This is a genomic window from Clostridium sp. 29_15, from assembly GCF_001916075.1.
GTDB lineage: Bacteria > Bacillota > Clostridia > Clostridiales > Clostridiaceae > Clostridium > Clostridium lentum.
Map to the genome: position 1 here is coordinate 1 of NZ_MNRT01000021.1, position 57671 is coordinate 57671.

Sequence of the window (57671 nt, forward strand, 5' to 3'; positions counted from 1 at the left end):
AGTTGCTATGGATGAAGGATTAAGATTTGCCATCAGAGAAGGTGGAAGAACTGTAGGTTCAGGAGTTGTTACTAAAGTTTTAGGATAATTCCTACTTTAGAATAGCTTAACTATCTTAATTACTAAAATAACAAATTTAACTTTTAAATAAATTTTATAGCGCTAAATAAATGTGATCGCAATAAAAAAAGAGAGTAAAGGGACGCCTTTGCTTTCTTTTTTTTATATATTATAAGAAAATAATCAATTAAATGAAGTAAATAGAAAAAAGTAAATGTTTAATATATTAATAATTGGGAAAGTTAAAAATAAGAGTAATATAAGGTTAAATTTAAAATAAAAAATATGTTGAAAAAAGCAATAAATCCATATAGAATTATAAGTAACAACTGACGAAAAAATAATTAAAGTTTTTAAAAAGCATTGAAAAAATTAATCAAAAAGGCGAAAAAAAAGTCTTGATTAACATATATAAACATAGTATAATAAAGAAGTTGTGTAGCATAATGCGATGAATCAAGAGGTTGCCGGACTTCCGGGGTATTCTTGAGGAGCTAGTCAGGATCTAGAATCCGACGGCAGTAGTGTGCTATATGTTTAGGTGTGATACACCTGGAACAGTTTACAGAACAGCTACTGTTGTGCGTTAGAAGTAAAGCGTACATGAAAAGGAGGGAAACCAGAATGTCAAAACAAAAAATAAGAATCAGATTAAAAGCTTTTGATCACACTATATTAGATCAATCAGCTGAAAAAATTGTTGAAACAGCTAAATCTACAGGTGCAAAGGTTGCAGGTCCAATACCTCTACCAACTGAGAAAGATGTTGTTACAATATTAAGAGCTGTACATAAGTACAAAGACTCTAGAGAACAATTCGAAATAAGAACACACAAGAGATTAATCGATATAGTTAATCCATCACCTAAGACAGTTGATGCTTTAATGAGATTAAACTTACCAGCAGGTGTTGATATCGAAATAAAGCTTTAATTTAAATAATTAAATAAACAGTTTGAACGGTTATGATTGCTAAGCAATCCGCTAATTCGTTTGGGAGGTGTAAATACATGAAAAAAGCTATAATAGGTAAAAAAATTGGTATGACTCAAATTTTCGATGAAAATGGAAGAGTTATTCCTGTAACTGTAGTAGAAGCTGGTCCATGTGTTGTTGTTCAAAAGAAAACTATCGAAAAAGATGGTTATGAAGCAATACAAGTAGGATTTGGCGATGTTAGAGAAAAATTAGTTAACAGCCCAAGAAAAGGTCACTTTGCTAAAGCTGGTGTTTCTTTAAGAAGAACTTTAAAGGAATTCAGATTAGAAAATGCTAACGAATATGAAGTAGGTCAAGAAATAACTGCTGATGTTTTCGTTGCAGGAGATAAAGTAGACGTATCAGGAGTTTCTAAAGGAAAGGGATTCCAAGGGGTTATCAAGAGATGGAATGCTAACAGAGGACCAATGTCACACGGTTCTAAGTTCCACAGAGCAGTAGGTTCAATGGGAGCTTCTTCTGATCCATCAAAAACTTTCAAAAACAAAAAAATGCCAGGGCATATGGGAGCTAAAAACACTACTGTATTAAACTTAGAAGTTGTTAAAGTAATAGCTGAAAAGAACTTAATATTAGTTAAGGGTGGTATCCCAGGAGCTAACAAGAGCACTGTTGTTATAAGAAACGCAGTTAAAGCTTAATTTCTTTAGAAAGGAGGAAACAGAATGCCTAAGTTAGGATTATTTAACATAGAAGCAAAGCAAGTTGGAGAAATCCAATTAAATGATAATATATTTGCTGCAGAAGTAAATGCAGACGCAATGCACCAAGTAGTTGTTGCATTATTAGCTAACAAGAGACAAGGAACTCAATCAGCTAAAACAAGAGCTGAGGTTAGAGGAGGCGGAATCAAGCCTTGGAGACAAAAAGGAACTGGTAGAGCTAGACAAGGTTCTATAAGAGCACCTCAATGGATCAAAGGTGGAGTTGTATTCGCACCAAAGCCAAGAAGCTACAGAATGTCTATCCCTAAATCAATGAGAAGAGTTGCTATGTTATCAGCATTAACAAGCAAAGTTCAAAATGATGAAATGATAGTATTAGAAAGCTTAGTAATGGATGCTCCAAAAACTAAGACTGTAGTTGGAATGTTAAACGCATTCGAAGCTAAGAAAACATTAATCGTTACTGCTGAATCAAACGAAGCAGTATATAAATCAGCTAGAAACATTGAAGGTGTTACAGTTATGCCTGTAAACAACATCAACGTTTATGATTTATTAAAATATCCAAAAGTTATAATGACTAAGGATGCTGTATCAAAAATCGAGGAGGTGTACGCATAATGAGAATGACAAGCCACGATATAATCAGAAAGCCTGTTATAACTGAAAAGAGTATGGCAGCAATGGCTGAAAATAAGTACACTTTCATAGTTCATATGAGCGCTAACAAAGTTCAAATAAAAAGAGCTGTAGAAGAAGTTTTCGGTGTTAAAGTTGAAAAAGTTCAAACAGTTAGAACTATGGGAAAAACTAAGAGAATGGGCGTACATGTTGGAAAGAGAGCTGACCAAAAGAAAGCTATCGTAACATTAGCTAAAGACAGCAAAGCTATTGAATTCTTTGAAGGAATGCAATAATAATAAAGCGCAGTATTGGTATTAAACCAGATAAGCTTAAAGAAGGAGGGAATTAGCATGGCAGTTAAAAAGTTTAGACCTACTACACCATCAAGAAGACAAATGACAATGGCTACATTTGATGAAATAACAACAAATTCACCAGAAAAGTCACTTCTTGTTTCTTTAAAGAAAACTGGTGGTAGAAATGCACAAGGTAAAATAACTGTTAGACACCACGGTGGTGGAGCTAAGAGAAAATACAGAATAATAGATTTCAAGAGAAATAAGGATGGTATTCCAGCAAAAGTTGCTACTATAGAATATGATCCAAACAGAACAGCTTACATTGCGTTAGTTGTTTATGCAGATGGGGAAAAGAGATACATACTTGCTCCAGTAGGATTAAAAGTTGGAGATGTAGTTGTTTCTGGACCAGAAGCAGATATCAAACCAGGTAATGCATTACCATTAAAGAACATGCCAGTTGGTACAGTAGTTCACAACATTGAATTACAAGCTGGTAAAGGTGGTCAAATGGTAAGATCTGCAGGTACTTCAGCTCAATTAATGGCTAAAGAAGGTAACTATGCAACATTAAGATTACCATCAGGTGAAATGAGATATGTAAGAATCGAATGTAGAGCTACAATCGGTACAGTTTCTAACACTACTAACGATATCATCAATATTGGTAAAGCTGGTAGAAAGAGACATATGGGATGGAGACCTACAGTTAGAGGTTCTGTAATGAACCCTTGCGATCACCCTCATGGTGGTGGTGAAGGTAGATCACCAATCGGTAGACCAAGTCCAGTTACTCCATGGGGTAAACCAGCACTTGGATACAAGACTAGAAAGAATAAGAAATATTCTGATAGATTCATAATAAAGAGAAGAAATAGTAAGTAATTTGAAGAGAAGATAAATTCTCTTCAAGCTTACTAGCCACAAATTATGAAGGGAGGCCAATTATAATGAGTAGATCAATAAAGAAGGGACCTTTCGTTAAAGAAAGTCTTTTAAAGAAGATAGAAGAAATGAATGCTAATGGTGAAAATAAAGTTGTTAAGACTTGGTCAAGAAGTTCAACAATTTTCCCACAAATGATCGGTCATACAATAGCTGTACACGACGGTAGAAAGCACGTTCCAGTTTATATAAGTGAAGATATGGTTGGACACAAGTTAGGTGAGTTTGCTTTAACTAGAACATACAGAGGACACGATTACGACGAAAAAGCATCAAGAAAGAGAAAGTAATCTTTGAAAGGAGGAACATCAATGGAAGCTAGAGCTATAGCTAAATATGTGAGAATGTCTCCAATGAAAGTAGGAGTAGTTCTTGATTTAATAAGAGGAAAAAACGTTAACGAAGCTTTTGCGATATTACAATATACTCCAAAAGAAGCTGCAGTAGTAATAAACAAAGTTTTAAAATCAGCAGTTGCTAATGCAGAAAACAATCATGACTTAAACGTTGAAAACCTATATGTTGCAGAAACATTTGTAGGTGCTGGTCCAACTTTAAAGAGATTCAGACCAATGGATCACGGTAAAGCGTTCAGAATCAACAAGAGAACAAGTCATATTACGGTAGTAGTTAAAGAAAGAGCATAATTAGAAGAAGGAGGGAAAACAAGTGGGTCAAAAAGTAAATCCTCACGGACTTAGAGTAGGAGTTATCAAAGGTTGGGATGCAAAATGGTATGCTGATAAGAAGACATTTGCTGACAACTTAGTTGAAGATAACAAAATAAGAGAATTCGTAAAGAAAGAACTTTTCTCAGCTGGTATCGCTAAGATTGAAATCGAAAGATCAGCTAAGAGAATTAAATTAAACATCCACACTGCTAAACCAGGTGTAGTAATTGGTAAAGGCGGAGCTGGAATTGAAGCTTTAAAAGCTAAATTAGCTAAAATAGTTGATGGAAAGAACATCTTAATTAACATTGTTGAAGTTAAGAATGCAGAAGCTAATGCACAATTAGTTGCTGAAAACATAGCTGCACAATTAGAAAAAAGAGTATCTTTCAGAAGAGCTATGAAACAAAGCATCCAAAGAGCTATGAAATTAGGAGCTAGAGGTGTTAAAACAGCTTGTTCAGGTAGATTAGGTGGAGCTGAAATGGCTAGAACTGAACAATATCATGAAGGAACAATCCCACTACAAACTTTAAGAGCTGATATCGACTATGGATTTGCTGAAGCAAATACAACATACGGTAAGATAGGTGTTAAAGTATGGGTTTATAATGGAGAAGTTCTTCCTACAAAAAAAGTTGAAAAGAAGGAAGAAGTTGAAGCATAAGAAAGGAGGAATTAGACTATGTTAATGCCTAAAAGAGTTAAGCATCGTAAGGTACAACGTGGTAGAATGAAAGGGAAAGCTACTAGAGGTAACTTCCTTGCATACGGAGATTATGGTATTCAAGCACAAACTTGTGGATGGATCACTAGTAATCAAATAGAATCTGCCAGAATTGCTATAAACAGATACATTAGAAGAGGTGGAAAACTTTGGATAAAGATTTTCCCAGATAAGCCAGTAACTGAGAAACCAGCTGAAACAAGAATGGGTTCAGGTAAAGGTTCACCAGAATATTGGGTAGCAGTAGTTAAACCAGGTAGAGTATTATTCGAATTATCTGGAGTTAATGAAGAAGTTGCAAGAGAAGCAATGAGACTTGCATCACACAAGCTTCCTGTAAAGTGTAAATTCGTTACAAGAAGAGATTTTGAGGAAATGGGTGGTGAAGAATAATGAAGGCTAGAGACCTAAAAGAGTTAAGAACAAGCAATTCTCAAGATTTAAAAGTTAAGTTAAATGACCTTAAAGCTGAATTATTCAACTTAAGATTCCAATTAGCTACTGGACAATTAGAAAATCCTATGAGAATAAGAGAAGTTAAAAAATCTATAGCCCAAATCAAAACCATCATAAGAGAAGAAGAGATCAGGGCATTTGAACAGTAAATCTGGAAGGAGGTAGCCCCTAATGGAAAGAGGACTAAGAAAGAAAAGATTAGGTAGAGTTGTTTCTGATAAAATGGATAAGACTATCGTAGTTGCTGTTGAAACTAAGGTTAGACATCCATTATACGGAAAAACTATGAATACTACTACTAAATTCAAAGCTCATGATGAAAATAATGAAGCTAAAATGAATGATAGAGTTGTAATAATGGAAACTAGACCATTATCTAAAGATAAGAGATGGAGACTTGTTGAAATAGTTGAAAGAGCTAAATAGGCTTTAAAACTGAAAGGAGGGTAATTCAATGATACAACAACAAACCTTACTAAACGTAGCTGATAACTCAGGTGCTAAAGAAATCATGTGTATCAGAGTATTAGGCGGATCAAAGAGAAAGTTCGGTAACATTGGAGATGTAATAGTAGCTAGCGTTAAAAAGGCAACACCAGGCGGAGTTGTTAAAAAAGGTGACGTAGTTAAAGCTGTTATAGTTAGATCTGTAAGAGGATTAAGAAGAGCTGACGGTTCATACATCAAATTTGATGAAAACGCAGCAGTAATAATAAAAGATGATAAGCAACCAAGAGGAACTCGTATCTTCGGGCCAGTTGCTAGGGAGCTAAGAGATAGAGAATTTAACAAAATATTATCATTAGCACCTGAAGTTCTATAATAAGGAGGTGGCTCATTTGAAGTTACATGTTAGAAAGAATGACACAGTTGTAGTTATTTCAGGTAAAGATCAAGGTAAAACTGGTGAAGTTTTAAAAGTATATCCAAAGACTGGAAAAGTTCTAGTACAAGGAGTTAATATAGTTAAGAAACACCAAAAACCTAACAGAGCAAACGCTCAAGGTGGAATAATAGAAAAAGAAGGAGCTATATACAGCTCAAAAGTTATGTTATACTGCACAAAATGCAAAAACGCTACAAGAATTAGCAACAAAATCTTAGAAGATGGTACTAAGGTTAGAGTTTGTAAGAAGTGCGGAGAAACATTCTAATTTCTGAAAGGAGGCACTATAAATGACACCAAGACTTCAAGAAAAGTATAAAAACGAAGTAGTTCAAGCTATGGTTGAAAAGTTCGGATACAAAAATATCATGGAAGTTCCAAAGCTTGAAAAAATAGTTATAAACATGGGAGTTGGAGAAGCTAAAGATAACCAAAAGATTTTAGAATCTGCGGTTAATGATTTAACTTTAATCTCAGGACAAAAACCTATCTTAACAAGAGCAAAGAAATCAGTTGCTAACTTTAAGATCAGAGAAAACATGGCATTAGGATGCAAAGTTACTTTAAGAGGAGCTAAGATGTTTGAATTCGCTGATAAGCTTATGTCAATAGCTCTTCCAAGAGTAAGAGATTTCAGAGGAGTTTCTGATAGAGCATTCGATGGAAGAGGAAACTATTCTTTAGGAATTAAAGAACAATTAATATTCCCAGAAATTGAATACGATAAGATCGATAAGGTTAGAGGGATGGATATAATCTTCGTAACAACAGCTAAAACTGACGAAGAAGCAAGAGAATTATTAAGATTCCTTGGTATGCCATTCGCTCAATAATAAGGAGGGAAAACTGTGGCACGTAAAGCTATTATTGAAAAGTGGAGCAAGACTCCTAAATATAAAACAAGAGCTTATACAAGATGCAGATTATGTGGAAGACCACATTCAGTATTAAAGAAGTTTGGTATTTGCCGTATATGCTTTAGAGAACTTGCTTACAAGGGTGAAATCCCTGGTTGCAAGAAAGCAAGCTGGTAAGAACTTAAACGACTGAAAGGAGGCAAAATAAATGGTTATGACAGATCCTATCGCAGATTTGCTAACACGTATCAGAAATGCAAATTCTGTAAGACATGAAGTAGTAGAAGTTCCTTCTTCAAACGTAAAGAAGGCTATTGCAAATATATTATTACAAGAGGGATACATTAAAGAAATCGAGGAATACAACGATGGTGTAGTTCCAATGATGAGAATATCTCTTAAATATGGAGCAAACAAAGAAAGAGTTATAACTGGTATTAAGAGAATATCTAAGCCAGGTCTAAGAGTTTACTGCAAGAAGGATGAAGTTCCAAGAGTTCTTAATGGATTAGGAATTGCTGTAGTTTCAACTTCTAAAGGTTTAGTTGTAGACAGAGAAGCTAGAAAAATGGGCTTAGGCGGAGAAGTTATCTGCTACGTATGGTAGTAATTAATTCAGAAATTAACTTTATATAGATTATTATAGATATACAATTAAAACAGGAGGTGCGATTATGTCAAGAGTAGGTAGATTACCAATAGCTATCCCAGCTGGTGTTACTGTAACAGTTGACGAAGCTAACGTTGTTACTGTAAAAGGACCAAAGGGTCAATTAGTTAAAGCTATGGACAAAGACATGAATATTGCAGTTGAAGACAACCAAGTAGTTGTAACTAGACCTAGTGATGTTAAAGAGCACAGAGCTCTTCACGGATTAACTAGAGCTCTTATCAATAACATGGTTACTGGAGTTGAAAAGGGATACTCAAAAACTCTAGAATTAGTTGGTGTTGGTTACAGAGCACAATTACAAGGAAAGAAACTTGTAATGAACTTAGGATTTTCACATCCAGTTGAAATAGAACCAATCGAAGGAATTACTTTCGAAACACCTGCTGCTACTAAAGTAGTTGTATCAGGTATCGATAAGGAATTAGTTGGAGCGGCTGCTGCTGATATCAGAAAATGGAGAAAACCTGAACCATACAAAGGTAAGGGAATCAAGTTTGAAGGTGAAGTAATCAGACGTAAAGAAGGAAAAACTGGTAAGAAATAATTAGGAAGGAGTGAACCAATATGTTTAAAAAGGCAGACAAAAAGGCTTTAAGAGCAAAACGTCACCTTAGAGTACGTAAAAAGATTTCTGGTACTCCTGAAAGACCAAGACTTTCAGTATATAGAAGTGAAAAAAATATATATGCTCAAATAATAGACGATGTTAATGCTGTAACATTAGTATCAGCTTCTACTGTAGATAAAGAGTTAAAAGTAAATGCTGGTGGAAACAAAGAAGCAGCTAAAATGATCGGTGAAGCTGTAGCTAAGAGAGCTTTAGATAAAGGTATTACTGAAGTTGTATTTGACAGAGGTGGATACGTATATCACGGAAGAGTTCAAGCTTTAGCTGAAGCAGCTAGAGAAGCAGGCTTAAAATTCTAATAGAACGAGGAGGGAACGCAATGAGAATCGATCCTAGCACACTAGACCTTAAAGAAAAGGTTGTTTATATAAACAGAGTTACTAAGGTTGTTAAGGGTGGTAGAAACTTCAGATTCAGCGCACTAGTAGTTGTTGGTGATGAGAACGGACACGTTGGTGTTGGAACTGGTAAATCAATCGAAATCCCAGAAGCAATCAAAAAAGGTATCGAAGACGCTAAGAAAAACATGGTTAGCGTTGCTATAGTTGGAACAACAGTTCCTCACGAAATATATGGTAGATTTGGAACTGGTAAAGTTTTAATCATGCCAGCTAAAGAAGGTACAGGAGTTATCGCTGGTGGACCAGCAAGAGCTGTATTAGAATTAGCAGGGTTAAAGGACGTTAGAGCTAAGTCTTTAGGTTCAAACAACCCAAGAAACATGGTAAATGCTACAATTAATGGTTTAGCAAGCTTAAGAACAGCTGAGGATATAGCTAAGTTAAGAGGCAAAACTGTTGAAGAGATATTAGGTTAGGAGGTATCACGCAATGGCAAAGATAAAGGTTACTTTAGTTAAAAGCTTAATAGGCAGAAAGAAAGACCATATCGCTACTGCAAACGCTCTTGGTCTAAAAAAGATCGGAAAGACAGTAGAGCATGAGCTTACTCCTCAAATAAAAGGTATGATCGATAAAGTAAACTACTTATTAAAAGTAGAAGAAGTATAATATAACGAGGAGGTGTTTTTAGAATGAAACTTCATGAGTTAAAACCTGCAGCAGGTAGTAAAAAAGCTCCTAAAAGAGTTGGTAGAGGTACTGGTTCAGGATTAGGAAGAAATGCTGGTAAAGGTGAAAAAGGACAAAACGCTAGATCTGGTGGTGGAGTTAGACCTGGATTCGAAGGTGGTCAAATGCCATTATACAGAAGACTTCCAAAGAGAGGATTCACAAATATCTTCGCTAAGAAGTATGTTTCAATAAATGTTGATAGATTAAACATTTTTGAAAATGGAACAGTTGTTACTCCAGAATTATTACTTGAAACAAGAGTTATAAGTAAAGTATTAGATGGTGTTAAAATATTAGGAAATGGGACTATAGATAAAAGCCTAACGGTTCAAGGATGTAAATTCTCAAAATCAGCGGCTGAAAAGATCGAGGCAGCTGGAGGAAAAGTTGAGGTGATTTAGTATGCTATCAACCCTACGTAATGCCTGGAAGGTTCCGGAATTAAGAAAAAGGTTCTTATGGACGATTTTTCTAGTTGCAATTTTCAGGATTGGGATACATATTCCAGTTCCTGGGATTGACACTAGTGCCTTGAGCACATTAACTGAATCCGGTGGATTATTAAGTTTTTATAACTTAATATCAGGTGGAGCTTTCACGAAAGCTAGTATATTAGCTTTAAGTGTATCGCCTTACATCAACGCTTCAATCATAATGCAATTATTAACAATTGCAATACCTTCATTAGAACAATTATCTAAGGAAGGTGAAGAAGGAAGAAAGAAGATCCAAAGCATTACTAGATATGTATCTATAGGGATTGCTTGCGTATTAGCTTTAGGTGTTTATTCAACTATTGCTAATTTAGGTGCAACTAGTGGAGTAGGAACACCTGAAAAAATAGTAATAATATTCTCACTAGTAGTTGGATCAACTTTCTGTATGTGGCTTGGTGACCAAATCACACAAAAAGGATTTGGAAATGGTGTTTCAATCTTAATATTTGTAAATATAGTATCTCAGATACCTTCAACTGTTAATTCGGTTTATACCCTAAAGACAGCAGGAGAGATATCTATAATTGAAATATTATTATTCTTAGTTGGAGTGATTGCCCTTTTAGCAGTTACAATATTCTTCTCATTAGCAGAAAGAAGAGTGCCAATTCAATATGCTGGTAAAGCTGTTGGTTCAAAAGTAATGAAAGGCCAATCAACACATATACCACTAAGTATAATAGGATCTGCAGTTATTGCTATAATATTTGCAATGTCAGTAATGATGTTCCCAACAACAATTGCTGCTTTCTTCCCTTCAAAGGGATGGGCTAGCTGGATTACTAGCAGTAAGTACAGTATTTTCAATACAGGTACTTGGATGTATCCGGTTTGTTATTCAGTATTAACTATTTTCTTTACATGGTTCTATACTCAAATAACATTTAAACCAGATGAAATGGCTGAAAATCTTCATAAGTCAGCAGGATTTGTTCCTGGTATAAGACCTGGAGAAGCTACAGAAAAGTATTTTGAAAATCTACTTACTAAAGTATCTATAATTGGAGGGTTATTTGCAGCGTTTTTAGCAGTAACACCAATATTAGTTGGAAAATATATATCAGGAGTTCAGTTCGGTGGAACATCTTTATTAATAATAATTGGGGTTGCACTAGATTTTTCTAGACAATTAGACTCACAATTAGTGATGAGACACTATGATGGATTCTTAAAATAGATTAATAATGGAGATGATGCCGGTGAAAATCGTATTGTTAGGTCCTCCAGGGGCTGGAAAAGGAACACAGGCAAAATCAATTAGTAATAGATACTCTATACCACATATTTCTACTGGGGATATCTTTAGAAAAAATATTTCTGAAGCAACCCCTTTAGGAATTGAAGCTAAAGGATATATGGATAAGGGACTTTTAGTTCCTGATGAAGTAACTATTAACATGGTTAAAGATAGATTAACTTGGGAAGACTGTAAAAACGGTTATCTTTTAGACGGGTTTCCAAGAACTGTTGCACAAGCAGAAGCCCTTGAAACATTCTTAGATTCAAGAGATGAAAATATAGATACAGCTTTATTAATTGATGTACCTATGGAATTTATACTTGAAAGAATGACAGGAAGAAGAGTTTGTGGATCATGTGGAGCTAGTTACCACGTGAAATTCAACCCAACTAAGGTTGAAGGAATATGTGATGTATGCGGAAGCGAAGTAGTTCAAAGAAAAGATGATAGAGAAGATACGGTTAGGGAAAGACTAGACGTATATGAAAGACAAACACAACCACTGATTGATTTTTACAAAGAAAAAAATCTACTTTCTACGGTAGATGGAACAAAAGCTATTAACGAAGTATTTAATGATATTTGTGAATTATTCGGGAGAGTTGATTAATGATCATTATTAAAAATGATAAAGAAATCGACCTAATGAGGAAAGCTGGTAAAATAGTAGCGGAAACGCTTCTAGTGGTTGAGAAAAACATAAAGCCAGGCATAACTACTGCCGAATTAGATAGGATAGCAGAAGAATTTATAACTAAGCATGGGGCAAAACCTTCATTTAAAGGGCTCTATGGATTTCCTGCATCACTATGCATATCTGTTAATGAGCAAGTAGTTCATGGAATACCAGGAAGGTATGTATTAAAAGAAGGAGATATTGTTAGTGTAGATTGTGGAGCTATTATTGATGGCTATCACGGAGATGCTGCAAGAACCTTCGCTGTTGGAAATATTTCAGAAGAAGCACAAAAGCTTATTGAAGTAACTAAAGAAAGTTTTTTCAAAGGTTTAGAAGCTGCAAAAGTAGGAAATAATCTAACTGATATTTCAAATGAAATACAAAAATATATTGAGGCTTCAGGGTTCTCTGTTGTAAGAGATTTCGTTGGGCATGGAATTGGAAAAGATCTTCATGAAGATCCAGAGGTTCCAAACTTCGGAAGACCAGGCCGAGGTCCAAAATTAGTGACTGGTATGGCTCTAGCTATTGAACCTATGGTTAACGTAGGAAGTCATAGAGTTAAAACATTAGGTGATGATTGGACAGTTATCACCAGTGATAAAAGTCTATCAGCACATTATGAAAATACAGTCATAATTTTACCAGATGGACCAGAGATACTAACACTAGTTAAATAAGTGTTGCTTAGTTATAAATTCGCATGAAACCATATGGTGTCTTGTAAATTTATGGCTAAGGTAATCATCGAGGTGAAAAGTTTGCAAAACAATGACTTAATTGGAAAACTTGTTATTTCAAATTCAGGTAGGGATAAAAATCAAATGTATGTCATAGTAGATAATATAGATGATAATTATTACCTATTGAGCAATGGAAAAACAAAGACAATTCAGATGCCGAAAAAAAAGAAGATAAAACATTTTGATGTTTTAGAAGATGCTGAAGATCATATTAAAACTGCTCTAGCAGCTAAAGATAAAGGCACTGATTTAAAGATTAAGAGATTTTTAAAGCTTAAAGGCATTGTTAAGGAGGGTTGATTACCTTATGTCAAAAGATGATGTAATAGAAATGCAAGGTGTAGTTTTAGAAGCTTTACCTAATGCAATGTTTCAAGTTGAGTTAGAAAGTGGTCATAAAATACTAGCTCACATATCAGGAAAATTAAGAATGAACTTCATAAGAATTCTTCCGGGAGATAAAGTAACAATAGAGCTTTCTCCATATGACCTAACAAGAGGAAGAATTACTTGGAGAGCAAAATAAGGTGTGAAGTCACCATAAATTACACAAGGAGGGTTAGCGATGAAAGTAAGACCATCAGTTAAGCCTATTTGCGAAAAGTGCAAGATTATAAGAAGAAAAGGAAAAGTAATGGTTATCTGTGAAAATCCTAAGCACAAGCAAAAACAAGGCTAATATAATTAAGTATTAGGCAAATATATTTTTACAAATATTAATATATTGACTTTTATTACAAATTTCAATATTATTATATAGGCAATATTTAAGTCGATAATTTTAGGTGCGGCTGCAATAGTAATTGCAATTAGTTATCTATTAACCTAAAATTCATTATAAATTATTTAATAAATAATTGCATTCCAACTTATCAGGAGGTGTAAATCAATGGCAAGAATTTCAGGAGTTGACCTACCAAGAGAAAAAAGAGTTGAGATAGGTCTAACATATATATACGGTATAGGATTATCTACTTCTCAAAAGATTTTAGCTGAAACTGGAGTAAACCCAGACACTAGAGTTAAAGATCTTACTGAAGAAGAAGTTAATGCAATCAGAAACTTCGTTAAGAATATTACAGTTGAAGGTGACTTAAGAAGAGAAGTTGCTTTAAACATAAAGAGATTAGTTGAAATCGGATGTTACAGAGGAATAAGACATAGAAAAGGTCTTCCAGTTAGAGGACAAAAGACTAAGACTAATGCTAGAACTAGAAAAGGTCCTAAGAAGACAATCGCAAACAAGAAGAAATAGTGAGGAGGGATTTCAATGGCTCAAAAAGTTAAAAAGACTAGAAGAAGAAAAGAAAGAAAGAATGTTGAACATGGTGCTGCACACATCAAATCAACTTTCAATAACTCAATAGTTACTTTAACTGATGCAGCAGGAAATGCTTTATCATGGTCAAGTGCTGGAGCTTTAGGTTTCAGAGGATCAAGAAAGAGTACTCCATTCGCATCACAAATGGCAGCAGAAACTGCAGCTAAAGCGGCTATGGAACACGGTCTAAAGAGTATAGAAGTATACGTTAAGGGACCAGGTGCTGGAAGAGAAGCAGCTATAAGATCTTTACAAGCTGCTGGATTAGAAGTAACTTTAATAAAAGATGTTACTCCAATTCCACACAACGGATGTAGACCACCAAAAAGAAGAAGAGTTTAGTTTATATATAAGTTCAACAGGAGGTGTAACGAATGGCAAGATATACTGGAGCTACATGTAGATTATGTAGAAGAGAAGGTCAAAAGCTATTCCTTAAGGGAGATAGATGCTTTACTGATAAATGTGCTTTCGTTAGAAGAAGCTATGCACCAGGACAACATGGAGCAGCTAAGAAAAAGATGTCTAACTACGGAGTTCAATTAAGAGAAAAGCAAAAAGCAAGAAGAATATACGGTGTTTTAGAGAGACAATTTAGAGCATACTATGAAAAAGCTGAACACATGAAAGGTATCAGCGGTGAAAACTTACTTAAATTATTAGAAATGAGATTAGATAACGTTGTTTACAGATTAGGATACGGTGCTTCAAGAAACGAAGCTAGACAATTAGTAACACACGGTCATTTCTTAGTAAATGGTAAAAAAGTTGATATTCCATCATTCAAGGTATCAGTTAACGATGTTATATCTGTTTGTGAAAAGAGCAGAGGAACTGAAAAGTTCAAGACATTTGTTGAAAACCCAAAAACATTACCAAAATGGTTAGAAGCTAACGTTGAAAACTATGAAGGTAAAGTTGTTGCTGAACCAGCTAGAGAAGACATTGATGTACCAATTAATGAAACTCTAATCGTTGAGTTATACAGCAAATAAAATCTAACTTTGTAAAATAAGATCTAGTCTTAAGTGCAATTTTAGAATCAGTTGCCCTCATAATTAGATTGCCATTTTAATATAAGGAGGGTTTTTAAATGTTAGAAATCGAAAAGCCAATAATAGAGTGCATTGAATCAAATGAAGATGGTACTTATGGTAAGTATGTAGTTGAACCACTTGAAAGAGGATATGGAATTACACTTGGAAATGCTATGAGAAGAATATTACTTTCATCACTTCCAGGTGTAGCAACTACATCTGTTAAAATCGATACAGTACTTCATGAATTCTCAACTGTACAAGGCGTTAAAGAAGATGTTACAGAATTAATTCTTAACATCAAATCATTAGCGTTAACAATGGAAGGTGAAGGACCAAAGACTATCTATATAGATGCTCAAGGTCCAGGTGTAGTAACAGGAGCTGACATTAAGACAGACGGAGATGTTGAAGTTATTAATAAAGACCTACATATAGCGACTTTAGATGATAACGGAAAACTATATATGGAGTTAACAGTAAACAGAGGAAGAGGATATGTTACTCAAAATAAAAATAAGAGTGAATCATTACCACTTTCAGCTATAGCTGTTGATTCAATATATACTCCAGTTAAAAGAGTTAATTTCACAGTAGAGAATACTAGAGTTGGTCAAATTACTGACTATGATAAGTTAACTTTAGAAATCTGGACTAATGGTACTATTAAAATAGATGAAGCTATAAGCTTATCTGCTAAAATTTTAATAGAACACTTCAAGTTATTCATGTCCTTAGGCGTTGCGACTAATGATGTTGAAATAATGATAGAAAAAGAAGAAGATAAAAAGGAAAAAGTACTAGAAATGACTGTTGAAGAGCTAGATCTTTCAGTTAGATCATATAACTGTTTAAAGAGAGCTGGTATTAATACAGTTCAAGAGCTTGCTGGTAAATCAATGGATGACATGATGAAGGTAAGAAATCTAGGAAAGAAATCCTTAGAAGAAGTTGAAAGAAAGCTTAAAGAATTAGGTTTAAGCTTAAAATTAAGCGACGAGTAAGGAGGAAGATCCATGGCAGGTTATCGTAAGTTAGGTCTTGCTACAGACCAAAGAAGAGCTATGTTAAGAAGCTTAGTAACAAGCTTTTTAAAGCACGGAAGAATAGAAACTACTGAAACTAGAGCTAAAGAAACTAGAAGTATAGCTGAAAAAATGATCACTCTTGCAAAAAGAGGAGATCTTCACGCTAGAAGACAAGTTTTATCTTATGTTTTAGAAGAAGAAGTTGTTAAGACATTATTCGAAGAAATCGCACCAAAGTATGCTGAAAGAAATGGTGGATACACTAGAATAATTAAAAAAGGCCCTAGAAGAGGGGACGGAGCAGAAGTTGTTATACTTGAATTAGTATAATTTCTTTTAGGGGGGATTAAGTGTTAAGCTTAATCCCTCTTTTTTTTTATAAATATTATGTAAAAGCTTATAATATTATAGAAAATAATGTATACTTAAATTTAATAAGTTAGCTTATAAAGAAAATAAAAGCACTATAGGTTTTTATATGATATTTAATGATTAAAAGGGAGGAAAATGCTTGAATACAATGATTGAATGTAGAAATTTAGTTTTTAAATATACAGCTAGTGAAAACCAGGAAGAAAAGATTGCCATAAATGATGTAAATCTTCAAATAACAGAGGGTGAATTTATTGCTATATTAGGACATAATGGTTCGGGAAAATCTACTATGGCAAAACATATGAATGCATTGTTGATTCCTACCGATGGAAAAATGTTAGTAAATAAAATGGATACTTCTGATATGAATAACTTATGGAATATAAGGGAAACAGCTGGAATGGTTTTTCAAAATCCAGATAATCAATTAGTAGCAACTATAGTAGAAGAAGATGTTGCTTTTGGACCAGAAAACTTAGGTGTACCACCAGAAGAAATAAGAAAAAGAGTTGATGAGGCTTTAGAGAGGGTTGGAATGTCAGAGTATAAAAAGCATGCACCACATTTGCTTTCTGGTGGACAAAAGCAGAGAATAGCCATAGCAGGCATCTTAGCTATGCAACCTAAATGTATAATATTTGATGAGCCAACAGCAATGCTTGATCCATCAGGTAGAAAAGAAGTACTTGATACTATTATTGATTTAAATAGAAATTATGGAATTACAGTAATACTTATAACTCATTATATGGATGAAGCAGCTAAGGCTGATAGAATAGTTGTGATGGATAAAGGAAAGTTGATTTTAGATGGAAAGCCACGAGATGTTTTCTCTAATGTAGAAAAGATGAAAAATATAGGGCTAGATGTTCCTCAAGTAACAGAATTAAGCTATGAGTTGCAAAAAGTAGGAATTAATATAGATACTAGAATATTAGATGTGAATGAGATGGTGAATGCAATATGTCAATTAAAATAGAAAATTTAACATATGTTTATATGCCAAAGACACCTTTTGAAAAAAAGGCTTTAGATAATGTAAGTTTAGAAATAGAAGATGGAGAGTTTTTAGCAGTAATCGGACATACTGGTTCAGGAAAATCTACCTTAATACAACATTTAAATGGGCTTTTAAAGCCAGCCAGTGGAAAGATTTATGTTGATAGAACTGATATAACTGATAAAGATACTAAGCTAGTTGATATTAGAAAAAAAGTTGGGTTAGTATTTCAATATCCAGAATATCAGCTTTTCGAAGAAACTATTGCTAAAGATATTGCTTATGGACCAACCAATTTAGGGTTAAATGAAGATGAAATATTAAGAAGAGTTAAAAAATCTATGGAAATGGTAGGTTTGGATTATGATGAGTATAAAGATATTTCTCCGTTTGAACTTAGTGGAGGGCAGAAGAGAAGAGTAGCCATTGCAGGAGTAATTGCTATGGAACCCAATGTGCTGATATTAGATGAACCTACAGCAGGTTTGGATCCAGCAGGGAGAGATGATATATTAGAGCAGATAAAATTTCTGCATGAAAAATATAATATGACAATAATTCTTGTGAGCCATAGTATGGAGGATGTAGGAAAGTTAGCAGAGAAGATCATTGTAATGAATGATGGACATATAGAGCTTCAAGGAAAACCAAAAGAGGTATTTAGGGAAATAGATACTTTAGAAAGAATAGGTTTAGCAGTGCCTCAAGTAACGTATTTAATGAGAGAGTTAAAGAGAAAAGGCTTTAATGTATCAGAAGATATTTTTACTGTGGAAAAAGCTAAAAGTGAATTATTAAATATATTATTAAAAAATAAGTAATGGAAAGAGAGAGTTAGTATGATAAAAGATATTACCATAGGCCAATATATACCTGGCGAATCTTTTGTGCATAAGCTTGACCCAAGAACCAAGATATTAATATCTATTTTGTTTATTATATCGCTTTTTGTGGTAGATAAATTTGCAGCATATTCTTTTGTAGTTGCTTTTTTAGTATTAGTTATCTGCACAGCAAGGATACCATTTAGATTTGTATATAAAGGTCTTAAACCAGTATTCCTATTAATTGCCTTAACAGGTGCCTTAAACTTATTTATGGTAAAGGGAGGAGAGCTTTTATTCAGTTTTGGTTTTATTAAAATATATGAGCTAGGACTTAGAACTGCTGTATTTATGGCAATAAGATTAATTTTGTTAATAATGGGTACGTCTATATTAACATTAACTACATCGCCAATAGAACTTACAGATGGGATAGAAAGGCTTCTAAGACCTATAGGAAAAGAAATAGCCCATGAATTAGCAATGATGATGACCATTGCCTTAAGATTTATACCAACATTGATGGATGAAACTGATAAGATAATGAAAGCTCAAAAAGCTAGAGGAGCTGATTTTGAAACAGGAAACATTCTACAGAAGGCTAAAAACTTAATACCATTATTGATTCCTTTATTTATTAGTTCCTTTAAAAGAGCTGATGAGCTAGCTATGGCTATGGAAGCAAGATGTTATAGAGGTGGAGTTGGTAGAACCAGAATGAAGGTATTAAAATTCACTTCTAAGGATGTAATTGCTTTTGCATTATTTTCCATAGTATTTGCTAGTATTATAGCAACAAGAATTTTATTATAAATTTTTAATATTAAAATAAAAAAGGTGATAGTTTAGTGAAAAATATAAAACTGATAATAGAGTATGATGGTACTAATTATTATGGATGGCAGAAGCAAAATGATAAGGTCACTATACAAGGAACTCTTGAAGAGGCGGTAAGGAATCTTACTAAGGAAGAAAATGAGATACTTGGATGCTCCAGAACTGATTCTGGAGTACATGCCAGAGGATTTGTGGCAACATTTAAGACAGAGAGTACAGTACCACCCCATAAGTTTAGAGAAGCAATTAATTATAGATTGCCAGATGATATAGTGATTCTTAGCTCTGAAGAAGTTTCTGAAGATTTTCATCCAAGATATTTGGCGAAGGGAAAGACATATGAATATACCATATATAATAATTTAGTGCCAACAGCATTAAATAGGTTATATTCATATCATTATAAATATTCTTTAAATATTGAAGTAATGAAGAATGCTTGTCACTTCTTTAAGGGAACTCATGATTTTAAAGCTTTTAGAAGTGAAGGAAGTTCTGTTAAGACAACTGTAAGAACCATATATGATGTAAATATTAAAATTGATGGAGATTTTATTAAGATTTCTGTTTCTGGTGATGGTTTTTTATATAATATGGTTAGAATAATAGTAGGCACTTTAATTAACGTTGGAAGAGGAAAAATTACACCAGAGGATATTGAAAAAATTATATTAGGAAGAGATCGAAAAGCCGCTGGAGATTGTGTTCCTGCGAAAGGATTAAAGCTAACTGAAGTTTATTATTAAAAATAAAAAAAAATGTTGACACGCCCGTAAGCGTGTATTATAATTTATTTTGTTTGTTAGATTATTTATGTACGTAAGATCCAATTAGACCTGGGTCTTAACATAAATGCAAAGCTCGAAAGAGCAAAGCGATATAATGTAAGTTCAGGGAGGGAAAAACATGAAATCATACATTGCTAAGGCACAAGAAGTTGAAAAGAAATGGTTTGTTGTTGACGCTGCTGGTAAGCCACTAGGAAGAGTTGCTAGCCAAGTTGCTTCAATATTAAGAGGAAAACATAAACCAACATTTACACCAAATGTTGATTGCGGAGATCACGTAATAGTTATCAATGCAGAAAAAGTTGTTTTAACTGGTAAGAAGTTAGATCAAAAATTCATGAGAAAATACAGCGGATACGTTGGAGGACTTAAAGAAGTTCCTTACAGAGAAGTATTAGCTAAGAAGCCAGAACTAGCTTTCGAAGAAGCTGTTAGAAGAATGCTTCCATCAGGAGTTTTAGGAAGAAAGCAACTTAAAAACTTAGTAGTATATAGAGGTGCTGAGCACAATCATGAAGCTCAAAAACCAGAAGTACTTGAATTAAAGTACTAATATACAATCGGGAGGAGGAATAAATTATGGCAAAAGTTCAATATATGGGAACTGGTAGAAGAAAGAAATCAGTTGCTAGAGTAAGACTAGTACCAGGAACTGGTAAAGTAGTTATAAACAACAGAGAAATAGAAAACTTCTTTGGTTTAGAAACTTTAAGAATGATCGTTAACCAACCATTAGTATTAACAGGAACTAAAGACAGATTTGACGTTTTAGTAAATGTACACGGTGGTGGATTCACTGGTCAAGCAGGAGCAATAAGACACGGAATCACAAGAGCTTTAATTAAGTCAGATGAAAGTCTTAAATCAGAATTAAAGAAAGCTGGATTTGTAACAAGAGATCCAAGAATGAAAGAAAGAAAGAAATACGGTCTTAAGAAAGCAAGAAGAGCTCCACAATTCTCTAAGAGATAGTATATTCTTTTTGCAAAAAAAAGAGAGGTTCAGCCTCTCTTTTTTTAGTATTTAATAATATATAAAGAAAATTAAAATATTATTACCCAAAATATGAAATATTAAATTCATGTTAAAAACAGAGCAAATTCCTTAACAAATATTAAAAAATATAGTAAACTAGCCTTGAGAAAATAATCGTTTATTATAGAAATAAAAAGTAGAGGAGAGTCTAACTTGGATACAATAATGGTTATAATTAGTTTATTAGGCGGTCTTGGGTTATTCATATATGGTATGAAAATCATGGGAGATGGTCTTGAAAACGCAGCAGGAGAAGGGTTAAAAAATATACTAGAAAAAGTTACTAAAAATCCTATAATTGCTGTAGTTGTTGGTGCCATAGTTACAGCAGTAATTCAAAGTAGTAGTGCAACAACAGTTATGGTAGTAGGTTTCGTTAATGCTGGTTTAATGAATTTAGCACAAGCAGCTGGAATAATTATGGGGGCCAATATAGGGACAACCATTACAGCACAATTAGTAGCGTTTAAACTTACAGATATAGCACCTTTATTTGTTTTTGGTGGTGCAATGATTGTAATGTTTGCAAAGATGAAAAAGAAAAAGGAAATTGGGAATATTATTTTAGGATTTGGTATTTTATTCATCGGTATGGGAATGATGAGTGAATCTATGGAACCTTTAAGAGAATCAGCAATGTTCCAAAAGGTATTATTAACTATTTCAGATAAATGGTACTTAGGAGTTATTGCCGGAGCATTAATTACTGCCGTATTACAAAGTTCATCAGCAACAACTGGTATATTAGTTGCTTTAGCCAATGCAGGAGCGATTTCAATAGCAGGAGCATTACCAATAGTACTTGGATGTAATATAGGTACATGTATAACAGCTATGTTATCAACAGTTGGAACAAATAAAACTGCTCATAGAGCAGCTATGATGCATTTAATATTTAATGTAACAGGTACAGTGATATTTTTACCGTTATTAGCTACAGGATTATTAGCTGACATAGTTTCATATATGTCACCAGTAGTAAGTAAACAAATAGCTAATGCACATACAATATTTAATATTACAAATACAATAATTATGGTTCCGCTAATACCTTTATTGATTAAGGTAGTTACTTGGATTATACCAGGTGAAGATGAAGATGAAAAACAAGGACCTAAGTATATTGATGATAGATTATTAGAAACACCAGTAATTGCAGCTGGACAAGTAATAAAAGAAACTATTAGAATGGCCACAAAAGCTAAAAAAGGTTTAGTTTTATCAATGGATGCATTTAAGAAGAATGATGAAGCATTAGTTCAAAAAGTTTATGAAAATGAAAAAATTATAAATATATTAGAAGAATCAATAACTACATATTTAGTTAAGCTTTCTAAATGTGAATTATCAGATAAAGAAAAAAATATAGTAGCGGCTACATTCCACATAGTAAATGATATTGAAAGAATAGGGGATCATGCTGAAAACTTAGCTGATTTAACATTACAAAAAATAAATAAATCATTAGAGTATTCTAAGGATGCAATGGAAGAGCTAGATAGTATTTATTCGTCAACTTTGGAAGCTTTAGATATAGCAATTGAAAGTTATGAAAATAGAAATGTTAATAAAGCAAAAAGCATAGTTGATGTTGAAGCTAAAATTGATAAAAAACAAAAAAGCTTTAGAGAACGTCATATAAGAAGATTATATGATGGAAGATGTAATGCATATACAGGGGCTATATTCTTAGATATATTAAGTAATTTAGAGAGAATTGGAGATCATTCAACAAATATAGCTGAAAGTGTTATTGAAAATAATTAATTATAAAGACTAGAGGAAAAATACCTCTGGTCTTTTTTTAGTTGGAATAATAAAAGTGGTTTTAAACATAATAAAAATGAGAAATAAAAGGTATGGAGGATAAGTATGAAAAAATTTATATTGGCTTTTATAGGTGTATTTTTAATTCTTTCAAGTACTATACCAATAAAGGCAGAAGAATTAAATGAAAAGATAATCTTGATAGATCCAGGGCATGGAGGAATTGATGGGGGAGCAATATCTAAAAATGGTACTGTGGAAAAAGATATTAATTTGGACATAGCCTTAAAGCTTAGAGAAAGTTTAGAAGATAAAGGCTACAAAGTATTTATGACTAGAGAGTGTGATAGGGGCTTATATGAAAAGGGGAAAAGCATTAAGGAAAAGAAAAGAGAAGATTTAAAAAAGAGGGCATCTTTAAAAGTTGAAACTAATTGTGATATTTTTATTTCTATCCATGAAAATATGTTTCCTCAAGCAAAATGCTTTGGTGCACAAGTATGGTATGCATCTAATACTGATAGTGAAAAGCTAGCCAATATTGTACAAGATTCTATAAAAGTAGTAGTGAATGATGGTAATAAAAGAGTAGCTAAACCAGCAGGAGAAGCATATCTAATTTTAAGAGATAAATATGAAGGAGCATCTATATTAGTAGAATGTGGTTTTTTATCTAATAGTGATGAAGAAAGTAGATTGAAAACTGATGAACATCAGCAATTGTTAGTAGATGGAATTGTTAAAGGAATTGATGAATACTTTAGTAATGACAGTTCTACAAATGAAAAGAGTGAAGCAAGCTAAAATCAGTAAGGTTAATAATTGATAATTGATAATTGGGGAAAGTTCATAAGGACTTTCAATCTCAATTATCCATTATCAATTATAAATTTCTAATAAAAAATAGTAGCTTGTTCATTGAATATATATAATAAAATTTAAATATAAGGGGGAGTTTTATGAGAATTATAAATATAAAGGAGATAACAAAGACAGTTAAGGAATTATCCATAGAAGCTAATTATTATTTGCCTGATGATATAAAGGAAGCAATAGAAAAGGCAGAAAAAAATGAAAAATGGCCAATAGCAAATAATATCTTAAACAAGATAATAGAAAATAGTCATATAGCTGCTAGAGAAAAAATACCAATATGTCAAGACACAGGAATGGCTTGTGTATTTATTGATATTGGACAAGATGTTCATATAATAGGAGGAAATTTGGAAGAAGCAATTAATGAAGGAGTAAGACAGGGATATGAAGAAGGATTTTTAAGAAAATCAGTGGTTAAGGATCCATTACATAGGGTAAATACCAATGATAATACTCCGGCACTGATTTACTACAATATTGTACCAGGAGATAAAGTAAAAATAATGGTATCACCTAAAGGTTTTGGTTCAGAAAATATGAGCAGAATTATCATGTTGAAGCCATCTGATGGATTAGAGGGTGTAAAGAACTTTGTACTTGAAACAGTAAGAATTGCTGGGCCCAATCCATGTCCACCTATAGTAATAGGCATTGGTATAGGTGGCAACTTTGATAAAGTAGCATATCTTGCTAAAAAGGCTTTATTAAGATATGTTAATGAAAAAAATGTTGATGAGTTTTATGGCAATTTAGAAAAAGAGTTATTAGAAGAGGTAAATAAAATAGGTATTGGGCCTCAAGGATTTGGTGGAAAGACTACGGCATTAGCTTTAAATATAGAAACATATCCTACTCATATTGCAGGACTTCCAGTGGCAGTGAATATAAATTGTCATGCTACTAGGCATAAGGAAAGGATTTTATAGGGGAAAGTTTATGGAAAAGAAAATATATCTTCCTTTAACAGAAGAACAAGCAGCAAATCTGAAAGCTGGAGATAATGTATTATTAAGTGGAATAATTTACACAGCAAGAGATGCAGCTCATGAAAGGTTAGTTAAGCTCATCGAGGAAAAAGAAAAGCTACCCATAGAACTTAAGGATTCAGTGATATATTACGTAGGACCTACACCAGAGAAACCTGGAGAAATAATTGGTTCAGCAGGTCCAACTACTAGTTATAGAATGGATAAATATGCACCTATACTTTTGGATTTAGGATTAAAAGGAATGATTGGTAAGGGAGCAAGAAGTGAAGAAGTCATTGAAGGAATTAAGAAAAATAAATCTATTTACTTTGGAGCTATAGGTGGTGCAGGAGCACTTATTAGCAAGTGTATAATATCTTCAGAGATTGTGGCTTATAAAGACCTTGGAGCTGAAGCTATAAGAAAACTTGAAGTGAAAGACATGCCTTTAACAGTAATTATAGATAGTGAAGGAAATAATCTTTATGAAATAGGAAAAGAAAAATATTTAAATGAGCAAGTAAAAAAACACAGCAGTTAAGCTGTGTTTTTTTGCTATATTGATTGGAATCCATTACCTTTTACTTCTGAAACATCAACTATTGTAATAAAGGCATTTGGATCTATATTTAAAATTTTTCTTCTTAAACTAATCATTTGAGAAGTGGTTACAGCTACATAAAGAAGCTTTCTTTTATGTCCAGTAAACTCACCTTCAGCCATTAAGGAAGTTATTCCCCTATGCATATCTTTTAATACAAAATCAATAATATCTTTTTCACGATCAGTTAATACTAAGAAGAGTTTTTTGCTAGTAAAACCATTAATTACTTTATCAATAGTAAATCCTTGAATATACATTGATATCAATGTATAAAGTGCTTGAGGTAAGCCAAAAATTAATGCACCAATAGCAACAATTATTAAGTTGAAATAGAAATTTACTGCACCTATTTCAAAACTAGGATATTTTTTTCGAATTACCATGGTAATAATATCAGTACCTCCAGTGGAACCATTTCTTGAAAAGACTAGTCCACTACCAATACCATTTATTACACCACCATAAATACAATAAAGCAATATATCATCAACATTTACAAATGATGATAATGGTTTAGTTAATATAAGAGCTGTAGAGAATGACAGCATTCCTATGGCAGTATAAATTGTGAAACGTTTGGTTAAAAATTTATAACTTACAAAGAATAATGGAATATTTATTAAGAAGACAATAAGCCCAGAAGGAATATTCAAAGCATATTGAAAAATAAGAGCGATACCAGTGGCACCACCACTAAGAAGTTTAGCATTAGAAATAAATAGATTTATTCCTAGTGCAGAAATAAATGTTCCTAAAATTATAAGTACAATATCTAAAATAAGCATTTTGTTTTTGTAAAATATCTTCATAAATTTTTCCTCATTAATTATTTATATAAATTTCATATAACATAATAAAGTATATAGTAGTAAAAATGCAATAGAAATAAAAAAAATTTTTTTTATAAGAGATATTAATTCTTAATAAATAAAAATCATTGATTAAAAGAGAATAGAAGAGGATAAAAGAAATGTTAAAAAAATTTATAGAAAAACAACAGAAAAACTATTTTTACAAATTAAAAATGTGAGTTTATAATAAGACAATATGTTGTGTGGAATAATGAAAATATAGACATATAATATACTATATATAGTAGAAGAGAGGAAATGGCTAAATGAATAAAATGTGTAAATTTGCTATAGAAGATATAAAGGATAAAGATGGCGTATATAATGAAGCAAAGTTAGTTGAGAGTTGTAATAACATAATAAGACCAGGTATGACTGAGGAAGAAATATTATCATCTATTATGCAAAGTGCCTTAGAGTTAACAACAGAAAGTGAACCAAAATGGCAATATGCAGCTTCAAAAATATATATTTATAAATTGTATAAAGAAGTAAATAATAACAGAGGGTTAAAAAAGCAAGAACCATATAGCAATTTTTATGATTTTATTAAAGAAATGACAACAAGAAATTTATATGGAAAATATATTTTAGAAAATTATTCACAAGAAGAGGTAGAGGAATTAGAAAAATATATAAAGCCAGAAAGAGATTATTTATTTACATATAGTGGTATTGATTTATTAACTAAAAGATATTTAATACATGATTATAATAAAAAGACATTAGAATTACCACAGCAAATGTTTATGGGAATAGCTATGCACTTAGCAATTCCAGAAGTAAAAGGTAAGAAAATAGAATGGGCTAAGAGATTTTATGATGTTTTAAGTTCATTAAAAGCTACAATGGCAACACCGACTATGTCAAATGCTAGAAAGCCATTTTATCAGTTAAGCTCATGTTTCATTGATACTGTTGATGATAGTTTAAATGGAATATATAAATCTTTAGATAACTTTGCTAATGTTTCTAAATTTGGCGGAGGTATGGGGATATACATAGGTAAGGTTAGAGCTTTAGAGTCAAGTATAAGAGGTTTTAAAGGAGCTGCTGGAGGAGTAATTCCATGGGTTAAATTATTTAATGATACAGCAATAGCAGTTGACCAGCTGGGAGTTAGAAATGGATCTGTAGCAGTATGGCTTGATGCATGGCATAAAGATATTCCTGAGTTTCTTCAAATAAGAACGAATAATGGAGATGATAGAAAGAAAGCACATGATGTTTTCCCTGGGTTATGTTATCCAGATTTATTTTGGCGTTTAGCAGAACAAGATATTGATGCAAATTGGTATATGATGTGTCCTCATGAGATTAAAGTTGCTAAGGGATATTCACTAGAAGATTATTATGGTGCAGAATGGGAAGAAAAGTACTATGAATGTGTTCATGATGATAGAATATCTAAGCGTGTTATGAGTGTAAAAGATATAGTAAGGCTTATTATAAAAAGTGCAGCAGAAACAGGAACACCATTTGCATTTTATAGAGACACTGTCAATAAGATGAACCCAAATAAGCATAAAGGGATAATATATTCTTCTAATCTTTGTACAGAAATAATGCAAAATATGAGTGCAATGGAAATACAACAAAAAGAAATTTTTGATAAGAACGGCGATAAAATAGTAATTGAAAAAACAAAAGCAGGAGATTTTGTTGTATGTAATCTTTCATCAATAGTATTAGGTAATGTTGATGTAAATGATGAAAAGGAAATTGAATATGTTGTTGAAACACAAATAAGAGCCATGGATAATGTAATTGACTTAAATTATTATGCAATTCCATTTGCTGAAATAACTAATAAAAAATATAGAGCAATAGGTCTTGGAACCAGTGGATATCATCATATGATTGCTAATAATAAAATTCATTGGGCAGAAGAAAAACATTTAGAATTTGCTGATAAAGTATATGAAAATATTAATTATTATGCAGTAAAAGCAAGTATGAAGATAGCTAAAGAAAAAGGTTCATATGAATGCTTTGAAGGATCTGATTGGCAAAATGGAGATTATTTCAAATTAAGAGGCTATTCTAGTGATAGATGGAATGAATTAAAGCAAGAAGTAAATAAAACAGGGTTAAGAAATGGATATTTATTAGCAGTAGCACCAAATGGTTCAACAGCTACTATAGCAGGTACATCAGAAGGTATAGATCCAGTTATGGCAAGATTTTGGTTAGAAGAGAAAAAAGGAAGCATAGTGCCAAAGACAGCACCTAATTTAAGCTGGGAAAATTTCTGGTTCTATAATTCAGCATATAATGTAGATCAAAGCTTTAGTGTTAAAGTTAATGGTGTACGTCAAAGACATATAGACCAAGGACAATCTTTTAACTTATATATAACGACAGATTTTACAATGAGACAAATAATGAACCTATACATAGATGCATGTAAGTGTGGAGTAAAATCAATATACTATGTAAGGTCAAAATCACTAACAGTAGAAGAGTGTGAGAGCTGTTCAGCATAATAAAAAATATAAAAACATTTGGGAGTAACTAATATGGATGTAAAAAAGAGATCTTTATTTAATGAAAATGGAGATGTGGAAGTCAGTAAAAAAAGAATGATTAATGGTAATACCACTAATTTAAATGATTTTAATAATATGAAATATGGATGGGTTTCAGAGTGGTATAGACAGGCAATGAATAATTTCTGGATACCAGAAGAAATTAATTTATCACAAGATTTAAAAGATTATAACAATTTAAAAGAAGCAGAGAAAGTTGCATACGATAAAATACTATCATTTTTAATATTTTTAGATTCAATACAGACAGCTAATTTAGGAAATATAAATAATTATATTACAGCCAGTGAAATTAACTTATGTCTTACAATCCAAGCTTTCCAAGAAGCTGTACACTCTCAAAGCTATAGCTATATGCTGGACACTATATGTTCTCCAGAAAAGAGAAATGAGATATTATATCAATGGAAAGATGATGAAATATTGCTGGAAAGAAATAAATTTATAGGGGCTCAATATAATAACTTTTTAGAAGAGCCTACTATAGAAAACTTAGTAAAGACAGTAATGGCTAATTACATTTTAGAAGGTATATATTTCTATTCTGGATTTATGTTCTTCTATAATTTAGAGAGAAATGGAAAGATGCCAGGTTCAGCTCAGGAAATAAGATATATAAATAGAGATGAAAACACTCACCTTTGGTTATTTAGAAGCATAATTAGAGAGCTTATAAATGAAGAGCCAGAAGTATTTACAGAAGAATTAAGAGAAGAATTAAGATGCATGATGAAAATAGGTGTTGAAAATGAAATTAATTGGGGTAAATATGTAATTGGTGATAAAATTCAAGGAATAAATAGTAATTTAATTGAAAGTTATATAAAATATTTAGGTAATAGAAGATTAAAAGAAATTGGATTTGAAGTAATTTTTGAAGGTTATGATGAAAATCCAGCTAAATGGGTAGATACTTTAGCAGATGCAAATTCAGTAAAAACTGACTTTTTTGAAGCAAAATCAACAGCATATGCAAAAGCTAGTGTATTAATTGATGATTTATAAAATTAACATTTACAGTATAAATTTGAAAATATTATCAAAAAAATGTTATAAAATATGATAGTTGTTAAAAAAATATAAAGTATTTTGAGAAAATATTAAAAATTAAAGAAATTTTGATAATATTTAAAGAATATATGTTATAATTAAAAAACAATCATAATATTTTAATTAACTATGGAATTACAATGTTAAACAATTACATTGTTATGATGCAGGGAGGAAATTGCAATGAAAAATGGTATTGCTGCTTCAAAAGGATATGCAATAGGTAAAGTATTTATTCAACAACATGAAGAAATAGTTATAACAGATGAAAAAGTAACAGATGTTGCTGCTGCTAAGGCAGAATTAAGCAAAGCTTTAGAAGATTCAAGAATTCAATTAGAAGCTATTAAAGCTAAAACTTTAGAAGAAATAGGTGAGCACGAAGCTCAGGTTTTCGTAGCACACTTAGAATTATTAGATGATCCAGGATTTGCTGGAGAAATGGAAAACACTATAGAAAATGAAAGTATAAATCCAATGAAAGCAGTTCAAATGGTAACAGATACTTTCGTTATGATATTTGAATCAATGGAAGATGCATATATGAGAGAAAGAGCTGCTGATGTTAAAGACGTTTCTAAGAGAATAATCTCTAACTTAGCAGGAAAAGGTGGAAGTGATTTTGCTATAACTGAAAAGAATACAGTTGTAGTTGCTCATGATTTAACTCCATCAGATACAGCTCAATTAGATAGATCATTAGTTGTTGGTTTCTTAACTAACATTGGGGGAAGAACTTCTCACTCAGCTATCATGGCTAGAACATTAGAAATACCAGCAGTAGTTGGTTTAGGAGATATAACTACTTCAGTTAAAAATGGAGACTTAGTTATAGTTGATGGTATTGAAGGTATTGCTATAATCAATCCTTCAGAAGAAGTAGTAGCAGAATATAGAGCTAAGCAAGAAGCTTTCAAAGCAGAACAAGAAGAATTAAAGAAACTTATCGAAGTTAAAACAGTTACTAAATCAGGTAAAAGAGTAGAGGTTTGTGGAAACATAGGAAAGCCAGAAGATATAGACCAAGTTTTAGCTAATGGTGGAGATGGTGTAGGTTTATTCAGAACAGAATTCTTATATATGGATAGAGATTCAGCTCCAACTGAAGAAGAACAATTCGCAGCATATAAGACTGTATTAGAAAAAGCTAACGGAAAACAAGTTGTTATAAGAACATTAGATATCGGTGGAGATAAGGTATTACCTTACTTACCATTACCAGAAGAAATGAACCCATTCTTAGGATATAGAGCTATAAGATTATGTTTAGATAGAAAAGACATATTTAAAGTTCAAATAAGAGCTTTACTTAGAGCTTCAGTATATGGTAAATTAGCAGTTATGTTCCCAATGATTTCAGGATTAGAAGAATTCCAAGCTGCTAAAGAATTCGTAGAAGAGTGTAGAGCAGAATTACATGCTGAAGGAGTAGCTACTTCAGATTCAATTCAATGGGGTATAATGGTTGAAATACCTGCAGCTGCAGTAATGGCTGATGAATTAGCTAAGCATGTTGACTTCTTCTCAATAGGAACAAACGACTTAATTCAATATACATTAGCTGCTGATAGAATGAGTGAAAAAGTTTCATATCTTTACAATCCAATGCACCCAGCTGTATTAAGATTAATAAAGATGACTATTGATGGAGCTCATAAGCACGGTAAATGGGTTGGAATGTGTGGAGAAATGGCAGGAGATGAAGCTGCTATCCCAACACTTGTTGAATATGGACTAGATGAGTTCTCAATGAGTGCTACTTCAATCTTAAATGCTAAGAAGATAATCTTAGAACAAGAATAATATAAAAAATAAGAGGTAAAGGTATTAAGTACTTTACCTCTTATTTTTTATCTGAAAAGTATTCAAAGGTTAATGGCAGTGGTATTTATATGAAAAAGTTAATGGAATAAGGAGATAGTAAGCTGTCCAACGAGTTATAATAGAAGAAAAGAAAAATAATGAGAAGATGGAGACGTAAAATACTGGCATGATAAAAATGATGCAAATCATGTTCCTAAAAGAAGTCTTTCAGATTTAATTATAGAAGGCAAAATTAAATAATATTATTAAATGGACTGTTTTTATCTAATTGATAAGAAACAGTTTATTTTATTTAATAAGTATTTGAGCAGTAGTATTAAGGTATAATAAACATGGGTGGTGATTTTATGAAAATTATTTTTGAAATTTTTCTATCTATATTTAAAATAGGAGCATTTACTTTTGGTGGAGGATATGCAATGATTCCATTAATTGAACAAGAGGTGGTTAATAATAAGAAATGGCTTAATAAAGATGAATTTATGGATGTATTAGTGGTAGCACAAAGTCTTCCAGGGGCAATGGCAATTAATGCATCTATTTTTTTAGGATATAGGATAGCTGGAATTTTAGGTGCTATATCAGCATTAATTGCAGTAATATTACCATCTTTTATAATAATTATATTAATAGCTGCTTTTTTTATGCAATTTAGAAATAATTACTATGTTAATGCTGCTTTTATGGGCATAACAGCAGCAGTGCCAATGCTTGTATTAGTAGGAGCTATAAGTTTAGCTAAAGGAATACCTAAAAATTTAAGAAGCCTTATAACTATACTTATTTCATTAATTGCATTGATATTTTTTCATATTAACCCTGTGGTAGTAATAATAGTATCTGGAGTTTATGGAGCGATATTTTTAAGAGGGAAGGTATAGGAGATGAAACTATTAGTAAAATTATATTTAGCCTTTTTAAAGATAGGTACTTTTAGCTTTGGCGGTGGATATGCAATGCTTCCTTTTATTCAAAAGGAAATAGTAGAAAAAAATAATTGGATAAGTAGTACAGAATTTACTGATATAATTGGCATTTCACAAATGACACCAGGACCTGTGGCAATAAATTCTGCAACTTTTGTTGGATATAAAATAAGTGGAGTAATAGGCAGTATAGTTGCTACATTAGGAGTAATAACTACTTCATTTATTTTAGTAGTAATAATAAATAGGATATTAGATAAATTCAAAGAATTTAAAATGGTTCAAGCTGCATTATTAGGTATGAAACCAGCACTTATAGCATTGATAATATATGCTTTTTGGGATTTAGCTATAGATGCATATAAAGATTGGAAAAGTATTTTTATTACTGTGATAATTGCAGTAGTATTGTGGTCAAAAAAAGTGCATCCTATATTAGTAATTGTAATTGCTGCAATACTTGGTTTAGTATTTTATGTATAATAACGATATTATAATAGTAAATTTTAAATAATGGAGACAATGAATGGGAAATAAACTTAACAAAATATATGAAAAGTCTATGGATAATTATAATAAAGGTTATATTGAAAAGGCTTTAGAAGAATGTGAAAAGGGTATATCTTTAAATTTAAAAGATGTGAGACTATTAAATTTAAAGGGAATGCTAGTATATATAAAAGGAGATTTAAAGGGAGCAATTGCTGTATGGAAAATAAATAAAGATTATAATAATGATGAAATATCAAAAATTTATATTAGAGATGCAAAAAAAGATGAAGAAAATATTAAATTATACTCTTTAGCAGAACATGATATCAAAGAGTTGAAGATTGATAATGCCATAGAAAAATTAGAGAAGTGTAGGGTGAGTGATTTTAATAGCATAAATGTTAATAATGCTTTATCCATATGTTATTTAAGAAAAGGCAATTATTTAAAAGCAATGGAGTTTAATGAAGCCTCACTAATTATAAATAAAGAGGGAAGGACAGCTCTTGAAATAAGAAATCAAATTAATGGATATTTACAAGATCCAGTAGATGAATTTAAAAATTCAATAAAGAAAAAAGCTTTAATAATATTATTGATACTATTAGGTGTAATAGCTATATTTATATTTTTAAATATTAATAAAAAAGATGAAGGTTTATCAAATAATACTGAAAATATAGTAGCAAATGAAGAAATTATAAATAAAGAAATCATAAATGAAGAAGTTAATAATGAAGAAGTTAATAATGAAGAAAAAAATACTCAAGTTAATAAACTTAATTCGGAAGAAGAAATTAAAAAAGCATATGAAGAATCAATAGGGTTATTTGATGAAAAAAAATATGATGAATCAATAGAAAAGTTACAAAGTGCATATAATAGTGATGTAGATACTTATTATCGTAAACACGTATTATTTTTATTAGCATCATGTTATTATGAAAAAAATCAAATTAATGAAGCTATACAATATTATGAAGAATATATTGATAAATATGATGAAACATATATAGAGGAGATATATTATAAATTAGCTTTAGCGTATGAAAACATAGATTTAAATAAAAGTAAAGAATATGCAAATTATATAAAAAATAAATTTAGTAATTCCATATATAACAATAGCAAAATATCTCAAATAATATATAAATAAAGGAGGAGAATAACAATAATTACTGTAATTGAAGATATTAAAGTCTATAACCCAAAATATTTGGGTATTAAGACAATAGTCTTAGTTGGAAACAAGATAGAAGGGATATACGATAAATTAAAAATACCAGAAGATTTTATAGAAATTAAAAGAATAAATGGTGTTGGAAAGATATGTTTACCAGGATTTATAGATTCACATGTTCATATTATTGGTGGAGGTGGTGAAGGCGGATTTAGAACTCGTACTAAAGAAATAGATATAAAAGAACTTATAGAAGCTGGAATAACTTCAGCAGTAGGATGTTTAGGTACTGATTCTGTATGTAGAAATATGGAAACACTTTTAGCAAAAGCAAATGCATTGGAGGAAGATGGTATAACAGTATATTGTTATACAGGTTCATATGATATACCAATAAAGACAGTAACAGATAGTATAAAGAAAGATGTAATGCTAATTGAAAAAATAATAGGTGTAGGAGAAGTAGCATTATCGGATCATAGAAGTACTCAGCCTACTTATGATGAATTTCTTAGAGTTGTGGCAGAAACAAGAGTAGCTGGATTATTATCAGGAAAAGCAGGCGTAATTAATGTGCATTTAGGTGATGGCAAAATGGGTCTAGAATATATTGTTAAAATGATAGAAGAAACAGAAATACCAAGTACGCAAATATTACCAACTCACCTTAATAGAAATAAAGATTTGTTAGATGAAGGTTTAAGATATGCTAAAAAAGGTGGATATATAGATTTAACAACAAGTTCAGACCCTAAGCATTTAGAACCAGGGGAAATGAGAGCATCAGAAGCATTAGAATACTTATTAAATAAAGGTGTTAAAATTGATAATATAACATTTTCATCTGATGGTAATGGAAGTATGCCTGTTTTTGATAAAGGTAAGTTATTAGGTTTAGGGATATGTAGTGTAACAAGTTTATATGGAGAAGTTAAAGAAGCTGTTAAGAATTATAATATTCCAATGGAAACTGCTATTAAAGTAATAACTTCAAATGTATCAAGGATATTAAAATTAGAAAATAAGGGTACTATAGAAATGGGAAAGGATGCGGATTTAGTTATTGTTGATGATGAAAATTTAGAAATAAATATTGTAATAGCTAATGGAAATATTGTTGTTGAAAATGGAAAAGCTATTATAGAGAGCATATTCGTTTAATGTTTAATATAAAAATAAGGGGCTATATCTAATAAGACATAGCTCCTTATTTTTAATAAGCTAAAGAGAAAAATAAATGCTGACCTATTAAGGTAGTATCAGATTTTTCTACACTTCTCATCCAGCTACAAGTTGCTGTTTCTGGGTTATAAAAAAATAACGCATCACCAGTTGGATCATAGCCTTTAATAGCATCATAAACAGCTGCAAAACACTCTGATGATGGTTCAACGGTAATCTTTCCATCTACTACGCAAGAAAAAGCATAGGGTTGGAATATTACTTCTTGAACCGTATCAGGAAATTGTGGACTTAAGACACGATTTAATATTACAGATGCTACGGCTACCTTTCCTTCAAATGGTTCGCCTTTACTTTCAGCATATACAACTTGAGACATAATATATATGTCATCTTCTGTTAAATAAATTGAACTATTATTATCTGAAAAAACTTCTACATAATCATTATCAGATAAATCTATACAGCTCTCACTGGAGCAATTTAAGCTTTCAACATTTTCATCATACTTTAAATTATTTAATAAATTAATATTATCTGCTAGTTCATAACCTTTGCAGCTAATATTCGCTGAAAGAGAAAGGGTTAAAATAAAAAAAATAAAAAAATTAACCAATTTCATAAAAAACCTCCTTTTGGTTACAACCCAATCAGAATATAGTGTAACCAGAAAGAGAAAAATAATACTAAGAATTTTCTAACAAGCTTAAAAATTGCTGGATGCTCTCTAAAACATTATTATATTTTTTATATGCATTATCATAATTTTTATCAATAACTGTCTTATTTTTTTTATAATCAGAAGAGGAGCGTTCATATATAATGGCAGTACGCATTGAATTTAAATAAGATGAATATAAAGAAAAAATATCATTTAAATTATTATAATAATTTAAATAGCCTTCTGGAATAGAAACACTATTTAAATCTTTCTTTAGAAAATTAAAAGAATTTTCTTTATCATTTAAATCATTAATAATAGCATCGAAGCTTCTATTTTCTTCGCGAACACGATCAACTGCTGGCTTAAGGTCTTCTAAAAGTCCTAAAAAGTTATTAGATATAGCTGAAAGCTTAGTAATAAATTCTGTATTTTGTGAATGTTTAAGTTCACTTTCAATCTTGCTTTGGTTTAATTTGGAGTAATGAGAAATAAATGCGTATAAAAAGTTTTGTAAAGAACTACTATAATTAAGTGAAATGCCTTCATCAGATAGTTTAGAGTAAGAAGCAATGCAGTTATTTTTTAAGGCATCTAAATTAGCAGCTAGTTCATCTAATGAAGAGTCTTCATATGTAGAAATATAGTTAAGACAGTATGTGTATAAGTTATAAGTGTCATCCAATGCTTTAAGTAGATTGCTAGATACTTGGCTATTGTCATTAGAAGATAAACTAGCCAAAGATGTCTTACAATTATCTAAATCGGCAAGGCCATTTTTTAATAAAGATGAAGCTGCCACGATATTTAATGAAGTGTCGGCAGTACAATTATTAAGTGAAGAGTTAATTGAATTAAGATTATTAGCTATAAGAGCATAATTTGATAGATTACTATAAGTAGTTGTGCTTTTCATATTAGAGCTAATATTTAAAAGAATAACGCAAGTTGAGGTAATAATAATAGATATTATAAGACAAATTATGAAGTTAAAATTATTTTTTAAATACTCTTTATTAATATTCATTAAAAATCACATCCTTTGAAAAGTTGTCTTTACATAAATTTATTAAGATAAACTTAAAAATATTATATATATTGTTAAAAAATATAAGTTATAGTGTATAATTTAAATAGAAAAGTAATGGTGGTGAAATTATGGAAGAGTTGGTTTCAATGATTGTAAATGCTTTAAGAAATATTTCAATCAGTGCATGTATAGATATAGTAGTTGTAGCTTTTATTTTTTATAAAGGATACTTTTTAATAAAGGAAACCAGGGCAGAGCAATTATTAAAAGGAATTGCCTTAATTATAGTATTAATACCAATAAGTTATTTATTTAATTTATCAATGCTATATTACATATTAAATAAGACATTAGCTATTGGGGTCTTATCAGTGGTAATTATCTTTCAACCTGAAATTAGAAGAGCATTGGAGCATTTAGGCAGAAGTGCTTTTGAAGATAAGCATGGCTTTGAAGATAAAGAACAGATGAACAAAAATGTAAATGAAATAGTTGAAGCAGTGATTAATCTTGCAGAAACTAAAACAGGAGCATTAATTGCCATTGAACAAGGAACAGGACTGGGAGAGTTAATAGCATCAGGTACAGAGATAGATTCAAAAATATCAGCAAATCTATTAGAAAATATATTTGTTATTAATACCCCATTACATGATGGTGCAACAATAATTGGTAAAGGAAGAATAATAGCATCAGGATGTGTGTTGCCACTTACTAATCAAGATATAAATAAGAAGCTTGGTACAAGACATAGAGCTGCTATAGGACTATCTGAAATATCTGATGCTTTAGTAATAATTGTATCAGAAGAAACAGGAATAATTTCTCTAGCTATTAATGGAAGACTTACAAGAAACTATGATAGAGATAGATTGAAAATTATATTATTAAAAATAATGGAAGAAAGAGAAAATAAGAGAGTTAAAACTGCAGGCAAGAAGGTGAAGGGATGGATAACAGGAAAACTAAGCAAAAAATAATAGTTCAAATTGTATCACTTTTTATATCCATTGGGTTATGGTTATATGTAACTAATACTGAAAATCCAATAAGGACTGTAGAAGTAAGCAAGGTTCCTGTACAGCTTTTAAATGCTAACGATTTATCAAAGCAAGGGATGGCCTTAGTACCCAATCAAAGTATTTATGTAGATTTAAAGGTTGAAGGATATAGCCAAGACGTGTATAAATTGAATAAAGATAACTTTTCAATTAAGATAGATTTAGCTGAGTATGCCTTAAAGTTAGGAGATAACTCAATTCCAATAACTATAGTTGATACTCCATCAAACGTTACAGTGAAAAATACCTCTAATTTAGTTGTGACAGTAAAGATTGAAGAAATTATAGAAAAAGATTTTAAGGTGGAGTCAAGAATAGATGTGGCAGCCAAAGCTAATTATTATGTTGCACAGCCTCAAATAAATCCAGAAACAGTGACAGTATCTGGACCAAAATCACTAGTAAGTCAAGTTAAGGGAGTTGTGGTATTAGGTCAGGAGGATAATGTTTTTGAAGATATAGTTAAAAATTATGAAGTTGTAGCTATAGGTGATAGTGGATATACTGTAGAAGGGGTAAAACTTTCAACTGAAAGAGTACAAGTAATTATCAAAGTTAACCCAGGTAAATCTGTACCTATTAAGGTAGGCACTATAGGTAATGCAGGTTATAATATTAATATAGCATCCATGGAACTATCGCAGAATTATGTGGAAATAACAGGACCTCAATATATTTTAGATAGTATCAGTGAGATATACACAGAAGCTATTGATTTATCTAGAATAACAAAAAACAGTAATATGAAAGTTGATTTAATTTTTCCAGATGGTATTGAAAAAGCAAGCATATCATATGTTACTGTAAGTATTGAAGTAGAAGAAGTTAAGGAAAGCCAAGAAAATGAAGTAACAAGAGAATTTGAAGTAGAATATACTACAAGTGGTTTGGCAAGTGATTTTAATATGACAGCTTCATCAAACAAGGTAAAGATTGTACTTAAAGGTAGCAAGAATAAACTAGATTCTATCAATATAGAAAATATAGTAGCTAGTATAGATTTATCTTCAATAACTGATACAGGACAATATACAGAGACTCCAGCTGTTAATATTACAGGAGATGCTGAAGGTGTTGAAATAATCAGTGTTGAAAGCATAATAATAAATGTAACTAAAGAAGAAAATAGCGAAGGTGTCTTTAATGAAACAACTACCAATGAAGAAAGTACTTTAGCTCAATAATAGTTAATAATGAATTATGAATTGATGATAAAAAGCCCCGATGGGCTTTTTATTCTTGTTACTTATTAACTAAAGCTATGATAGACTTAACTAATTAACGTAGTGTTTAATTAATATGTGAGGTATGATAAAATAGTCTAACATTAGAAAATAATAATTAAGAAGGTGATTTTATGACTATAAGAGTTAATAATATAGTACTTAGCTTAGATGATGATATACGTATATTAAAAAAGAAAGTTAGTAAAAAGCTGAAGATATCTATTGATGAAATAAAAAACTTTAAGATAATAAAGGAAAGCTTAGATGCTAGAAATAAAGATAATATAAGACTTACATATGCCGTAGAATTAGAACATAAAAATGAAGAAAAGCTTGTGGAAAGATTACATGATAAAGATGTAAAAATAGATACTACAAAATATGAACCAGATGTTCAGGAAGGAAATGAAAAGCTTAATAATAGGCCTGTAGTAGTGGGGTTTGGGCCATCAGGTATATTTGCAGCTTTAATGTTAGCAGAAAAAGGTTATAAACCACTGGTGATAGAACGTGGAGAAGATGTGGATAAAAGAAGTGAAACTGTGGATAGATTTTGGACAGAAGGAAAGTTGAATTTAGAATCTAATGTACAGTTTGGAGAAGGGGGAGCAGGTGCCTTTTCAGATGGTAAGCTTACTACAAGAATAAAAGATAAAAGATGTGATTATGTATTAGCAGAGCTTGTTAAAGGTGGAGCACCAGCAGAGATTGCTTATCTAGGAAAGCCACATGTTGGTACAGATATTTTAAAAGATGTTGTTAAGAATATAAGAAAAAAAATAATTAAATTAGGTGGAGAAGTAAGATTTTCTTCTAAACTTGAATATATAAATAAGGAAAATGGTAAAGTTAAGAGTATCATAGTAAATGGTGAAGAAATTCCTTGTGAAGCTGTGATATTAGCATTAGGACATAGTGCTAGAGATACTTATGAAATGCTTTATGAAACAGGCCTTGAAATGACACAAAAAGCTTTTGCCATTGGCGTAAGAATAGAGCATCCACAGGATTTAATAAATAAGAGTCAATATGGAAAGTTCCATAATCATCCTAAATTAAAGGCTGCAGACTATAAACTTACTTATCAATGCAAAGAAAGTAAAAGAGGAGTATATTCATTCTGTATGTGTCCAGGTGGAGTAGTTGTAGCAGCAGCCTCAGAAGAGGGAAGAGTTGTTACCAATGGAATGAGTTATCATGCTAGAGATTTGGAAAATGCTAATTCAGCATTAGTTGTTCAAGTACATCCAGAAGATTTTGGTAGCGAATATGTTTTAGCAGGGGTAGAATTTCAAAGAAAATATGAAGAGCTTGCTTATAAGGTAGGTGGAGCTAATTATAATGCACCAGTACAACTTGTAGGAGATTTTATGAGGGATAGAGTTTCTACTAAAATAGGTTCTGTAACACCAGGATATAAACCAGGATATAAACTTGTAGATATGAGAGAATGTCTGCCAGATTTCGTTGTTGAATCAATTAAAGAAGGTATAGTTAATTTTGATAGAAAAATTAAAGGTTATGGCATGGATGATGCAGTTCTTACAGGAGTGGAAACAAGAACATCAGCACCTATAAGGATGCTAAGAAATGAAAACTTTGAAAGTACTTCTATTGAAGGTATTTATCCTTGTGGAGAAGGTGCAGGATTTGCTGGGGGAATTATTTCAGCGGCAGTAGATGGTATAAAGGTTGCGGAAAATATCATAGGAAAATATATCAAACTAAATATTTAATAAAAAATTACAATGAATCAAGCATATTGATTCATTGTTTTTTTTATGTGAAAAAAATAACTAAAAGTTTTCTGAAAATTTAGGAATTTGTGATAAAGTTTGATAAAATATAATTGTTAAATATTATAAAAAATACTAAAATTTATAATAAAAGGGATAAAATAAGAAATGAGAGGTGTATTATGAGTAAGAATTTTGATGATTTATTATCAAAATTAAAGGGGATTAAGAGAAAAAAATTAGCAGTAGCAGTGGCACAAGATGAGCCAGTTCTAGAAGCTGTTAAAGAAGCAAATGATAAAGGAATAGCTGATGCAATATTGGTTGGAAATAAAGAAGAAATATCTTTAATAGCAAAGAACATAGGTATGGATTTAAATAAATTTGAAATAGTAAATATAGAAGAACCTAAGAAAGCAACATTACATGCAGTTGAATTAGTATCGATAGGAAGAGCAGATATGCTTATGAAGGGTCTAGTAGATACAGCAACGTTTTTAAGAAGCGTATTAAATAAGGAAGTTGGACTTAGAACAGGAAGTTTAATGTCTCATGTAGCTGTTTTTGAAATAGAAGGATTTGATAGATTAATTCTTTTAACAGATGCAGCATTTAATACTTATCCAGAGTTAAAGGATAAAGCTCAAATAATTAAAAATTCAGTAGTGGTAGCAAAGGCTTGTGGAATACAAACACCAAAAGTAGCTCCAATATGTGCTGTGGAAGTTGTTAACCCAGATATGCAAGCAACAGTAGATGCAGCATTATTATCAAAGATGAGTGATAGAGGGCAAATTAAAGGATGTATAGTTGATGGACCTTTAGCATTAGATAATGCTTTATCAATTGAAGCTGCTGAACATAAAGGGGTAAGCGGCTCAGTTGCAGGAAATGCAGATATATTGTTACTTCCTAATATTGAAACAGCTAATGTTATGTATAAAACATTAACTTATACTGCTCATACTAAGAATGGTGGAATACTGGTAGGTACATCAGCACCAGTAATTTTAACTTCAAGAGCTGATAGCTTTGAAACCAAGGTTAATTCCATAGTATTAGCTGCATTAGTAGCTGAAAATAAATAAGAATTTTTGGGAGGATTAAAAATGGCATTTAAATTATTAATAATAAATCCAGGTTCAACATCAACTAAAATTGGTGTTTATGAAGATGAAAAGCAAATTTTTGAGAAGACTTTAAGGCATAGTGCAGAAGAAATAGGTCAATTTGAAACTATTTACTCTCAAAAGGATTTTAGGAAGGAAGTAATCCTTAATGTTTTAAGAGAAAATAATTTTGATATAAACACTTTAGATGCAGTAATAGGGCGAGGTGGACTTTTAAAACCAATTCCAAGTGGGACTTATGAAGTAAACAAGGCTTTACTTGAGGATTTAAAGATTGGGGTGCAAGGACCTCATGCTTCAAATTTAGGAGGAATATTAGCACAAGAAATTGCAGAACAAGCAGATGTAAGAGCTTTTATAGTTGATCCAGTTGTAGTTGATGAACTAAGCGATGTAGCAAGATTATCTGGAGTGCCAGAATTAAGAAGAATAAGCATATTCCATGCTTTAAATCAAAAAGCTGTTGCTAAGAGGTTTGCTAAAGAAAGTGGTAAAAGATATGAAGACTTTAACCTTGTAGTTACTCATATGGGTGGTGGAGTTTCTGTAGGTGCTCATAAAAATGGTAGAGTCATAGATGTTAATAACACTTTAGATGGAGATGGTCCATTTTCACCTGAAAGAGCTGGAGGAGTACCAGCAGGAGAGCTAATTAAAATGTGCTTTAGTGGTGAATATACTAAGGATGAAGTATATAAGAAGATAGTAGGAAAAGGTGGAGTAGTTGCTTATTTAGGAACTAATGATTTAAAGTCTGTTATTGATAAGAAAAATAATGGAGATGAAAAATGTAAATTAGTATATGATGCATTTATTTATCAAGTGGCAAAGGAGATAGGAGCTATGTCTACTGTTCTAAAGGGCCAAGTTGATGCAATAATTTTAACTGGTGGAATAGCATACTCACCATTTGTAGTAGATGATTTGAAAAAAGCCATAGGTTGGATTGCACCAGTAAAAGTATATCCAGGAGAGGATGAGCTTTTAGCGTTAGCACAAGGTGGAATTAGAGTATTAAGTGGGGAAGAGGAAGCAAAAGAATACAAATAAATTTATAATGCTTGAAAATTAGATTTTCAAGCTCTTTTTATTTGAGAAAAGATTAAAATGATGGAATGTGTCTATACTTAAGGAAGGGGTGGTTATATGAAGACAACTATTACTTCTAAAAGCAAGGCAGAAGTTATTTTTCAAAGCATAGGGAATTCATTATTTCAAGTTTTACAATATAATGATATAGGGGGATATTCTAATTATAAAAGCTTTAAGCAGGCAAAGGATATATATGATTGTAATGATGCATTGAGGCAAGTTAAAGTTATTTTAAAAAATAGCACCATAAAGGTACAAAATGAAATATTAAGCTATATGAAAGGTGATATTGGAATAAAGGATAAAAAGATTAAGTCATCAAGCATAACTAGAAGGTTATTGGGTATAGGAGAAAAGACAGGAAAGATATCTTTAAGCGGTACAGGAGAAGTGTATTTTAAGCCATCATTTAAGTATTTTTCTTTAATTGAATTATATGATGAAGAAATAATAGTTGATGAGGATATATTTTATATATGTGAAGATTCAATTAAAATCAATATTGAAGATGGTGAAAAATTATTAGATAAGGATAAATTACAAATAAAACTTAGTGGAAGTGGAATTGTTATTTTACTTATGAATGTTCCTGAAAGTGAGATAGTCAGATGCAAATTATTTAATGATAAGCTTACAGTAGATGGAGATTTTGCTGTATTAAGAAGTGGTTCTATAGATGTATCTATTGAATCAATTAATAATTATCTTAACGATTCAGATATAAGTGAAAAAGAATATCTACATGTTTATGAAGGCATTGGAGAAGTGTGGATATTACCAACTTTAAGCTGTTATGAAGATTTTTCAGAGGATATTGATGAAAACCAGGAGGAATAATGCGCTTATTACTTAACTTTATTAAGCTAAAGTGATAAAATTATATTGAAAAAAGCTGATTTAGGAGTGAGAATAATGAGCATTAAAAATACAGATTTTAAAGAAGAATTAGATATATTATTTAAAGCTATCTTAAAATTAGAAAATGAAGATGAGTGTTATAAATTTTTTGAAGATATAGCAACAATTAATGAATTAAAATCATTAGCGCAAAGAATGCAGGTTGCAAAGATGTTAAAGGAAAAGAAAGTATATACAGAAATAGCAGAAGTTACAGGTGCTAGTACAGCAACAATAAGTAGAGTTAATAAGTGTTTAAATTATGGAGAGGAAGGCTATAATCTAGTGCTAGATAGGCTTTATCCAAAAAGTAAGTAGTTAGATTCTTGTAAAAAAATTGCATAGGATATATACTATAATAGCTACAATAATTATTGTAGTAAAAATCGATATTTGTTAATTATATTAAATAGATAAGATAAGTAGAGGTATTTGTATGAGTAGAATATTTGGTACAGATGGTGTTAGAGGTATAGCTAATACTGAGCTAACATCAGAATTAGCATATAATTTAGGTAGAGCAGGAGCTTTTGTATTAACAGAAGGAACTCATAAACCAAAAATATTAGTAGCAAAAGATACAAGAGTATCAGGAGATATGCTAGAAGCAGCATTAGTAGCTGGGATTCTTTCAGTTGGAGCAGAAGCAGTGATGATAGGTATAGTTCCAACACCAGCAGTTGCATATTTAACTAGAGAGTACAATGCAGATGCAGGAGTAATGATTTCAGCTTCTCATAATCCTGTTGAATATAATGGTATAAAGTTCTTTGATAATAGAGGGTATAAGTTATCGGATGAATTAGAAGATAAGATACAAAAAACAATAGAAGATGGATTTGTAGGGGTACCTAGTCCAATAGGAAAAGATTTAGGAAAATGCCACTTTGAAGCAGAAGGCATAAATAAATATATGGAACATGCTAAATCAACTATAGCAACTGAACTTGCAGGATTAAAAGTTGCTTTAGATTGTGCTAATGGAGCAGCTTATGAAGTTGCAGTAAACGCTTTTAAAAGTTTAGGAGCAGAAGTGCATGTAATCAATAATACTCCAGATGGAACAAACATCAATGAAAAATGTGGATCTACTCATCCGGAAGCTTTAATGGAATATGTAGTTAAAGAAAGATGTGATATAGGATTTGCTTTTGATGGAGATGCAGATAGATGCTTAGCAGTGGATGAAAATGGAAACCTTGTTAATGGAGATTTTATATTAACTATTTGTGCGAAGGCTTTAAAAGAAAAAGGACAATTAAAAGATGATACTTTAGTTGTTACAGTAATGAGTAATTTAGGATTAGACATTGCTTGTAAAGCAGAGGAAATAAGAACATTTAAAACTAAAGTTGGAGATAGATATGTTCTTGAAGAAATGTTAAAGGATGGATATGTTCTTGGAGGAGAACAATCAGGTCATATTATATTCTTAAACCATAATACTACTGGTGATGGATTAGTTACAGCATTAAAAGTGGCAGAAGTTGTTAAAGAAAAGAATAAGACTTTAAGTGAGCTTGCAAGCATAATGAAGGAGCTACCACAAGTATTAGTAAATGCAAAAGTACCTAATCATATGAAAAATATATATTTAGAAGATGAAGAAGTAGTAGAAGCTATAAAAGTAGTTGAAGATAGATTAAATGGAGTAGGAAGGGTGCTTATAAGACCTTCTGGAACAGAACCATTAGTTAGAGTTATGCTTGAAGGCGAAAATCAAGAAGAAATTAACGAAATGGCTCATAGTATAGCTAATTTAATATTAAGTAAAATATAAAAATATTAGAAAGTGAAAGTAGAAAATTCTACTTTCGCTTTTTTTTACATATAAATTTACATGATAATATTTTTATTGTAAAGTATGAAAAATTGTAGAAAAGAGTATTTTTAAAATAATAATAAAATATGAAAGCGATTATTAATAAAATAAAATTGGAGATATTGCGATGGTAAAGAGTTAAGAATAGTCTTTATTTTTTAACAAACTATTAATAATAATAAAATCTTTTTGCTAGATATTAATAAAATGAAAAAAAAAGCTAATATTATTGACTTTGCTATAGAATAGAGAGTAAAATTTTTAAAATACAGTAAAATAATATAAAAAGTTACGGCGGTGTAAGTTATAAAGTAGTATAATAATTCAGTTTATAGAGAGTTAGTGTTAATCAAGGTAAGTGCTGATGCTGAAAAAAGAGCTGAGATAAATAATAAGTGAAAAAGGGGGCAATAATATGGCAATGACCATGACACAGAAAATTTTAGCTAAGCATGCAGGGTTAGAAAGCGTTAGAAGTGGACAACTTATTGAAGCAGAATTAGATATGATTTTAGGCAATGATATAACTTCGCCTGTAGCTATTAATGAGTTTGAAAAATTAGGCTTAGATAATGTCTTTCATAGGGATAAAATTTCTATTGTGCCAGATCATTTTACACCTAATAAGGACATAAAGGCAGCAGAGCAGTGTAGATTAGTGAGGGAATTTGTAAAGAATAAAAAGATTAGTAATTATTTCGAAGTTGGGCAGATGGGCATAGAACATTGTTTATTGCCAGAGAAAGGACTTGTGGTTGCAGGTGATGTAGTTATAGGGGCTGATTCACATACTTGCACATATGGGGCATTAGGTGCTTTTTCAACGGGAATAGGTTCAACAGATATGGCAGCAGGTATGGCTACAGGGAAATGTTGGTTTAAAGTTCCATCAGCTATTAAGTTTATACTAAATGGTAAACCAGGAAAATGGGTAAGTGGAAAAGATATAATACTTCATATAATTGGGGGAATAGGAGTAGATGGTGCATTATATAAGTCTATGGAATTTGAAGGCCAAGGGATAAAATATCTTTCAATGGATGATAGGTTTACTATATGTAATATGGCTATAGAAGCTGGAGGAAAAAATGGAATATTTCCAGTAGATGAAAAAACCATAGAATATATGAAAGAACACTCTAAAAAAGAGTGGATGGAGTTTAATGCAGATGAAGATGCTGAATATGAAGCTGTTTATGAAATTGATTTATCAAAGATAAGGCCAACAGTATCATTTCCACATTTGCCAGATAACACAAGGACTATTGATGAAGTTGGGGAAGTAAAGATAGACCAAGTTGTTATTGGATCATGTACTAATGGAAGACTTTCAGATTTAAGGATAGCAGCAAAGATATTAAGAGGCAAAAAGGTTCATAAGGGTATAAGATGCATCATTATCCCAGGAACACAAAATATATATCTTGAAGCTATGAAAGAAGGACTCATAAAGGATTTTATAGAAGCAGGTGCTGTAGTTTCTACGCCAACTTGTGGCCCATGTCTAGGGGGGTATATGGGTATATTGGCAAAGGAAGAAAGAGCAGTATCAACAACTAATAGAAATTTCGTTGGAAGAATGGGGCATGTGGAATCTGAGGTATACTTAGCAAGTCCAGCAGTTGCAGCAGCTTCAGCAATTAGAGGTAAGATAGCAAATCCAGAATTGTTGTAAAATGGGGGTTATTAAATGAAAGCAAGAGGCAGAGCTTTTAAATATGGTGATAATGTAGATACAGATGTAATAATACCAGCAAGATATTTAAATACAGCAGATCATAGTGAACTGGCAAGCCACTGTATGGAAGATATAGATAAAGATTTTACAAAGAAAGTTAATAATGGGGATATAATTGTAGCAAAAAAGAATTTTGGTTGTGGTTCATCTAGAGAACATGCACCGCTAGCTATAAAGTCAAGTGGAATAAGCTGTGTAATAGCATCTACTTTTGCTAGGATATTTTTTAGAAATTCAATAAATATAGGATTGCCTATTATTGAGTGTGATGAAGCGGCAAAAGCAATAGAAGATGGGGATGAATTAGAAATAGATTTTAGCAGTGGAGTAATCAAAAATATTACTAAAAATGAAAACTACAAAGGAGAACCTTTTCCAGAATTCATGCAAAACATTATCAATAGCAATGGACTTATTAATTACATTAAAAATTTAAAATGAAAAATTAGAATAATGAATAATAAAATTTTTCATTTTAATTATTTATTTTTCATTTAAAAAAGGGGGCTTTTTTTATGAATTATAGAATAGTAGCAATACCAGGAGATGGTATAGGACCAGAAGTTGTTAGAGAAGCTGTACTTATATTAGATAAAATTGGAGAAGAATTTAATCATAAATTTGAAATAAAATACGCTTTAGCAGGGGGATGTGCCATTGATGAAGTGGGAGTCCCTTTGCCACATGAAACATTAAAGATTTGTCAAAGTAGTGATGCGGTATTACTTGGGGCTGTAGGAGGGTATAAATGGGATAATACTACTGCTAAAGTAAGACCAGAACAAGCTTTACTTGGTTTAAGGGAAGGATTAAACCTTTACTGTAACTTAAGACCAGCTCTTTTGTATAATCCTTTAAAAATAGCATCACCATTAAAAGAAGAACTAATTAATGATGGAATAGATATAGTTGTAGTAAGAGAACTGACAGGAGGAATTTATTTTGGTAACCGTGGAAGATTTCTTGAAGATGGTGTAGAAGCTGCTTTTGACACAGAAAAATATAATAAAGAAGAAGTAAGAAGAATTGCTAAGATTGCTTTTGAAACTGCCATGAAGAGAAATAAGAAGGTAACCAGTGTTGATAAGGCTAATGTTTTAGAAAGTTCAAGGCTATGGAGAGAAACAGTAATTGAAGTTTCTAAGGGATATAAGAAAGTAGAACTAAATCATATGTATATAGATAATGCATCAATGCAGCTTGTGAGGAATCCGGCACAATTTGATGTGATAGTTACTTCCAATATGTTTGGAGATATTTTATCAGATGAAGCTTCAATGATAACAGGGTCTATAGGAATGTTGCCATCAGCATCTTTAGGTAAGGGAAAGCTTGGAATGTATGAACCTATTCATGGTTCAGCACCAGATATTGCAGGTATGGATATAGCTAATCCTTTAGCAACAATATTATCGGTAGCTATGATATTTAGATATAGCTTAGATTTAGAAGAAGAAGCCCAAGCCATTGAAAACTCTGTAGTTAAAGTATTGGAAGATGGTTATAGAACTAAGGATATTTATAGTGAAGGTACAAGACTCGTTGGTACAAGAAAAATGGGACAGCTAGTTATTGAAAGATTAAGCAAGATATAGAGGTGAATATAATTGAGAAGTGATATGGTTAAGAAGGGGATAACAAGAGCACCTCATAGGGCTCTTTTTAAGGCAATAGGATTAAGTGATCGGGAACTAGAAAGACCACTTATAGGAATAGTAACATCACAAAATGATATAATACCTGGACATATTAATTTAGACAAGATTGTTGAAGCAACTAAAAAAGGTGTACTTATCAGTGGAGGAACCCCATTAGTATTTCCAACCATAGGAGTATGTGATGGAATAGCTATGGGTCACGAAGGTATGAAGTATTCATTGGCTACAAGAGAGTTAATAGCAGATAGTGTTGAGTGTATGGTAAAAGCTCATGGTTTTGATGCTTTAGTATTTATTCCTAATTGCGATAAGATAGTACCAGGAATGATAATGGCTGCATTAAGGCTTAATATACCTTCAGTATTTGTTAGTGGAGGGCCAATGTTAGCAGGTAAATATAAAGGTGAGGCAGTATCATTATCAACACTATTTGAAGCAGTTGGTTCTGTAGAAAGTGGAAAAATGACTAAAGAAGAATTAAAAGAATTGGAATGTAAGTCATGTCCAACATGTGGTTCATGTTCAGGAATGTTTACAGCTAATTCAATGAATTGTCTTACAGAAGTTTTAGGATTAGGGCTTCCAGGCAATGGAACTATTCCAGCTGTATATTCAGAAAGAATAATACTTGCCAAGCATGCTGGAATGGCAGTTATGAATTTATTAAAAAATAATATAAAACCAAGAGATATAGTAAATGAAAAATCAATTAAAAATGCACTTGCTGTAGATATGGCTTTAGGATGTTCAACCAATAGTGTATTACATTTAACAGCTATAGCAAATGAAGCAAAACTACAAATGAATTTAGATATTATTAATGAAATGTCATCAAAAGTTCCTAATATTTGTAAGTTAGCACCAGCATCGAATATTCATATTCAAGATTTATATGAAGCTGGTGGAATATCTGCAGTTATTAATGAATTAAGTAAAAAAGATTTAATAGATTTAGAGTGTATTACAGCTACAGGAAAGACCATAGGTGAAAATGTTAAAGATAAAAAAGTATTGAATTATGATGTAATAAAGCATGTGGAAAGACCATATAGCAAAACAGGTGGCATAGCTGTATTAAGAGGAAATTTAGCAGTGGATGGAGCTGTAGTAAAGAGATCGGCAGTACTTCCTGAAATGTTAGTTCATCAAGGGCCAGCTAAAGTATTTGATTCAGAAGAGGAAGCTGTAGAAGCTATATTTAATAATAAGATAGTGGCAGGAGATGTTATTGTAATAAGATATGAAGGACCAAAAGGTGGACCAGGTATGAGAGAAATGCTTTCACCGACATCTGCTATATCAGGAATGGGACTTGATAAATCGGTTGCGCTTATTACAGATGGAAGATTTAGTGGAGCCACAAGGGGAGCATCAATAGGACATGTATCTCCAGAAGCAGCAGAAGGTGGAGTAATTGCTCTAGTAGAAAATGGTGATATAATTTCAATAGATATAAATAGTGGTAAGTTAGAATTATTAGTTAATAAAGATGTACTAGAAGAAAGAAAGAAGAATATTGTAAAAGTTGAACCTAAAATTAAGGAGGGATATCTTGCAAGATATGCTAAGCTAGTAAGTTCAGCAAACACAGGAGCAGTTTATAAATAATTAAACAGTAAATGTTGTTACACTAATTAGAGTCAGCATTCATTAACGAAGTGTTAATTAGATTGTCGTTTAATTAAAAAGGGGGCGATTTATGTGTTATTGACTGGTGCTGAAATTTTGGTGAATTCGCTGATAGATAATGGCGTTGATACTGTATTCGGTTATCCAGGTGGGGCAGTTTTAAATATATATGACGCATTATTTAAGAAAAACGATAAAATAAGGCATATTTTAACTTGCCATGAACAAGGTGCAGCTCATGCAGCTGATGGATATGCTAGATCAACAGGTAAGGTCGGTGTATGTATAGCAACATCAGGGCCTGGAGCAACAAATTTGGTTACAGGAATTGCTACAGCTTATATGGATTCAACACCAATGGTTGCAATTACAGGTAATGTTACGAGGCCTTTACTTGGTAAAGATAGTTTTCAAGAAGTGGATATTACAGGTATTACAATGCCTATAACTAAGCATAATTATATAGTTAAAGATATAAAGGATCTACAAAAAATAATTAATGAGGCTTTTTATATTGCTTCATCAGGACGTCATGGTCCAGTACTTATTGATATACCTAAGGATATAACAGCAGAAAAGTATAATTATATAACGATGGAGCCTAAAAATAGAAAAAAAAGTTTACAGCATATAAATATAAACTCTCTAGAGAGGTTTGCACAATTAATCAATGAGAGTGAGAATCCTTTTATTTATGCAGGAGGAGGAATATTAAGTTCAAATGCAGAAAAAGAAGTTTTAGTTTTGGCAGAAAAAATAAACGCACCAGTTGCAACCAGTCTTATGGGAATAGGCTCTATTCCTAATGATCATAGATTATATACAGGAATGATTGGAATGCATGGTACTAAAGCTTCAAATCTTTTGGCTACCAGTTGTGATTTGATTATTGCTTTAGGAGCAAGATTTAGTGATAGGGTAATAAGTCATAAAAACCATATAAAGAATGCTAAAATAATCCAAATAGATATAGATCCTACAGAGATAAATAAAAACGTTAAAGTAGATTCATATATTGTAGGTGATATAAAGGAAGTTCTAAAAAAGTTATTTCCTATGATAAATGAAAAAGAAAATATAGCATGGATAAATAAAATGAATGAACTTAAAGCATTAAATAATAAGGAAGTAGTGAAAGAAGGAGTACTTACACCAGAATATTTATTTACTTTATTAAATAAAATGAATAATGGTAATTTTATTATTACCACAGAAGTTGGACAACATCAAATGTGGACAGCTCAAAATTATAAATTTTATAAGCCAAGGACATTTATAAGTTCATGTGGACTTGGAACTATGGGATTTGGAATGGGTGCGTCCATTGGTGCACAAATGGGAAATCCTAAGGCTGTAGTATTCAATATTGCTGGAGATGGTAGCTTTGGTATGGATTGCAATGAATTTGCCACAGCAGTTAATTTTAAGCTTCCTATAAAAGTAATAGTGATGAATAATAATGCTTTAGGAATGGTCAGACAATGGCAAAGCTTGTTTTATGAAGGTAGATATGCTGAAACAACATTAAATAGAGCAACTGATTTTGTAAAATTGGCAGAAGCTTTTGGAGGAAATGGTTTTAGGGTAGAAAAACCAGAAGAGTTACAGGAGATATTAGAAAAAGCATTAGCCACTGATGGACCTGTAATTATAGATTACAAAATTAATAGTGATGATATGGTGTTCCCAATGGTTGCACCAGGGGCACCAATAAATGAAATTATCAGTAAAGAGGATATTAAATTATAAATTGGAGGGTATAAAAATGGCAAAGATGTTTTATGAGAAGGATACTAATTTAGGATTATTGCAAGGAAAGAAAATAGCAGTAATTGGTTTTGGTAGCCAAGGACATGCCCATGCATTAAATTTACATGAAAGTGGAGTAGATGTAATTGTAGGATTATATGAAGGGAGCAAATCATGGAATAAGGCAAAAGAAGCAGGATTAGAAGTTACTACAACTTCAGAGGCAGCTAAAAATGCTGATATTATAATTATATTAGTACCAGATGAAAAGCAAGCAAAATTATATAGAGAAGAAATTGAACCATACTTGGAAGAGGGAAATGCTTTAGTATTTGCTCATGGATTTAATATTCACTTTAAGCAAATAGTACCACCTTCAAACGTTGATGTATTTATGATAGCTCCAAAAGGACCAGGACATATGGTAAGAAAAACTTATACCGAAGGATCTGGTGTTCCATGTTTAATAGCTGTAGAGCAAGATTATTCAGGAAAGGCTAAGGATTTAGCATTAGCCTATGCAAATGGTATAGGTGGAGCTAGAGCTGGTGTTCTTGAAACTACATTTAAAGATGAAACAGAAACAGATTTATTTGGTGAACAAGCAGTTCTTTGTGGAGGAATCACAGCTTTAATTAAGGCTGGTTTTGAAACTTTAGTTGAAGCAGGATATGCACCAGAAAATGCTTATTTTGAATGTATGCATGAAATGAAGCTTATTGTAGATTTAATGTATCAAGGTGGTATGGCTGCCATGAGATATTCAATTTCTGATACAGCTGAATATGGTGATTATGTAACTGGAAGCAGAATAATTACTGATGAAACTAAGAAGGAAATGAAACAAGTTTTAACTGAAATTCAAAATGGAACATTTGCTAAGAAATGGCTTCTTGAAAATCAAGTTGGTAGACCTACATTTAATGCTATGAGAAGAATGGAAGCAGAGCATCCAATAGAAAAAGTAGGTAAAGAGCTTAGAGAAATGATGTCTTGGATAGACAGTAAGAAATTAGATTAATAATTAAAAATGAAAAATTAAAAATTAAAGTGAGAAGGGTCTGTTCAGTCTGTTCATAGTGGGACAGTCCCTTTTTTATTTTAAATAAAAACTGGAAAAAGATTATTGACAATTTTTAAGATATAGTATATTATCATATTAAATATTATTAAATAACTCTTAAAGAGTTATTTAAACAATGTATAAAGGGGTAATTATTATGATAATATTAACAATAGAAAATGTTCCAGGAAAAGAAATTAAAGAAGTTAAAGGATTAGTAAAAGGAAGTACTGTAAGATGTAAAAACATTGGACGTGATATAACTGCTTCTTTTAAAAATCTTGTAGGTGGGGAAATGTCAGGATATAATGATATGCTTACAGAAGCAAGACAAATAGCTATTGGAAGAATGGTTGATGAGGCAGAAGCTATGGGAGCTAATGCAATTATAGGAATGAAGTTAATGTCTTCTGCTATAGCAGCAGGAGCAGCAGAAATGGTAGCTTATGGTACAGCAGTAGTAGTGGAATAAAAAGGAGTAATTTATTTTGAATATAACATTGATGATTATATTATACGTTGGGTTTTGGATACTTACAGCTATAGGATCAATAGCAATGATAATATGGGCTATAGTAAGTAGGATTAAAGAAAAAAAGATAGAAAAAGAAAAACATAAGAAGTATAAAGAATACTAATTATAATAAATAATATAAGAAATTATCATGTAAAAAGTCATTAGAATTTTAAAATATATTTAACATCTAATGCTTTTTTCACATAAAGTAATAAAAGTATAAAATTACAAGTAGACAAGCTGTAAAAAATATATTATCATATGTTTTATAGTAAATTACAATCGAATGTTCGTATAATGCCGGAAATATGGTCCGGGAGTCTCTACCAAATCACCATAAATGATTTGACTACGATATGGATTTAATATTTATATATAAGTACATACAGTATAAATTCTATTAATATAATACATATCTTTTTCCTCATATCATGCGATATTCGGTTGTAAAGAAAATGCATGGAGGAACAAACGATGGAATTCTTATCAAACTATTTCAAATTCAAAGAAAAAGAAACAAATTTTAAAAGTGAAACCATAGGTGGTATAACTACATTTTTAACAATGGCTTATGCGTTATTCTTAATTCCTAGTGTACTTGCAGAGGCTGGTATGCCACAAGGTAGTGTATTTGTAGCTACAGGACTTGCAGCAGCTTTAGGAACACTAATAATGGGAATATTCGCGAATTTTCCAATGGGATTAGCACCAGGTGTTGGTTTAAATGCATTCTTTGCATATAGTGTATGTTTAGGAATGGGTATTAAGTGGGAGATAGCACTATCAGGTGTATTAGCTTCAGGAATTATATTTTTAATAATATCAGCAACTGGTTTAAGAGAAATGATTATTAAAGCTATACCAACTAACTTAAAGTTTGCAGTAAGTGCAGGAATAGGATTATTCATTGCTTTTATAGGATTAAAAAATGCAGGAATAGTAGTAGCTAATTCAGCAACTTTTGTAGGTCTTGGTGATTTAACAGATCCTACAGTTTTACTTTCTATATTTGGTGTTATTGCAATTTCAATATTTATGGTTAGAGGTTCTAAAATAGCAATCTTCTTAGGTATGGGGTTAACAGCAATTGTGGGTATGATAACAGGACTTATTGATATACCAACATCAGTAATATCAATGCCACCATCAATGGCACCTACTTTTGGAGCTGCTATTAAGAACTTAGGAAATATATTTAATCCAGAAATGATTCTAGTAATATTTACTTTCTTATTTATGGATTTCTTTGATACAGCAGGAACATTAGTGGCTGTCGGTTCAAAGGTTGGACTTCTTAAAAAAGATGGTTCTATAGAAAATGGTTCAAAAGCATTGTTAGCTGACTCAATTGCTACATGTATAGGATCAATATTGGGTACAACTAATACAACATCATATGTTGAATCATTATCAGGAGCTTCTGTTGGAGCAAAAACAGGATTTTCCAGTGTAGTAGTTGGAGGATTATTCTTAGTATCATTATTCTTCTCACCATTACTTACAGTAATAACTTCAGCAGTTACAGCTCCAGCACTTATTATAGTTGGATCATTAATGTGTTCATCACTTAAGGAAATAGAATGGGAAAGATCAGAAATAGCTATTCCATCATTCTTAACTATTTTATTAATGCCATTAACATATAGCATTGGTGAAGGAATTGCTTGCGGATTTTTAACATATGTTATTTTGATGATATTTAAAGGAAAAACTAAAAAAGTTCATCCAGTAATGTATGTATTAGCACTATTATTTGTAATATATTTTGCTATAAGATAGAGTTTTGTTTATAAAAATTGAGCTTAAATTATCAATAACAGAGATAGTTTAAGCTCAATTTATTTTTGATTATTAAAATATATATTAAGAGTTTTATACATAAGAGAAATACTTTACAATAATAATTTGAATCTGTATAATTAATCTGTAATTTGCAAAAAATGATAATAGTAATTGCGCTGAAGAGGAGCAGTAAATAGAAGTTTAATTTAAAGCGATTTAGGAATGGTGTGAGCCTAAAATTTAAAATTATTGAAGGAAACCTTGGAGCAATAAAATTAAATAAGTATTTGAGTGGGTTAATTTTTATTAACCAATTTAGGTGGTAACGCGGAAGTAAGTCTTTCGTCCTATATTTTAATGGGATGAAAGACTTTTTTATATTTTAACAAAAAAAAAGATAAGGAGAATAACATTATGTCATTTGAAAAATTAGCTGAAATAATATTTCCTAATGTTGAACATGATAGAGAATATTATATAGCAAAATACCCAAAGAGAAACTTAAAAGAAGGTGCTAGAGTAACTAGATATGCACCATCACCAACAGGATTCCAACATATAGGAGGAGTTTTTGCTGCATTAATTAATGAAAGATTAGCAAGTCAAAGTGAAGGTGTTTTCTATTTAAGAATAGAAGATACAGAGAGAAGTTGAAGGTGCCATTGAAGATACAATTACAACTATGCACAATTTTGGAATGGACTTCAGTGAAGGAATGACTGGCCAAGAAACTTCAAAAGGTGAATATGGTCCATACAGACAAAGTGAAAGAGCTGAAATATATAGAACTTTTGCTAAAGATTTATTATTAAAAGGTTTAGCATATCCAGATTTTTGTACTCCAGAAGAATTAGCTGCTTTAAGAGAAGAGCAAATAGCTAATAAAATAACTCCAGGATACTATGGAGAATATGCTAAATATAGAAATATAACTGAAGAAGAAGCTATTGAAAGAATAAACAATGGTGAAAGTTATATATTAAGATTAAAATCACCAGGAAATATTGAAAATAGAGTAGAATTTCATGATTTAATTAAAGGTGATATATCATTCCCTGAAAACAATCAAGATGTTGTTCTTATAAAAGGTGATGGACTTCCAACATATCACTTTGCACATGCTATAGATGATTATTTAATGAGAACTACAGATGTAATAAGAGGAGAAGAGTGGTTATCATCACTTCCAATACACGTTCAATTATTTGAAGTATTAGGATTTGAAAGACCAAACTATGCTCATATTCCAACAATAATGAAACAAGAAGGTGGATCTAAGAGAAAACTTTCTAAGAGAAAAGATGCTGAAGCAGCTGTTTCTTACTACAATGAAGTTGGATATCCAGTAGTATGTGTTATTGAATACTTATTAAACATAGTTAATTCAAGTTATGAAGAATGGAGAGCTGAAAATACATGTGCTGATTACCATGAGTTTGTTGTTCATTTAGATAAAATGAGTAAGAGTGGAGCATTATTTGATTTAGTTAAATTAAATGACGTTTCTAAAGATGTTATAGCTAGAATGTCAGCAGACAAAGTATATGAACAATATACTGCATGGGCTAAACAATATGATGAAGAAATGTATAACTTAGTAACTTCAAATGAAGCTATGGCAAGAGAAATATTTAATATAGATAA

Annotated in this window: 69 protein-coding genes, 2 pseudogenes, 1 riboswitch and 1 other annotated feature (1 of these 73 running past the window's edge); of the genes and pseudogenes, 68 read left to right on the forward strand and 3 right to left on the reverse strand. The window is 31.5% G+C overall.

Going from position 1 to position 57671, the window contains the following annotated elements; all coding sequences use genetic code 11:
• The 43 genes and pseudogenes from BHW04_RS03165 to BHW04_RS03375 form a co-directional block, all read left to right on the forward strand.
• Positions 1-88 (forward strand): annotated as a pseudogene (locus tag BHW04_RS03165) (elongation factor Tu); the annotation flags it as partial.
• Positions 89-684: 596 nt separating this feature from the next.
• Positions 685-993 (forward strand): 30S ribosomal protein S10, encoded by a 309-nt coding sequence (gene rpsJ / locus BHW04_RS03170; RefSeq protein ID WP_022211980.1) that lies wholly within the window; start codon positions 685-687, stop codon positions 991-993.
• A 77-nt stretch (positions 994-1070) separates the two neighbouring features.
• The gene (gene rplC, locus BHW04_RS03175; RefSeq protein WP_022211981.1) at positions 1071-1700 is read left to right on the forward strand and encodes a 50S ribosomal protein L3; all 630 of its coding nucleotides are present in this window, start codon (positions 1071-1073) and stop codon (positions 1698-1700) included.
• Positions 1701-1724: 24 nt separating this feature from the next.
• Entirely contained in the window at positions 1725-2345 is a 621-nt protein-coding gene (gene rplD / locus BHW04_RS03180; RefSeq protein WP_022211982.1) for a 50S ribosomal protein L4, read from the forward strand.
• Complete coding sequence (gene rplW, locus BHW04_RS03185; RefSeq protein WP_022211983.1) at positions 2345-2641, forward strand: 50S ribosomal protein L23; 297 nt, start codon at positions 2345-2347, stop codon at positions 2639-2641. Before rplD ends, rplW begins: the two co-directional genes overlap by 1 nt.
• Positions 2642-2698: 57 nt before the next feature.
• Positions 2699-3532 (forward strand): 50S ribosomal protein L2, encoded by an 834-nt coding sequence (gene rplB / locus BHW04_RS03190; RefSeq protein WP_022211984.1) that lies wholly within the window; start codon positions 2699-2701, stop codon positions 3530-3532.
• A 65-nt stretch (positions 3533-3597) separates the two neighbouring features.
• Complete coding sequence (rpsS, locus tag BHW04_RS03195; RefSeq protein WP_022211985.1) at positions 3598-3882, forward strand: 30S ribosomal protein S19; 285 nt, start codon at positions 3598-3600, stop codon at positions 3880-3882.
• A 21-nt stretch (positions 3883-3903) separates the two neighbouring features.
• Positions 3904-4239, forward strand: a complete 336-nt coding sequence (gene rplV, locus BHW04_RS03200) for a 50S ribosomal protein L22 (protein ID WP_022211986.1) — start codon at positions 3904-3906, stop codon at positions 4237-4239.
• A gap of 22 nt (positions 4240-4261) precedes the next feature.
• Positions 4262-4930: a 30S ribosomal protein S3 gene (gene rpsC / locus BHW04_RS03205; protein ID WP_022211987.1), complete on the forward strand. Its 669-nt coding sequence runs from the start codon at positions 4262-4264 to the stop codon at positions 4928-4930.
• An 18-nt stretch (positions 4931-4948) separates the two neighbouring features.
• Entirely contained in the window at positions 4949-5383 is a 435-nt protein-coding gene (gene rplP / locus BHW04_RS03210; protein WP_022211988.1) for a 50S ribosomal protein L16, read from the forward strand.
• Positions 5383-5595, forward strand: coding sequence for a 50S ribosomal protein L29 (gene rpmC / locus BHW04_RS03215; RefSeq protein ID WP_022211989.1), 213 nt, complete (start codon positions 5383-5385; stop codon positions 5593-5595). The genes rplP and rpmC overlap by 1 nt, the downstream gene beginning before the upstream one ends.
• Positions 5596-5617: 22 nt before the next feature.
• A complete protein-coding gene (rpsQ, locus tag BHW04_RS03220) occupies positions 5618-5872 on the forward strand; it encodes a 30S ribosomal protein S17 (RefSeq protein WP_022211990.1) in 255 nt (84 codons plus the stop codon).
• A 28-nt stretch (positions 5873-5900) separates the two neighbouring features.
• On the forward strand, positions 5901-6269 hold the full coding sequence (gene rplN / locus BHW04_RS03225) for a 50S ribosomal protein L14 (RefSeq protein WP_022211991.1): 369 nt from the start codon (positions 5901-5903) through the stop codon (positions 6267-6269).
• 16 nt (positions 6270-6285) lie between these two features.
• Entirely contained in the window at positions 6286-6600 is a 315-nt protein-coding gene (rplX, locus tag BHW04_RS03230; RefSeq protein WP_022211992.1) for a 50S ribosomal protein L24, read from the forward strand.
• A 22-nt stretch (positions 6601-6622) separates the two neighbouring features.
• The gene (gene rplE, locus BHW04_RS03235; RefSeq protein WP_022211993.1) at positions 6623-7165 is read left to right on the forward strand and encodes a 50S ribosomal protein L5; all 543 of its coding nucleotides are present in this window, start codon (positions 6623-6625) and stop codon (positions 7163-7165) included.
• A 15-nt stretch (positions 7166-7180) separates the two neighbouring features.
• The gene (locus tag BHW04_RS03240) at positions 7181-7366 is read left to right on the forward strand and encodes a type Z 30S ribosomal protein S14 (protein WP_186835304.1); all 186 of its coding nucleotides are present in this window, start codon (positions 7181-7183) and stop codon (positions 7364-7366) included.
• 31 nt (positions 7367-7397) lie between these two features.
• Positions 7398-7796, forward strand: a complete 399-nt coding sequence (gene rpsH / locus BHW04_RS03245) for a 30S ribosomal protein S8 (RefSeq protein WP_022211994.1) — start codon at positions 7398-7400, stop codon at positions 7794-7796.
• Positions 7797-7863: 67 nt separating this feature from the next.
• Complete coding sequence (gene rplF / locus BHW04_RS03250; protein ID WP_022211995.1) at positions 7864-8406, forward strand: 50S ribosomal protein L6; 543 nt, start codon at positions 7864-7866, stop codon at positions 8404-8406.
• 20 nt (positions 8407-8426) lie between these two features.
• Positions 8427-8789, forward strand: coding sequence for a 50S ribosomal protein L18 (gene rplR, locus BHW04_RS03255; protein WP_022211996.1), 363 nt, complete (start codon positions 8427-8429; stop codon positions 8787-8789).
• Between the two features lie 20 nt (positions 8790-8809).
• Entirely contained in the window at positions 8810-9307 is a 498-nt protein-coding gene (gene rpsE / locus BHW04_RS03260) for a 30S ribosomal protein S5 (RefSeq protein ID WP_022211997.1), read from the forward strand.
• Between the two features lie 13 nt (positions 9308-9320).
• Positions 9321-9500 (forward strand): 50S ribosomal protein L30, encoded by a 180-nt coding sequence (rpmD, locus tag BHW04_RS03265; protein WP_022166527.1) that lies wholly within the window; start codon positions 9321-9323, stop codon positions 9498-9500.
• Positions 9501-9523: 23 nt separating this feature from the next.
• Positions 9524-9964 carry a 50S ribosomal protein L15 gene (gene rplO / locus BHW04_RS03270; protein WP_022211998.1) on the forward strand — a complete coding sequence of 147 codons (441 nt, stop codon included), beginning with the start codon at positions 9524-9526 and terminating at the stop codon, positions 9962-9964.
• 1 nt (position 9965) lies between these two features.
• Entirely contained in the window at positions 9966-11237 is a 1272-nt protein-coding gene (gene secY, locus BHW04_RS03275; RefSeq protein WP_022211999.1) for a preprotein translocase subunit SecY, read from the forward strand.
• A 22-nt stretch (positions 11238-11259) separates the two neighbouring features.
• Entirely contained in the window at positions 11260-11910 is a 651-nt protein-coding gene (locus tag BHW04_RS03280) for an adenylate kinase (protein WP_186835305.1), read from the forward strand.
• Positions 11910-12659, forward strand: coding sequence for a type I methionyl aminopeptidase (map, locus tag BHW04_RS03285; protein ID WP_022212000.1), 750 nt, complete (start codon positions 11910-11912; stop codon positions 12657-12659). Before BHW04_RS03280 ends, map begins: the two co-directional genes overlap by 1 nt.
• Positions 12660-12740: 81 nt before the next feature.
• Complete coding sequence (locus tag BHW04_RS03290; RefSeq protein WP_022212001.1) at positions 12741-13022, forward strand: KOW domain-containing RNA-binding protein; 282 nt, start codon at positions 12741-12743, stop codon at positions 13020-13022.
• A gap of 7 nt (positions 13023-13029) precedes the next feature.
• Positions 13030-13248 carry a translation initiation factor IF-1 gene (gene infA / locus BHW04_RS03295; protein ID WP_005212092.1) on the forward strand — a complete coding sequence of 73 codons (219 nt, stop codon included), beginning with the start codon at positions 13030-13032 and terminating at the stop codon, positions 13246-13248.
• Positions 13249-13287: 39 nt separating this feature from the next.
• Positions 13288-13401 (forward strand): 50S ribosomal protein L36, encoded by a 114-nt coding sequence (gene rpmJ / locus BHW04_RS03300; RefSeq protein ID WP_016205879.1) that lies wholly within the window; start codon positions 13288-13290, stop codon positions 13399-13401.
• Between the two features lie 210 nt (positions 13402-13611).
• Entirely contained in the window at positions 13612-13977 is a 366-nt protein-coding gene (gene rpsM, locus BHW04_RS03305) for a 30S ribosomal protein S13 (RefSeq protein ID WP_022166532.1), read from the forward strand.
• A 15-nt stretch (positions 13978-13992) separates the two neighbouring features.
• Positions 13993-14385 carry a 30S ribosomal protein S11 gene (gene rpsK / locus BHW04_RS03310; RefSeq protein ID WP_022212002.1) on the forward strand — a complete coding sequence of 131 codons (393 nt, stop codon included), beginning with the start codon at positions 13993-13995 and terminating at the stop codon, positions 14383-14385.
• A gap of 32 nt (positions 14386-14417) precedes the next feature.
• Positions 14418-15038, forward strand: a complete 621-nt coding sequence (rpsD, locus tag BHW04_RS03315; RefSeq protein WP_022212003.1) for a 30S ribosomal protein S4 — start codon at positions 14418-14420, stop codon at positions 15036-15038.
• Positions 15039-15136: 98 nt separating this feature from the next.
• Complete coding sequence (locus BHW04_RS03320; RefSeq protein WP_022166534.1) at positions 15137-16084, forward strand: DNA-directed RNA polymerase subunit alpha; 948 nt, start codon at positions 15137-15139, stop codon at positions 16082-16084.
• A 12-nt stretch (positions 16085-16096) separates the two neighbouring features.
• On the forward strand, positions 16097-16438 hold the full coding sequence (gene rplQ, locus BHW04_RS03325; protein ID WP_022212004.1) for a 50S ribosomal protein L17: 342 nt from the start codon (positions 16097-16099) through the stop codon (positions 16436-16438).
• A 190-nt stretch (positions 16439-16628) separates the two neighbouring features.
• Positions 16629-17462, forward strand: coding sequence for an energy-coupling factor transporter ATPase (locus BHW04_RS03330; protein WP_302622849.1), 834 nt, complete (start codon positions 16629-16631; stop codon positions 17460-17462).
• Entirely contained in the window at positions 17447-18304 is an 858-nt protein-coding gene (locus tag BHW04_RS03335; protein ID WP_302622847.1) for an energy-coupling factor transporter ATPase, read from the forward strand. Before BHW04_RS03330 ends, BHW04_RS03335 begins: the two co-directional genes overlap by 16 nt.
• An 18-nt stretch (positions 18305-18322) precedes the next feature.
• Positions 18323-19120: an energy-coupling factor transporter transmembrane component T family protein gene (locus BHW04_RS03340; RefSeq protein ID WP_302698881.1), complete on the forward strand. Its 798-nt coding sequence runs from the start codon at positions 18323-18325 to the stop codon at positions 19118-19120.
• 35 nt (positions 19121-19155) lie between these two features.
• Positions 19156-19890 carry a tRNA pseudouridine(38-40) synthase TruA gene (gene truA / locus BHW04_RS03345; protein WP_302698883.1) on the forward strand — a complete coding sequence of 245 codons (735 nt, stop codon included), beginning with the start codon at positions 19156-19158 and terminating at the stop codon, positions 19888-19890.
• Between the two features lie 160 nt (positions 19891-20050).
• Positions 20051-20485, forward strand: coding sequence for a 50S ribosomal protein L13 (gene rplM / locus BHW04_RS03350; protein ID WP_022212009.1), 435 nt, complete (start codon positions 20051-20053; stop codon positions 20483-20485).
• A gap of 26 nt (positions 20486-20511) precedes the next feature.
• Complete coding sequence (gene rpsI / locus BHW04_RS03355) at positions 20512-20904, forward strand: 30S ribosomal protein S9 (protein ID WP_022212010.1); 393 nt, start codon at positions 20512-20514, stop codon at positions 20902-20904.
• Between the two features lie 228 nt (positions 20905-21132).
• On the forward strand, positions 21133-22734 hold the full coding sequence (locus BHW04_RS03360) for a Na/Pi cotransporter family protein (RefSeq protein WP_186835323.1): 1602 nt from the start codon (positions 21133-21135) through the stop codon (positions 22732-22734).
• 105 nt (positions 22735-22839) lie between these two features.
• Positions 22840-23538, forward strand: a complete 699-nt coding sequence (gene cwlD, locus BHW04_RS03365; RefSeq protein ID WP_302698886.1) for an N-acetylmuramoyl-L-alanine amidase CwlD — start codon at positions 22840-22842, stop codon at positions 23536-23538.
• 155 nt (positions 23539-23693) lie between these two features.
• Entirely contained in the window at positions 23694-24536 is an 843-nt protein-coding gene (locus BHW04_RS03370) for a fumarate hydratase (protein ID WP_302630719.1), read from the forward strand.
• A 10-nt stretch (positions 24537-24546) separates the two neighbouring features.
• Positions 24547-25119, forward strand: coding sequence for a Fe-S-containing hydro-lyase (locus BHW04_RS03375; protein WP_022212014.1), 573 nt, complete (start codon positions 24547-24549; stop codon positions 25117-25119).
• A gap of 14 nt (positions 25120-25133) precedes the next feature.
• Here BHW04_RS03375 and BHW04_RS03380 read toward each other — a convergent pair whose 3' ends face one another.
• Positions 25134-25991 carry a YitT family protein gene (locus BHW04_RS03380; protein ID WP_022212015.1) on the reverse strand — a complete coding sequence of 286 codons (858 nt, stop codon included), beginning with the start codon at positions 25989-25991 and terminating at the stop codon, positions 25134-25136.
• 308 nt (positions 25992-26299) lie between these two features.
• Here BHW04_RS03380 and BHW04_RS03385 point away from each other — a divergent pair, with 308 nt between their 5' ends.
• From BHW04_RS03385 to iadA, 7 genes are all read left to right on the forward strand, one after another.
• On the forward strand, positions 26300-28519 hold the full coding sequence (locus BHW04_RS03385; protein WP_302630718.1) for a ribonucleoside-diphosphate reductase subunit alpha: 2220 nt from the start codon (positions 26300-26302) through the stop codon (positions 28517-28519).
• Between the two features lie 33 nt (positions 28520-28552).
• The gene (locus tag BHW04_RS03390; RefSeq protein WP_302623517.1) at positions 28553-29587 is read left to right on the forward strand and encodes a ribonucleotide-diphosphate reductase subunit beta; all 1035 of its coding nucleotides are present in this window, start codon (positions 28553-28555) and stop codon (positions 29585-29587) included.
• A 228-nt stretch (positions 29588-29815) separates the two neighbouring features.
• Positions 29816-31435 carry a phosphoenolpyruvate--protein phosphotransferase gene (gene ptsP / locus BHW04_RS03395; RefSeq protein ID WP_022212018.1) on the forward strand — a complete coding sequence of 540 codons (1620 nt, stop codon included), beginning with the start codon at positions 29816-29818 and terminating at the stop codon, positions 31433-31435.
• Between the two features lie 368 nt (positions 31436-31803).
• Positions 31804-32337, forward strand: a complete 534-nt coding sequence (locus BHW04_RS03400) for a chromate transporter (protein ID WP_186835313.1) — start codon at positions 31804-31806, stop codon at positions 32335-32337.
• Positions 32338-32340: 3 nt separating this feature from the next.
• Positions 32341-32865, forward strand: a complete 525-nt coding sequence (locus BHW04_RS03405) for a chromate transporter (RefSeq protein ID WP_022212020.1) — start codon at positions 32341-32343, stop codon at positions 32863-32865.
• Between the two features lie 43 nt (positions 32866-32908).
• Positions 32909-34030 (forward strand): tetratricopeptide repeat protein, encoded by a 1122-nt coding sequence (locus BHW04_RS03410; protein WP_302698890.1) that lies wholly within the window; start codon positions 32909-32911, stop codon positions 34028-34030.
• Positions 34031-34045: 15 nt separating this feature from the next.
• On the forward strand, positions 34046-35215 hold the full coding sequence (gene iadA, locus BHW04_RS03415) for a beta-aspartyl-peptidase (protein WP_302630723.1): 1170 nt from the start codon (positions 34046-34048) through the stop codon (positions 35213-35215).
• A gap of 52 nt (positions 35216-35267) precedes the next feature.
• On the opposite strand, the gene BHW04_RS03420 is transcribed toward iadA, so the two are convergent.
• Positions 35268-35858, reverse strand: coding sequence for a cell wall hydrolase (locus BHW04_RS03420; RefSeq protein ID WP_022212023.1), 591 nt, complete (start codon positions 35856-35858; stop codon positions 35268-35270).
• Positions 35859-35922: 64 nt separating this feature from the next.
• Complete coding sequence (locus tag BHW04_RS03425) at positions 35923-36924, reverse strand: hypothetical protein (protein WP_186835316.1); 1002 nt, start codon at positions 36922-36924, stop codon at positions 35923-35925.
• A gap of 131 nt (positions 36925-37055) precedes the next feature.
• Between BHW04_RS03425 and cdaA the strand changes: the two genes are divergently transcribed.
• The 18 genes and pseudogenes from cdaA to gltX all read left to right on the forward strand — a co-directional run.
• Positions 37056-37907 carry a diadenylate cyclase CdaA gene (gene cdaA, locus BHW04_RS03430; protein WP_302630715.1) on the forward strand — a complete coding sequence of 284 codons (852 nt, stop codon included), beginning with the start codon at positions 37056-37058 and terminating at the stop codon, positions 37905-37907.
• Entirely contained in the window at positions 37877-39172 is a 1296-nt protein-coding gene (locus BHW04_RS03435; RefSeq protein ID WP_302630714.1) for a CdaR family protein, read from the forward strand. Before cdaA ends, BHW04_RS03435 begins: the two co-directional genes overlap by 31 nt.
• Before the next feature lie 173 nt (positions 39173-39345).
• Positions 39346-40950: an NAD(P)/FAD-dependent oxidoreductase gene (locus BHW04_RS03440; protein WP_302698892.1), complete on the forward strand. Its 1605-nt coding sequence runs from the start codon at positions 39346-39348 to the stop codon at positions 40948-40950.
• Between the two features lie 140 nt (positions 40951-41090).
• Complete coding sequence (gene ptb / locus BHW04_RS03445; RefSeq protein ID WP_302630722.1) at positions 41091-42038, forward strand: phosphate butyryltransferase; 948 nt, start codon at positions 41091-41093, stop codon at positions 42036-42038.
• Positions 42039-42059: 21 nt separating this feature from the next.
• Complete coding sequence (gene buk / locus BHW04_RS03450) at positions 42060-43130, forward strand: butyrate kinase (protein ID WP_302623241.1); 1071 nt, start codon at positions 42060-42062, stop codon at positions 43128-43130.
• 96 nt (positions 43131-43226) lie between these two features.
• The gene (locus BHW04_RS03455; protein WP_022212030.1) at positions 43227-44009 is read left to right on the forward strand and encodes an AIM24 family protein; all 783 of its coding nucleotides are present in this window, start codon (positions 43227-43229) and stop codon (positions 44007-44009) included.
• A 75-nt stretch (positions 44010-44084) separates the two neighbouring features.
• Positions 44085-44387, forward strand: a complete 303-nt coding sequence (locus BHW04_RS03460; RefSeq protein ID WP_022212031.1) for a YerC/YecD family TrpR-related protein — start codon at positions 44085-44087, stop codon at positions 44385-44387.
• Between the two features lie 118 nt (positions 44388-44505).
• Positions 44506-45849: a phosphoglucosamine mutase gene (gene glmM / locus BHW04_RS03465; RefSeq protein WP_302630712.1), complete on the forward strand. Its 1344-nt coding sequence runs from the start codon at positions 44506-44508 to the stop codon at positions 45847-45849.
• 457 nt (positions 45850-46306) lie between these two features.
• Positions 46307-47566 carry a 3-isopropylmalate dehydratase large subunit gene (gene leuC / locus BHW04_RS03470; protein WP_302630711.1) on the forward strand — a complete coding sequence of 420 codons (1260 nt, stop codon included), beginning with the start codon at positions 46307-46309 and terminating at the stop codon, positions 47564-47566.
• A gap of 15 nt (positions 47567-47581) precedes the next feature.
• A complete protein-coding gene (leuD, locus tag BHW04_RS03475) occupies positions 47582-48070 on the forward strand; it encodes a 3-isopropylmalate dehydratase small subunit (RefSeq protein WP_022212034.1) in 489 nt (162 codons plus the stop codon).
• 74 nt (positions 48071-48144) lie between these two features.
• Positions 48145-49224, forward strand: coding sequence for a 3-isopropylmalate dehydrogenase (leuB, locus tag BHW04_RS03480; RefSeq protein WP_302623239.1), 1080 nt, complete (start codon positions 48145-48147; stop codon positions 49222-49224).
• Between the two features lie 12 nt (positions 49225-49236).
• Positions 49237-50895 (forward strand): dihydroxy-acid dehydratase, encoded by a 1659-nt coding sequence (gene ilvD / locus BHW04_RS03485; RefSeq protein WP_302698896.1) that lies wholly within the window; start codon positions 49237-49239, stop codon positions 50893-50895.
• Between the two features lie 93 nt (positions 50896-50988).
• On the forward strand, positions 50989-52665 hold the full coding sequence (gene ilvB, locus BHW04_RS03490) for a biosynthetic-type acetolactate synthase large subunit (protein WP_302630708.1): 1677 nt from the start codon (positions 50989-50991) through the stop codon (positions 52663-52665).
• Between the two features lie 16 nt (positions 52666-52681).
• Positions 52682-53686 (forward strand): ketol-acid reductoisomerase, encoded by a 1005-nt coding sequence (gene ilvC / locus BHW04_RS03495; RefSeq protein WP_302630707.1) that lies wholly within the window; start codon positions 52682-52684, stop codon positions 53684-53686.
• A 199-nt stretch (positions 53687-53885) separates the two neighbouring features.
• On the forward strand, positions 53886-54200 hold the full coding sequence (locus tag BHW04_RS03500) for a heavy metal-binding domain-containing protein (protein WP_302623235.1): 315 nt from the start codon (positions 53886-53888) through the stop codon (positions 54198-54200).
• A gap of 16 nt (positions 54201-54216) precedes the next feature.
• Positions 54217-54366: a hypothetical protein gene (locus BHW04_RS03505; protein ID WP_022212040.1), complete on the forward strand. Its 150-nt coding sequence runs from the start codon at positions 54217-54219 to the stop codon at positions 54364-54366.
• Positions 54367-54515: 149 nt separating this feature from the next.
• Positions 54516-54617: riboswitch (purine riboswitch) on the forward strand.
• Between the two features lie 102 nt (positions 54618-54719).
• Positions 54720-56024 (forward strand): NCS2 family permease, encoded by a 1305-nt coding sequence (locus BHW04_RS03510; protein ID WP_022212041.1) that lies wholly within the window; start codon positions 54720-54722, stop codon positions 56022-56024.
• A 170-nt stretch (positions 56025-56194) separates the two neighbouring features.
• Positions 56195-56380, forward strand: a binding site (T-box leader).
• Positions 56381-56441: 61 nt separating this feature from the next.
• Positions 56442-57671: pseudogene (gene gltX, locus BHW04_RS03515) on the forward strand (glutamate--tRNA ligase) (it continues 424 nt past the right edge of the window).

Coding starts and splice junctions, on each gene's coding strand:
- rpsS (WP_022211985.1), top strand. CDS start 3,598: ATGAGTAGATCAATAAAGAAGGGACCTTTCGTTAAAGAAAGTCTTTTA.
- buk (WP_302623241.1), top strand. CDS start 42,060: ATGGCATTTAAATTATTAATAATAAATCCAGGTTCAACATCAACTAAA.
- rpsD (WP_022212003.1), top strand. CDS start 14,418: ATGGCAAGATATACTGGAGCTACATGTAGATTATGTAGAAGAGAAGGT.
- secY (WP_022211999.1), top strand. CDS start 9,966: ATGCTATCAACCCTACGTAATGCCTGGAAGGTTCCGGAATTAAGAAAA.
- rpmJ (WP_016205879.1), top strand. CDS start 13,288: ATGAAAGTAAGACCATCAGTTAAGCCTATTTGCGAAAAGTGCAAGATT.
- leuC (WP_302630711.1), top strand. CDS start 46,307: ATGGCAATGACCATGACACAGAAAATTTTAGCTAAGCATGCAGGGTTA.
- BHW04_RS03440 (WP_302698892.1), top strand. CDS start 39,346: ATGACTATAAGAGTTAATAATATAGTACTTAGCTTAGATGATGATATA.
- ilvC (WP_302630707.1), top strand. CDS start 52,682: ATGGCAAAGATGTTTTATGAGAAGGATACTAATTTAGGATTATTGCAA.
- BHW04_RS03460 (WP_022212031.1), top strand. CDS start 44,085: ATGAGCATTAAAAATACAGATTTTAAAGAAGAATTAGATATATTATTT.
- BHW04_RS03380 (WP_022212015.1), bottom strand. CDS start 25,991: ATGAAGATATTTTACAAAAACAAAATGCTTATTTTAGATATTGTACTT.
- rplE (WP_022211993.1), top strand. CDS start 6,623: ATGACACCAAGACTTCAAGAAAAGTATAAAAACGAAGTAGTTCAAGCT.
- rpsJ (WP_022211980.1), top strand. CDS start 685: ATGTCAAAACAAAAAATAAGAATCAGATTAAAAGCTTTTGATCACACT.
- BHW04_RS03500 (WP_302623235.1), top strand. CDS start 53,886: ATGATAATATTAACAATAGAAAATGTTCCAGGAAAAGAAATTAAAGAA.
- rpsE (WP_022211997.1), top strand. CDS start 8,810: ATGAGAATCGATCCTAGCACACTAGACCTTAAAGAAAAGGTTGTTTAT.
- BHW04_RS03455 (WP_022212030.1), top strand. CDS start 43,227: ATGAAGACAACTATTACTTCTAAAAGCAAGGCAGAAGTTATTTTTCAA.
- leuB (WP_302623239.1), top strand. CDS start 48,145: ATGAATTATAGAATAGTAGCAATACCAGGAGATGGTATAGGACCAGAA.
- BHW04_RS03410 (WP_302698890.1), top strand. CDS start 32,909: ATGGGAAATAAACTTAACAAAATATATGAAAAGTCTATGGATAATTAT.
- BHW04_RS03425 (WP_186835316.1), bottom strand. CDS start 36,924: ATGAATATTAATAAAGAGTATTTAAAAAATAATTTTAACTTCATAATT.
- rplC (WP_022211981.1), top strand. CDS start 1,071: ATGAAAAAAGCTATAATAGGTAAAAAAATTGGTATGACTCAAATTTTC.
- rpsI (WP_022212010.1), top strand. CDS start 20,512: ATGGCAAAAGTTCAATATATGGGAACTGGTAGAAGAAAGAAATCAGTT.
- BHW04_RS03385 (WP_302630718.1), top strand. CDS start 26,300: ATGAATAAAATGTGTAAATTTGCTATAGAAGATATAAAGGATAAAGAT.
- BHW04_RS03330 (WP_302622849.1), top strand. CDS start 16,629: ATGATTGAATGTAGAAATTTAGTTTTTAAATATACAGCTAGTGAAAAC.
- BHW04_RS03405 (WP_022212020.1), top strand. CDS start 32,341: ATGAAACTATTAGTAAAATTATATTTAGCCTTTTTAAAGATAGGTACT.
- rplP (WP_022211988.1), top strand. CDS start 4,949: ATGTTAATGCCTAAAAGAGTTAAGCATCGTAAGGTACAACGTGGTAGA.
- cdaA (WP_302630715.1), top strand. CDS start 37,056: ATGGAAGAGTTGGTTTCAATGATTGTAAATGCTTTAAGAAATATTTCA.
- rplW (WP_022211983.1), top strand. CDS start 2,345: ATGAGAATGACAAGCCACGATATAATCAGAAAGCCTGTTATAACTGAA.
- rplR (WP_022211996.1), top strand. CDS start 8,427: ATGTTTAAAAAGGCAGACAAAAAGGCTTTAAGAGCAAAACGTCACCTT.
- rplF (WP_022211995.1), top strand. CDS start 7,864: ATGTCAAGAGTAGGTAGATTACCAATAGCTATCCCAGCTGGTGTTACT.
- BHW04_RS03420 (WP_022212023.1), bottom strand. CDS start 35,858: ATGAAATTGGTTAATTTTTTTATTTTTTTTATTTTAACCCTTTCTCTT.
- BHW04_RS03370 (WP_302630719.1), top strand. CDS start 23,694: ATGAGAATTATAAATATAAAGGAGATAACAAAGACAGTTAAGGAATTA.
- BHW04_RS03510 (WP_022212041.1), top strand. CDS start 54,720: ATGGAATTCTTATCAAACTATTTCAAATTCAAAGAAAAAGAAACAAAT.
- BHW04_RS03375 (WP_022212014.1), top strand. CDS start 24,547: ATGGAAAAGAAAATATATCTTCCTTTAACAGAAGAACAAGCAGCAAAT.
- rplD (WP_022211982.1), top strand. CDS start 1,725: ATGCCTAAGTTAGGATTATTTAACATAGAAGCAAAGCAAGTTGGAGAA.
- leuD (WP_022212034.1), top strand. CDS start 47,582: ATGAAAGCAAGAGGCAGAGCTTTTAAATATGGTGATAATGTAGATACA.
- rpsQ (WP_022211990.1), top strand. CDS start 5,618: ATGGAAAGAGGACTAAGAAAGAAAAGATTAGGTAGAGTTGTTTCTGAT.
- BHW04_RS03400 (WP_186835313.1), top strand. CDS start 31,804: ATGAAAATTATTTTTGAAATTTTTCTATCTATATTTAAAATAGGAGCA.
- ptsP (WP_022212018.1), top strand. CDS start 29,816: ATGAAAAATGGTATTGCTGCTTCAAAAGGATATGCAATAGGTAAAGTA.
- BHW04_RS03360 (WP_186835323.1), top strand. CDS start 21,133: ATGGTTATAATTAGTTTATTAGGCGGTCTTGGGTTATTCATATATGGT.
- rplO (WP_022211998.1), top strand. CDS start 9,524: ATGAAACTTCATGAGTTAAAACCTGCAGCAGGTAGTAAAAAAGCTCCT.
- BHW04_RS03390 (WP_302623517.1), top strand. CDS start 28,553: ATGGATGTAAAAAAGAGATCTTTATTTAATGAAAATGGAGATGTGGAA.
- BHW04_RS03320 (WP_022166534.1), top strand. CDS start 15,137: ATGTTAGAAATCGAAAAGCCAATAATAGAGTGCATTGAATCAAATGAA.
- rpsK (WP_022212002.1), top strand. CDS start 13,993: ATGGCTCAAAAAGTTAAAAAGACTAGAAGAAGAAAAGAAAGAAAGAAT.
- BHW04_RS03435 (WP_302630714.1), top strand. CDS start 37,877: ATGGATAACAGGAAAACTAAGCAAAAAATAATAGTTCAAATTGTATCA.
- map (WP_022212000.1), top strand. CDS start 11,910: ATGATCATTATTAAAAATGATAAAGAAATCGACCTAATGAGGAAAGCT.
- cwlD (WP_302698886.1), top strand. CDS start 22,840: ATGAAAAAATTTATATTGGCTTTTATAGGTGTATTTTTAATTCTTTCA.
- BHW04_RS03340 (WP_302698881.1), top strand. CDS start 18,323: ATGATAAAAGATATTACCATAGGCCAATATATACCTGGCGAATCTTTT.
- rpsM (WP_022166532.1), top strand. CDS start 13,612: ATGGCAAGAATTTCAGGAGTTGACCTACCAAGAGAAAAAAGAGTTGAG.
- rplQ (WP_022212004.1), top strand. CDS start 16,097: ATGGCAGGTTATCGTAAGTTAGGTCTTGCTACAGACCAAAGAAGAGCT.
- infA (WP_005212092.1), top strand. CDS start 13,030: ATGTCAAAAGATGATGTAATAGAAATGCAAGGTGTAGTTTTAGAAGCT.
- rpmC (WP_022211989.1), top strand. CDS start 5,383: ATGAAGGCTAGAGACCTAAAAGAGTTAAGAACAAGCAATTCTCAAGAT.
- rpsH (WP_022211994.1), top strand. CDS start 7,398: ATGGTTATGACAGATCCTATCGCAGATTTGCTAACACGTATCAGAAAT.
- rplN (WP_022211991.1), top strand. CDS start 5,901: ATGATACAACAACAAACCTTACTAAACGTAGCTGATAACTCAGGTGCT.
- rplV (WP_022211986.1), top strand. CDS start 3,904: ATGGAAGCTAGAGCTATAGCTAAATATGTGAGAATGTCTCCAATGAAA.
- BHW04_RS03335 (WP_302622847.1), top strand. CDS start 17,447: ATGTCAATTAAAATAGAAAATTTAACATATGTTTATATGCCAAAGACA.
- rplB (WP_022211984.1), top strand. CDS start 2,699: ATGGCAGTTAAAAAGTTTAGACCTACTACACCATCAAGAAGACAAATG.
- rplM (WP_022212009.1), top strand. CDS start 20,051: ATGAAATCATACATTGCTAAGGCACAAGAAGTTGAAAAGAAATGGTTT.
- rpmD (WP_022166527.1), top strand. CDS start 9,321: ATGGCAAAGATAAAGGTTACTTTAGTTAAAAGCTTAATAGGCAGAAAG.
- glmM (WP_302630712.1), top strand. CDS start 44,506: ATGAGTAGAATATTTGGTACAGATGGTGTTAGAGGTATAGCTAATACT.